Source organism: Vitreimonas sp. (assembly GCF_036392335.1).
Lineage (GTDB): Bacteria > Pseudomonadota > Alphaproteobacteria > Caulobacterales > Aquidulcibacteraceae > Vitreimonas.
Genome location: NZ_DASVYD010000014.1, coordinates 1 through 57,116 on the forward strand (window position 1 = coordinate 1; position 57,116 = coordinate 57,116).

Annotated in this window: 53 protein-coding genes (1 of these 53 running past the window's edge); 11 read left to right on the forward strand and 42 right to left on the reverse strand. The window is 63.6% G+C overall.

What is annotated here, in order from left to right; translation table 11 throughout:
* Positions 1–41 precede the first annotated feature (41 nt).
* The 7 genes from hflX to VF769_RS02075 all read right to left on the reverse strand — a co-directional run bounded on the left by hflX (position 42) and on the right by VF769_RS02075 (position 8,750).
* Positions 42–1,400, reverse strand: a complete 1,359-nt coding sequence (gene hflX, locus VF769_RS02045) for a GTPase HflX (RefSeq protein WP_331006702.1) — start codon at positions 1,398–1,400, stop codon at positions 42–44.
* Entirely contained in the window at positions 1,384–1,635 is a 252-nt protein-coding gene (hfq, locus tag VF769_RS02050; RefSeq protein WP_135210135.1) for an RNA chaperone Hfq, read from the reverse strand. Before hfq ends, hflX begins: the two co-directional genes overlap by 17 nt.
* A 122-nt stretch (positions 1,636–1,757) precedes the next feature.
* Complete coding sequence (locus VF769_RS02055; protein ID WP_331006703.1) at positions 1,758–2,603, reverse strand: D-amino-acid transaminase; 846 nt, start codon at positions 2,601–2,603, stop codon at positions 1,758–1,760.
* Positions 2,600–3,991 (reverse strand): sigma-54 dependent transcriptional regulator, encoded by a 1,392-nt coding sequence (locus VF769_RS02060; RefSeq protein WP_331006704.1) that lies wholly within the window; start codon positions 3,989–3,991, stop codon positions 2,600–2,602. Before VF769_RS02060 ends, VF769_RS02055 begins: the two co-directional genes overlap by 4 nt.
* Positions 3,991–6,222, reverse strand: coding sequence for a PAS domain-containing sensor histidine kinase (locus VF769_RS02065; RefSeq protein ID WP_331006705.1), 2,232 nt, complete (start codon positions 6,220–6,222; stop codon positions 3,991–3,993). Before VF769_RS02065 ends, VF769_RS02060 begins: the two co-directional genes overlap by 1 nt.
* 60 nt (positions 6,223–6,282) lie before the next feature.
* Positions 6,283–7,662 (reverse strand): sigma 54-interacting transcriptional regulator, encoded by a 1,380-nt coding sequence (locus VF769_RS02070; RefSeq protein ID WP_331006706.1) that lies wholly within the window; start codon positions 7,660–7,662, stop codon positions 6,283–6,285.
* Positions 7,659–8,750 carry a two-component system sensor histidine kinase NtrB gene (locus tag VF769_RS02075; protein ID WP_331006707.1) on the reverse strand — a complete coding sequence of 364 codons (1,092 nt, stop codon included), beginning with the start codon at positions 8,748–8,750 and terminating at the stop codon, positions 7,659–7,661. The genes VF769_RS02070 and VF769_RS02075 overlap by 4 nt, the downstream gene beginning before the upstream one ends.
* Before the next feature lie 157 nt (positions 8,751–8,907).
* Here VF769_RS02075 and VF769_RS02080 point away from each other — a divergent pair, with 157 nt between their 5' ends.
* Positions 8,908–10,044, forward strand: coding sequence for a bifunctional 2-C-methyl-D-erythritol 4-phosphate cytidylyltransferase/2-C-methyl-D-erythritol 2,4-cyclodiphosphate synthase (locus tag VF769_RS02080; protein WP_331006708.1), 1,137 nt, complete (start codon positions 8,908–8,910; stop codon positions 10,042–10,044).
* Positions 10,045–10,177: 133 nt separating this feature from the next.
* Here VF769_RS02080 and VF769_RS02085 read toward each other — a convergent pair whose 3' ends face one another.
* Positions 10,178–12,886, reverse strand: coding sequence for a fused MFS/spermidine synthase (locus tag VF769_RS02085; protein WP_331006709.1), 2,709 nt, complete (start codon positions 12,884–12,886; stop codon positions 10,178–10,180).
* 87 nt (positions 12,887–12,973) lie between these two features.
* On the opposite strand from VF769_RS02085, the gene VF769_RS02090 reads away from it, so the two are divergent.
* On the forward strand, positions 12,974–13,459 hold the full coding sequence (locus tag VF769_RS02090) for a CinA family protein (RefSeq protein WP_331006710.1): 486 nt from the start codon (positions 12,974–12,976) through the stop codon (positions 13,457–13,459).
* Here the strand turns inward: VF769_RS02090 and VF769_RS02095 are convergent.
* Complete coding sequence (locus tag VF769_RS02095) at positions 13,456–13,911, reverse strand: type II toxin-antitoxin system RatA family toxin (RefSeq protein WP_331006711.1); 456 nt, start codon at positions 13,909–13,911, stop codon at positions 13,456–13,458. The two genes, VF769_RS02090 and VF769_RS02095, sit on opposite strands and share 4 nt — an antisense overlap.
* Positions 13,912–14,053: 142 nt before the next feature.
* Positions 14,054–15,025, reverse strand: coding sequence for a lipoyl synthase (gene lipA, locus VF769_RS02100; protein WP_331006712.1), 972 nt, complete (start codon positions 15,023–15,025; stop codon positions 14,054–14,056).
* 204 nt (positions 15,026–15,229) lie between these two features.
* Between lipA and VF769_RS02105 the strand changes: the two genes are divergently transcribed.
* Positions 15,230–16,798 carry an AMP-binding protein gene (locus tag VF769_RS02105; RefSeq protein WP_331006713.1) on the forward strand — a complete coding sequence of 523 codons (1,569 nt, stop codon included), beginning with the start codon at positions 15,230–15,232 and terminating at the stop codon, positions 16,796–16,798.
* A 186-nt stretch (positions 16,799–16,984) separates the two neighbouring features.
* On the opposite strand, the gene VF769_RS02110 is transcribed toward VF769_RS02105, so the two are convergent.
* The 21 genes from VF769_RS02110 to tpiA form a co-directional block, all read right to left on the reverse strand.
* On the reverse strand, positions 16,985–17,497 hold the full coding sequence (locus VF769_RS02110; RefSeq protein WP_331006714.1) for a hypothetical protein: 513 nt from the start codon (positions 17,495–17,497) through the stop codon (positions 16,985–16,987).
* A gap of 9 nt (positions 17,498–17,506) precedes the next feature.
* On the reverse strand, positions 17,507–18,916 hold the full coding sequence (gene lpdA / locus VF769_RS02115; protein ID WP_331006715.1) for a dihydrolipoyl dehydrogenase: 1,410 nt from the start codon (positions 18,914–18,916) through the stop codon (positions 17,507–17,509).
* Positions 18,917–19,000: 84 nt separating this feature from the next.
* Positions 19,001–19,651, reverse strand: a complete 651-nt coding sequence (locus VF769_RS02120; protein ID WP_331006716.1) for a MarC family protein — start codon at positions 19,649–19,651, stop codon at positions 19,001–19,003.
* 39 nt (positions 19,652–19,690) lie between these two features.
* Positions 19,691–20,140: a hypothetical protein gene (locus VF769_RS02125; protein ID WP_331006717.1), complete on the reverse strand. Its 450-nt coding sequence runs from the start codon at positions 20,138–20,140 to the stop codon at positions 19,691–19,693.
* Between the two features lie 40 nt (positions 20,141–20,180).
* A complete protein-coding gene (locus VF769_RS02130) occupies positions 20,181–21,518 on the reverse strand; it encodes a pyruvate dehydrogenase complex dihydrolipoamide acetyltransferase (RefSeq protein ID WP_331006718.1) in 1,338 nt (445 codons plus the stop codon).
* Positions 21,515–21,961, reverse strand: a complete 447-nt coding sequence (locus VF769_RS02135) for a hypothetical protein (RefSeq protein ID WP_331006719.1) — start codon at positions 21,959–21,961, stop codon at positions 21,515–21,517. The genes VF769_RS02130 and VF769_RS02135 overlap by 4 nt, the downstream gene beginning before the upstream one ends.
* Entirely contained in the window at positions 21,958–22,353 is a 396-nt protein-coding gene (locus tag VF769_RS02140; protein ID WP_331006720.1) for a hypothetical protein, read from the reverse strand. Before VF769_RS02140 ends, VF769_RS02135 begins: the two co-directional genes overlap by 4 nt.
* Before the next feature lie 40 nt (positions 22,354–22,393).
* Positions 22,394–23,791, reverse strand: a complete 1,398-nt coding sequence (locus VF769_RS02145) for a pyruvate dehydrogenase complex E1 component subunit beta (protein WP_349258080.1) — start codon at positions 23,789–23,791, stop codon at positions 22,394–22,396.
* Positions 23,791–24,189, reverse strand: a complete 399-nt coding sequence (locus tag VF769_RS02150; protein WP_331006721.1) for an MAPEG family protein — start codon at positions 24,187–24,189, stop codon at positions 23,791–23,793. Before VF769_RS02150 ends, VF769_RS02145 begins: the two co-directional genes overlap by 1 nt.
* 27 nt (positions 24,190–24,216) lie before the next feature.
* Positions 24,217–25,227 carry a pyruvate dehydrogenase (acetyl-transferring) E1 component subunit alpha gene (gene pdhA, locus VF769_RS02155; protein ID WP_331006722.1) on the reverse strand — a complete coding sequence of 337 codons (1,011 nt, stop codon included), beginning with the start codon at positions 25,225–25,227 and terminating at the stop codon, positions 24,217–24,219.
* A 135-nt stretch (positions 25,228–25,362) separates the two neighbouring features.
* The gene (locus VF769_RS02160; RefSeq protein WP_331006723.1) at positions 25,363–25,656 is read right to left on the reverse strand and encodes a septum formation initiator family protein; all 294 of its coding nucleotides are present in this window, start codon (positions 25,654–25,656) and stop codon (positions 25,363–25,365) included.
* A 408-nt stretch (positions 25,657–26,064) separates the two neighbouring features.
* Entirely contained in the window at positions 26,065–26,355 is a 291-nt protein-coding gene (locus VF769_RS02165; protein ID WP_331006724.1) for a hypothetical protein, read from the reverse strand.
* A 986-nt stretch (positions 26,356–27,341) separates the two neighbouring features.
* Positions 27,342–28,622, reverse strand: a complete 1,281-nt coding sequence (gene eno / locus VF769_RS02170; RefSeq protein WP_331006725.1) for a phosphopyruvate hydratase — start codon at positions 28,620–28,622, stop codon at positions 27,342–27,344.
* Positions 28,623–28,701: 79 nt separating this feature from the next.
* Positions 28,702–28,884, reverse strand: a complete 183-nt coding sequence (rpmF, locus tag VF769_RS02175) for a 50S ribosomal protein L32 (RefSeq protein ID WP_135210158.1) — start codon at positions 28,882–28,884, stop codon at positions 28,702–28,704.
* A gap of 101 nt (positions 28,885–28,985) precedes the next feature.
* Positions 28,986–29,801 carry a metallophosphoesterase gene (locus VF769_RS02180; protein WP_331006726.1) on the reverse strand — a complete coding sequence of 272 codons (816 nt, stop codon included), beginning with the start codon at positions 29,799–29,801 and terminating at the stop codon, positions 28,986–28,988.
* On the reverse strand, positions 29,801–30,706 hold the full coding sequence (locus tag VF769_RS02185) for a diacylglycerol/lipid kinase family protein (protein ID WP_331006727.1): 906 nt from the start codon (positions 30,704–30,706) through the stop codon (positions 29,801–29,803). The genes VF769_RS02180 and VF769_RS02185 overlap by 1 nt, the downstream gene beginning before the upstream one ends.
* 37 nt (positions 30,707–30,743) lie before the next feature.
* A complete protein-coding gene (locus VF769_RS02190) occupies positions 30,744–31,355 on the reverse strand; it encodes a GIN domain-containing protein (protein ID WP_331006728.1) in 612 nt (203 codons plus the stop codon).
* A gap of 85 nt (positions 31,356–31,440) precedes the next feature.
* A complete protein-coding gene (locus VF769_RS02195) occupies positions 31,441–32,058 on the reverse strand; it encodes a head GIN domain-containing protein (RefSeq protein ID WP_331006729.1) in 618 nt (205 codons plus the stop codon).
* 98 nt (positions 32,059–32,156) lie between these two features.
* Entirely contained in the window at positions 32,157–33,773 is a 1,617-nt protein-coding gene (locus VF769_RS02200) for a CTP synthase (protein ID WP_331006730.1), read from the reverse strand.
* A 62-nt stretch (positions 33,774–33,835) separates the two neighbouring features.
* Positions 33,836–34,537, reverse strand: coding sequence for a preprotein translocase subunit SecG (gene secG, locus VF769_RS02205; RefSeq protein ID WP_331006731.1), 702 nt, complete (start codon positions 34,535–34,537; stop codon positions 33,836–33,838).
* Between the two features lie 109 nt (positions 34,538–34,646).
* Entirely contained in the window at positions 34,647–35,402 is a 756-nt protein-coding gene (gene tpiA / locus VF769_RS02210) for a triose-phosphate isomerase (protein ID WP_331006732.1), read from the reverse strand.
* Positions 35,403–35,499: 97 nt separating this feature from the next.
* Here tpiA and VF769_RS02215 point away from each other — a divergent pair, with 97 nt between their 5' ends.
* The 6 genes from VF769_RS02215 to lexA all read left to right on the forward strand — a co-directional run bounded on the left by VF769_RS02215 (position 35,500) and on the right by lexA (position 42,217).
* On the forward strand, positions 35,500–37,407 hold the full coding sequence (locus VF769_RS02215; RefSeq protein WP_331006733.1) for a peptidylprolyl isomerase: 1,908 nt from the start codon (positions 35,500–35,502) through the stop codon (positions 37,405–37,407).
* Positions 37,408–37,418: 11 nt separating this feature from the next.
* Positions 37,419–38,954, forward strand: coding sequence for an anthranilate synthase component I (trpE, locus tag VF769_RS02220; RefSeq protein ID WP_414731759.1), 1,536 nt, complete (start codon positions 37,419–37,421; stop codon positions 38,952–38,954).
* A 127-nt stretch (positions 38,955–39,081) separates the two neighbouring features.
* Positions 39,082–39,657, forward strand: a complete 576-nt coding sequence (locus VF769_RS02225; protein ID WP_331006735.1) for an aminodeoxychorismate/anthranilate synthase component II — start codon at positions 39,082–39,084, stop codon at positions 39,655–39,657.
* A complete protein-coding gene (trpD, locus tag VF769_RS02230; RefSeq protein WP_331006736.1) occupies positions 39,654–40,697 on the forward strand; it encodes an anthranilate phosphoribosyltransferase in 1,044 nt (347 codons plus the stop codon). The genes VF769_RS02225 and trpD overlap by 4 nt, the downstream gene beginning before the upstream one ends.
* A complete protein-coding gene (gene trpC, locus VF769_RS02235; protein ID WP_331006737.1) occupies positions 40,694–41,476 on the forward strand; it encodes an indole-3-glycerol phosphate synthase TrpC in 783 nt (260 codons plus the stop codon). Before trpD ends, trpC begins: the two co-directional genes overlap by 4 nt.
* 69 nt (positions 41,477–41,545) lie before the next feature.
* Complete coding sequence (lexA, locus tag VF769_RS02240) at positions 41,546–42,217, forward strand: transcriptional repressor LexA (RefSeq protein WP_331006738.1); 672 nt, start codon at positions 41,546–41,548, stop codon at positions 42,215–42,217.
* On the opposite strand, the gene VF769_RS02245 is transcribed toward lexA, so the two are convergent.
* Positions 42,208–44,406 (reverse strand): ComEC/Rec2 family competence protein, encoded by a 2,199-nt coding sequence (locus tag VF769_RS02245; protein ID WP_331006739.1) that lies wholly within the window; start codon positions 44,404–44,406, stop codon positions 42,208–42,210. The genes lexA and VF769_RS02245 overlap by 10 nt on opposite strands.
* Between VF769_RS02245 and gltX the strand changes: the two genes are divergently transcribed.
* Positions 44,393–45,781 (forward strand): glutamate--tRNA ligase, encoded by a 1,389-nt coding sequence (gltX, locus tag VF769_RS02250; RefSeq protein ID WP_331006740.1) that lies wholly within the window; start codon positions 44,393–44,395, stop codon positions 45,779–45,781. The genes VF769_RS02245 and gltX overlap by 14 nt on opposite strands.
* Positions 45,782–45,793: 12 nt before the next feature.
* Positions 45,794–47,101: a citrate synthase gene (gene gltA / locus VF769_RS02255; RefSeq protein ID WP_331006741.1), complete on the forward strand. Its 1,308-nt coding sequence runs from the start codon at positions 45,794–45,796 to the stop codon at positions 47,099–47,101.
* A gap of 54 nt (positions 47,102–47,155) precedes the next feature.
* Here the strand turns inward: gltA and lpxB are convergent, their stop codons facing one another.
* From lpxB to VF769_RS02305, 10 genes are all read right to left on the reverse strand, one after another.
* Positions 47,156–48,295 carry a lipid-A-disaccharide synthase gene (lpxB, locus tag VF769_RS02260; protein WP_331006742.1) on the reverse strand — a complete coding sequence of 380 codons (1,140 nt, stop codon included), beginning with the start codon at positions 48,293–48,295 and terminating at the stop codon, positions 47,156–47,158.
* Positions 48,292–49,149: an LpxI family protein gene (locus VF769_RS02265; RefSeq protein WP_331006743.1), complete on the reverse strand. Its 858-nt coding sequence runs from the start codon at positions 49,147–49,149 to the stop codon at positions 48,292–48,294. Before VF769_RS02265 ends, lpxB begins: the two co-directional genes overlap by 4 nt.
* A 5-nt stretch (positions 49,150–49,154) precedes the next feature.
* The gene (lpxA, locus tag VF769_RS02270; protein WP_331006744.1) at positions 49,155–49,946 is read right to left on the reverse strand and encodes an acyl-ACP--UDP-N-acetylglucosamine O-acyltransferase; all 792 of its coding nucleotides are present in this window, start codon (positions 49,944–49,946) and stop codon (positions 49,155–49,157) included.
* Positions 49,943–50,416 (reverse strand): 3-hydroxyacyl-ACP dehydratase FabZ, encoded by a 474-nt coding sequence (gene fabZ, locus VF769_RS02275; protein ID WP_331006745.1) that lies wholly within the window; start codon positions 50,414–50,416, stop codon positions 49,943–49,945. Before fabZ ends, lpxA begins: the two co-directional genes overlap by 4 nt.
* Before the next feature lies 1 nt (position 50,417).
* Entirely contained in the window at positions 50,418–51,422 is a 1,005-nt protein-coding gene (gene lpxD / locus VF769_RS02280; protein ID WP_331006746.1) for a UDP-3-O-(3-hydroxymyristoyl)glucosamine N-acyltransferase, read from the reverse strand.
* A gap of 42 nt (positions 51,423–51,464) precedes the next feature.
* Positions 51,465–52,097 (reverse strand): OmpH family outer membrane protein, encoded by a 633-nt coding sequence (locus VF769_RS02285; protein WP_331006747.1) that lies wholly within the window; start codon positions 52,095–52,097, stop codon positions 51,465–51,467.
* Between the two features lie 14 nt (positions 52,098–52,111).
* Positions 52,112–54,556, reverse strand: a complete 2,445-nt coding sequence (bamA, locus tag VF769_RS02290; protein WP_331006748.1) for an outer membrane protein assembly factor BamA — start codon at positions 54,554–54,556, stop codon at positions 52,112–52,114.
* A gap of 84 nt (positions 54,557–54,640) precedes the next feature.
* On the reverse strand, positions 54,641–55,828 hold the full coding sequence (locus VF769_RS02295) for an RIP metalloprotease (protein ID WP_331006749.1): 1,188 nt from the start codon (positions 55,826–55,828) through the stop codon (positions 54,641–54,643).
* 48 nt (positions 55,829–55,876) lie between these two features.
* Entirely contained in the window at positions 55,877–57,064 is a 1,188-nt protein-coding gene (dxr, locus tag VF769_RS02300; protein WP_331006750.1) for a 1-deoxy-D-xylulose-5-phosphate reductoisomerase, read from the reverse strand.
* Positions 57,061–57,116: the 3' end of a phosphatidate cytidylyltransferase gene (locus tag VF769_RS02305; protein WP_331006751.1), read on the reverse strand. Its footprint extends 751 nt past the window's final position; 56 of the gene's 807 nt are visible here — the last part of the coding sequence; its start codon lies off the right edge, out of view — the gene reads right to left on this strand; it ends in the stop codon at positions 57,061–57,063. The genes dxr and VF769_RS02305 overlap by 4 nt, the downstream gene beginning before the upstream one ends.

The window sequence follows — 57,116 nt, forward strand, 5'->3', positions numbered from 1 at the left end:
ATGAAGATGCCGGCTGGAAGCCGGCGATCCGAAGACCAGCCCTACTCCGCCGCTTGCTTTGGTTCTTCGGGCAGGGGCTCCAAAGGTGCAAAGCGCGCCGCATCTTCCACCAAGAGCTCCGCCCGCAGCGTGATCACGCCATCATCGTCGGTTTGCTCATCGAGAACTTTGCCCGCAGCCGCGATCTGCGCGCGCACGCGTCCAGCATCGTCCGGCGCCAAGGTGAGGGTGATGACGCGCGTCGCTGAGAAGGCCGCGCGATCGATCGCCGCGAGCAGGGAATCCACGCCCTCCCCTGTCTCCGCCGAAATCGCGACAGGGGGTAGGGCGCTGCCCTGCCCCTGCTCAGCCGCCGTCTGCGCACGCCGCAAGCGGCCCTCACGCGTCGCGTCGTCCAACAGATCGATCTTATTCCACGCCTCAAGCACCGGCGGCGTTTTCCCGCCCGCATCCTTGGCCAATTGCGCCAGCACGCCCAGCACGTCGGCTTTCTGCTTGTCCGTCTCGGGATGGGCGATGTCGCGCACGTGCACGAGCAGATCCGCCTCCGTCACCGCCTCCAACGTGGCGCGGAACGCCTCAACCAATTCGTGTGGCAGATCGGAGATAAAGCCCACCGTGTCGCTCATGATCACGGCACGGCCGCTGGGCAATTTTACTTGCCGCGCAGTCGGATCGAGCGTGGCGAACAGCATATCCTTTGCCAGCACGCCAGCCTGCGTCAGCCGATTGAACAGCGTCGATTTGCCGGCGTTCGTATAGCCCACCAGCACCACAGCCGGCAGGCCCGCGCGCGAGCGCGCACGACGCTGCAGCCCGCGCGTCCGCCGCACGTCCTCCAGTTCGCGCTTCAGCTTCAAAATTCGATCCGCGATGATGCGTCGATCGAGTTCGATCTGCGTTTCGCCAGGACCGCCAGTTTTGCCCAAGCCGCCACGCTGGCGCTCCAAGTGCGTCCACGTGCGAACCAGGCGCGAGCGCTCATAGCCCTGACGCGCCAACTCGACCTGAAGCTTGCCTTCCTTGGTGCGCGCACGCAGGCCGAAAATCTCGAGGATCAAGCCCGTGCGGTCCACGACCTTGGCGCCAATATCGGTTTCCAGATTGCGCTGTTGCACAGGCGAGAGCGGCGCGTCGATCACGACCACGCCCGCGCCGGTTTCCTCGGCACGCTCTTTCAAACGCTCCACGCGGCCGCCGCCCAGATAGGTGCGGGGGCTGATCTGGCGCAGCGGCGGCGCCTCGGCGTGCGTGACGTCGAGGCCCAAAGCTTGCGCCAGCCCTACGGCCTCCAGCAGGCGCGCTTCGCCATCGCGAATGCTCTCGCCCGCCGTCGCCAGCGGGCGCAGCACGATCGCGCGATTGAAATCTTTGAGCGGCGTATCAGCCGTCGGCTTCATCAGCTGCCTTGTCGATATCGTACAATTGCACGGGCGCGCCCGGCATGATCGTCGAAATCGCGTGCTTGTAAACGAGCTGCACCTGGCCATCGCGGCGCAACAACACACAGAAATTGTCGAACCAAGTGACGACGCCCTGCAGCTTCACGCCGTTGACCAGGAAAATCGTGAGTGGCGTCTTGGCCTTGCGGACAGCGTTCAGGAACGTGTCCTGGAGGTTTTGTTTCTTATCCATGGTGTAGCCCCATGCTTCAGTTTTATGACGCCGCGACGAAACGCACGGCTTGATGGGCTGCTATAGGCACGAACCGGGGGTGGCGCCAACTGTAACCGGGCGCCGAATACTGTAACGCCGGTTCAGGCGCCCAAATAAGCGGCGCGCAGGGCCTGCGTCACGGGTCCAGGCTTTCCTTCGCCCACCGGCGTGTCATCGATGGCGACAACAGGGAAAATCGGCGCGCCTGCGCCGGTCACGAACGCCTCCCGCGCAGCCTTCGCCTCGGCCAACGTGAACGGCTCCTCGATCACCTGCATCTGCCGCTCTTGCGCGACCTTCAGCACCGAAGCGCGCGTGACGCCATGGAGGATGTCATTCGAGAGCGGGCGCGTGCGCAAACGTCCCTGAGCATCAACGATCCAAGCATTCGATGATGTGCCTTCCGTGATGAAGCCGTCGGCATCCACGAACCACGCCTCGAACGCGCCAGCTTCCTTCGCTGCCTGACGCTGCAGAATGTTCGGCAGCAGATTGACTGATTTGATATCGCGCCGCGCCCAACGGATTTCCGGCGTCGTGATCACCTTCACGCCTTCTGCGCCACGCTTGCGCATGCCCGCCTGGTCCAAATTCTTCGCCGTGATGATCAGGGTGGGCTTTGTCGGCTTGGTCGGAAACGTGTGGTCGCGCGGGGCGACCCCGCGACTGATCTGAATATAGACGATCCCGTCGCGCACCTTGTTGCGCCGCATCGTCTCCTTAATCACCAAATTCAGCGCCCGCTCATCCATCGGCGCCGGCACGCGGATTTCGTTCAGCGATCGCTGCATACGCGCGAAATGCCCCTCGGAATCGCGCAGCTGTCCGCCGCGCACCGGCCACACCTCGTAGATGGAATCGCCAAACTGAAAGCCGCGATCATTGATTGAGATCGCCGCATGGCGCATCGGCACGTACGCGCCATTCACATAAGCGATCTGGCTCATTCCGCTTCTTGTCCGCTGCGGCCCGGCGCCTCTACGCCCAATGATTTCAGCTTCCGGTGCAGCGCCGAACGCTCCATGCCGATAAACGCCGCCGTGCGTGAAATATTGCCGCCGAAGCGCGTGATCTGCACGTTGAGATATTCGCGCTCAAACCGCTCACGCGCATCACGCAGGGGCAAACCGATCACTTCCTGCATGCCATCGCGCTTCGAACCCGCGGCCGGCCAAGCTTCCGGCGGCAGCGAATCCACGGTCACCGGCTGCGAAAGGTCCCCCGTCGCCAAAATCAGGATGCGCTCGATCACGTTGCGCAGCTGGCGCACATTGCCCGGCCACTCCGCGGCCTGCAGCGCCGCCAGCGCGTCTTCACCGATCTGCCGCGCCGGCACCCCGGTCATGCCCGCCAGACGCCCAACGAAATAGCCCGCCAGCTCTGGAATGTCTTCGCGTCGCTCCGACAGCGCCGGCGCGCGTAGCGGCACCACGTTCAGCCGGTGATACAGATCCTGCCGAAAACGCCCTTGCTCGATATCGCCACTCAAATCGCGCGATGACGAAGACACCACGCGCACATTGACTTGCACGTCCGTGGAGCCGCCCAGGCGGCGGAAGCGTTGCTCGACCAGCACCCGCAGAATCTTCGACTGCGTCTCCAGCGGCATATCGCCGACTTCGTCCAAGAACAGCGTGCCCGCATGCGCCTGTTCGAACACACCGATCTTGCGCGCGCGACCATCTGGGCCTTCCTCGCCGAAGATCTCGCTCTCCATCCGATCCGGCGCGATCGACGCCGCATTGATCGCCACGAACGGCCCGCCGACACGGGCGCTGCGTTCATGCAGCAGCCGCGCGATGAGCTCCTTGCCGGAACCGGCCGGCCCGGTGACCAGCACCCGCGAATTGGTTTGCGAGACGCGGTCAATTGCGCTGCGCAGCGCCGCCATCACCGCCGACGAGCCGATCAGCTCATCGCTCGCCGCCGAACGCGCCTTGAGCGCCGTGTTCTCGCGCTTCAGCCGCGCCGCCTCCAGCGCGCGCTGCACGACGAGCAACAAACGATCGGCGGTGAACGGCTTTTCGACGAAATCATAAGCGCCTTTGCGGATCGCCGAGACCGCGGTCTCGATGGTGCCATGGCCGGAGATCACGATCACCGGCATGTCCGGATCGATCTCCTTGAACGTCGCCAGCAATTCGAGGCCGTCCATGCGGCTGCCCTGCAGCCAAATGTCGAGCACGACGAGTGAAGGCGTGCGTCGGCGCAAGGCATCCAGCGCTTCGTCGCTGTCACGCGCGGTCCGCACCTGGTGGCCGTCGTCTTCGAGGATGCCCGAGACGAGATCGCGGATATCGGCTTCGTCGTCGATGATGAGAATGTCAGACGCCATCAGGCTGCTCCTGCGCCGTGTTCTGCGGCCGCTTCAAATGTGTCATCGGCCCGCTTTGGAAGAACGAAACGGACAATCGCGCCCGGGCTTTGCCCGGGTGCGTCGTCCAACTCAATCAGCCCCCCGTGGTCTTCGACAATGCGCGCCACGATCGCCAGGCCGAGCCCCGAGCCCTTGGTGCGCGTCGTCACATACGGTTCGATCAGGCGGTGGCGATCCTTCTCCGGAAAGCCCAAACCGTTGTCGATCACTTCGAATTGCACGCCGAAATCGAGGTCGCGCAGCCGCAGCAGCACGAACCCGTCCTTCGGTTCGCCATCGCGCGCGCGCCGCGCTTGCACGCTTTCGGCCGCATTCTTGATCAGGTTCAGCAGCGCCTGCGAGATCAAGCGCTCGTCGCTCACCAAGCCGATCGGCTTGTCTACGCCTTCGACCTCAATGCGCAGATCGGAGAAGGCCAAGCGCTGACCGAACACGGTTTGCCGCGCGATCTCGCTCATATCCGCAAAAGCCATCCGCGGCGTCGGCATGCGTGCGAACGACGAGAACTCGTCCACCATGCGACCGATGTCGGCGACTTGGCGCAGGATCGTGTCCGTGCACTTCAAGAACGTGTCCTGATCCGATGTGATCTCGTCGGCGTATTTGCGCCGCAGCCGCTCGGCCGAAAGTTGGATTGGCGTCAACGGGTTCTTGATCTCGTGCGCGATGCGGCGGGCGACATCCTTCCAGGCTTCCTGCCGTTGCGCCGAGATCAGCTTGGTCATGTCGTCGAACGTCAGCACGAGGCCGCCGTCGGCTTCAGGGCTCATGCGCACGCTCAGATTCAGCGATCCGCCCTCGCGCATCAGGTCAACGCGCATCGCCGGCGTCTCGCCCATGGGCGAAGCGCGGTTCAGCAATTCGGCAAACTCGGGCGCGACATCGATCAGCCGGCGGCCGACGAGATTTTCCACCCCGAGCAATTGCACCGCGGAGCGATTGGCGGCCGAGATCCGGCCATTGTGATCCAACCCGACGACGCCGGCGCTGACGCCAGCGAGCACCGTTTCGATGAATTGCCGGCGGTCCTCAGCGTCCTCCTGCGCCGCCACCAAATCGCGCCGCTGCGTGTCCAATTGCGCCGTCATGCGGTTGAACGCCGTCGCCAGCGCGTCGATCTCGTCGCGCTCCTCGCCCACGCTGACGCGCGCTTTCAAATCGCCGCTCTCGACGCGCCGCGCCGCGCCGACAAGCCGTCCGATCGGCTCGGCCACGCGCGTGGCGCTGTTCAGACCCACCCAACCGGCGGCCAACAACACCAGCAGCGCCGTCGAAAGGTAGGCCAGCCCAAATAGACCGCGCAGCGCGCCCTGTTGTTGGCGGGCGTTGCGATAATCCTCCACGGATTCATCGAAGGCGCGCAATTGCGAGACCAATCCCGGCGCCACCGGCCGCGCGACCAAGAGATAAGCGTCCTGATATGCGTTCAGCCGATAGAGCGCGCGCACCGAATTGGTCGGTTCGTCGAACCGCACCGACACCTGGTTGGCATTCGCCGTCACATAGGCATTGCGCGACGGCGGACGATACGGGCCCGCGCCAGGCATCTCACTTCGCGCCAGCACGCGCCCGGCGCTATCGACCACATAAGCCGCAGACAGCGCGCGCCGCTCCGTCTGTGCGTTCAGAAACGCCAAATAGCGCTGCGGCTCGTCCACCAAACCCTGTCGCGCCGCGTTCAAGTCGACGCCCATCGCCTCGACTTCACTGCTCAGTCCGCCGGACGCCAGATCGACATACGCACGACCGACGTCAGCCGCGTTCTCGATCGTGCTCTCGACGCGCTGGCTAAACCAACGATCGACACCCTGACTGAAGGTGAAGCCCAAGAACGCCGCCACGATGATCGCCGGCGCCAGAGCGGCCAGCGCGAACAACGTGACGAAGCGCAAATGCAGCCGCGCGCCGCTCGCGGCTGAGCGCCAGGCTTTGGCGATCCGCAGCATGCGATGCGCGAAGATGCCGGTGAGCACCGCCGAGATGGCGATGCTGGCGAAGAGCATGCCGCCGATGGCTGTATTGGCCTCCCCTGCCAAGCCTTCGCCGAGGAGGAGGGCGATGGTGGCCGTCGCGGTGAGGAGGGCGGCCACGCCGAAGCCGATGGCGAAGGCGAGCGCGCTTTTCCCTTGCGGACGGTCGCTCAGAACCGCCGCGTCGGAGGCGGACTCATTCGCCGTGATTTGCACCATGACCGGGGGAACTCATGTTGCTGCTTAGCAACATGGTGTTGAACCAAGATCACGGCAGCGTCAATCGCCGCGCCCAGTCTTGATGCCTAAGGTCTGGATTTTCTTCCGTAAAGTATTGCGGTTGATGCCCAGAACCGCCGCCGCCCGGATTTGGTTGCCGCGTGTAGCGTGCAACGCCTGTTCGATGAGCGGGCGCTCCACCTCGGCCAACAGCCGGTCATAAAGCCCAGCCTCGGGCAAATCGGGGCTCGCGGCCGCGAATTCCGAGGCGAGGCGGCGGGACACGGCGGCTTCAAAGCCCTCCCCGCTCTCTTCGGCGGCCTGCTCCTTGGCCGCGTTGCCGAGCTCATTGCCGATCTCGCGTGCGGTGATCACCGAAGCGGGGCTCAGCGCCGCTGCGCGACGGAGCAAATTCTCCAGTTCGCGGACATTGCCGGGGAAATCATAGGCTTTCAGCCGTTCGATCGCCGAGCTGTCGAGCTGTTTATCCGGCAGCCCTTCGCGCTTGGCCCGCACCAAGAACGCCCGCGCCAAGTCGCCGACATCCTCCAGACGCTCCCGAAGCGGCGGCAGCCGGATCGAGACGACGTTCAAACGATAGAACAGATCCTGACGGAACGACCCCTGGCGGGCGAGCGAGGACAGCGAGCGCTGAGCCGCCGCGATCAGGCGCACATTGGGACGCTCGTTCGGATCATCCGAATGCAGCAAGCCCGCCAATCGCGTCTGCGCATCGGACGGCAACTCATCCACGTCTTCCAAGAACAATGTGCCGTTGCGCGCCTGCTGAAATTTGCCGTCCGGCCCAAACAATTCGCGGTCGATCTGCGCCGGCGCGGCGCCCGCCAAGCTCACGATCACGAATGGTCCGCTGGCCCGGCGGCTATGATCGTGGATCGCGCGTGCGACGCGCTCCTTGCCCGTGCCGCTTTCGCCTTCGACCAGCACGGTCAAATCGGTGCCGGCCACCCGCGCCATCACGCGATACACTTCCTGCATCGCTGGCGCGCGACCGATCAATGGCAGCTTCTCTTCCTTCTCGGCTTTCGCGCCCTGTGCGCGCGTCTTCGCATCCGGTCCGCCGGTCAGCGCGCGCCGCACCGCGGCCATCAGATCATCCAGGTCAAATGGCTTCGGCACATAATCATAGGCGCCCGCGCCTGCGGCGGAGAGCGCGGTCGACACCGTCGATTGTGCGCTCATCACGATCACGGGCAGGTTAGGGCGCGCGATCCGCATCGAGGGGAGCGCGTCGAACACACACTCGTCGCCCATGTAGACGTCGCTCAGGACGAGGTCACCCTCCCCCTCACGCACCCATTTCGACAGCGTCGCGACATTGCCTGTCGCACGCACATTGTAGCCTTCCTTGCCGAGCGCTTGCGAAAGCACGAAGCGCAAGGACGCGTCGTCATCCGCCAACAGGATGCGTGCGCTCATGGGTGATCCTCCGGATCGATGGGAAGCAGAATGGTGAAAGCGGTGCGCCCAGGCACGCTATCGACTTCGATGCGTCCGTCGTGCCGCGCGACGATGTCGGCGGCGACCGTCAAGCCAAGACCCATGCCGCCAGATTTCGTGCTCGCGAACGCCTCAAACAAGCGATCGGCCACGTCGGGATGCAAGCCTGGTCCATTATCGACGATCTGCACTTCGAGTTGCGCGCGCGCAGCGCCGCTGGCTGCGGACCGGAAGCGCACGCCCGGGCGATACGCCGTGATGATGGAGATTTCGCCGTCAGGCTGGTCGCCCAACGCTTCCACCGCATTCTTGGCGATGTTCAAAAACGCCTGGATCAATTGGTCCAGATCGCCGCGCACCGGCGGCAAGCTTGGGTCATAGCGTTCGCGGATCATCACATGCGGGGCGCTTGAGCCCACCAATTTACGCACCCGATCCAGCGCCTCGTGAATGTTGAACGGCTCGAAACGCGGTGGGTGGAAGGACCCGAGCGGATCGATCCGGTCGGTCAGCCGGTGAATCCGATCCACTTCATCGCAAATCAACGTCGCCAATGCCGAAGCTTCATCATCGGCGCCGCGCGAGATCAGCTGCGCCGCCGCGCGAATCCCAGCGAGCGGATTGCGCACTTCATGCGCCAAGGTGCGCGCCGCCGAATTCATTGCAGTCGCCAATGGCGCTACTCGTGCGCGCGGCGCATGCGTGATCACCAGCGCGACATAACCGTTATCGCCCACCTGCCCCGCTGACACGGTCGCGCGGCCCAGCGCAAAACCGGGGCCCGCCAGCGTCACGTCCGCTTCGGCCACGGCCACGCCATTCGCGGCGCGGCGCGCGAGCCCAAGGATCGGCGCATCATTTCCGAAAATCTCATCGAGGCGTCGGCCCAACAGCCCCCGCCCCACACCGGCGAGCAATTCCGCGGCGGCGGCGTTCACGAAACGAATACGCTCGCCCGAGTCCAAACCGATCACCGGCGCAGGCAGCCCCTCAAGCCAACGCTCGGCGTCGGGGGTCGAGATGCGCCCCGCCAAAGGCCGCAATTCGCTCACGTTCGGTCCGCCCATACCCACATCCCCAGCGCGAGGCGGGAGACAAGCCGGCGATTTTCGGTCAAATCGAGCATCCTTGGCCCCGTCCTCGGCGTCGAGTATGGCGCCTAAAAAGCGGGCGCCAAGGGTTTTATGCTGCGATGCAACAAGAGTGCGAAGAATTCTCCAGCCGATGAAAGTGGCCGCCATCATCGTCGCCGCCGGCTCCGGCAGTCGGGCGGGCGGCGATTTGCCTAAGCAATACAATAGCCTCCTGGGGAAACCGGTGTTGCGCTGGTCGACCGAGGCGTTCCTGCGCGCCGGCGTGGGAGAGGTGGTCGTCGCCATCGGCGCGGACCAGGAGGACCTGTTCCATGCCGCAACTGCGTCCCTCCCCGTCCGCGCGGTGCGAGGAGGGGCGACGCGCACGGAGTCCGTGCGGGCGGCGATGACCGCGATTTCCGACACCGATGTCATTCTCATTCACGACGCAGCACGTCCGGGGCTTTCTGAGACCACGATCCGCGCTCTGATCGAAGCGGTGCGCGACGGGGCGCTTGCCGTCGCTCCTGCTTTGCCTGCTGCGGATGCACTTCAGCGCGTAGGCGCCGACAATGTCGTCGTCGCTGAGATTTCACGCGAGAATTTGATGCGCGTGCAGACCCCGCAAGCCTTCAACGCCGCCGCACTGCGCGCCGCCTACGCCGCGATTGGTGACGCGACCTTCGCCGACGATCTCGCGGTCATGCGTAAATTCGGCGCCGAAACGAAACTGATCGCCGGCGATCCGCGCCTGATGAAGATCACTTATCCCGGAGATTTGGAAATGCTCGCGCGCCTGCTCGATAATCGCTTCGTCAGCGTCGGCAACGGCATCGACGCGCATCGCTTCGGCGAAGGCGATCATGTCACGCTCTGCGGCGTGCGTATTCCGCACGAGAAAGGCCTGCTCGGCCATTCCGACGCCGACGCCGGCTGGCACGCGCTGGTGGACGCTATTCTCGGCGCGCTCGGCGAAGGCGATATCGGCGCACACTTCCCGCCGAGCGATCCGCAATGGAAAGGCGCGGACTCGGAAAAATTCCTGCGCCACGCGCTGCGGCTCGCCGATGCCGCCGGCGCCACCATCACACATGTCGACGTCACGCTCGTGTGCGAACGCCCAAAGATCGGTCCGCACCGCGAAGCCATGCGCGCCCGCACCGCCGCCGTGCTCGATCTCCCCATTGAGCGCGTGAGCGTCAAAGCCACGACCACCGAGCGCATGGGCTTCCTCGGCCGCGAAGAAGGACTCGCGGCCTACGCCACCGCGACCCTGTTGCGCCGCTAAAACCGGAGCGCCGGCGCCCTCGTCGGCATCGCGAACGCACGCCGCCTTCGACAAGCTCAGGCTGACGCTAGAAGATTGTCCGCGACGCCAGAGTTCGCGTCACCCTGAGCCCGTCGAAGGGCGACGCGACGCACTATTGCTGCGTCGGATCAGTCGGCGCCGCCGGCGTTTCCTGCGCCGCCGGTTCACCGCCGCACTCGCGCAACCATGGATAAATCCGGCAATTCTCCGCGCCAGAGAGCCCTTCCCACAGCGCGCGCGGCACGTTGATGTAATCGTCCGTCCAGCCCGGTCCCTCCGGCGCCTCGAACGCACGCCAGCCGCCGCTCGGCAACGCCAAGCGGCTCATGATCTCGGGCGATTTCGCCACGATCATCACGCTCGCTGCCAAGCCGCCATAATACGAAACGTAAGGCTGTTCGAACCGATCGCTGATCCGATATTGGGTGAAAGCGCCGATATCGCGCGCCACCCGCGCCGCCTCTGACACCAGCGCCAGATTACGGTTCGACAAGTGCAGCACAACGATGCCGCGATCGGAGGTCTTGTCGAGATATGTCTGGATCGCCTCGGCCGTGAGCAAGTGCGCCGGGATCGCGTCGGACGAGAATGCATCAACTACGATCACATCGAACTCACCGTTCGGCTCCTCCGCGATCCGCAACCGCGCATCACCCAAGACGATGCGCGCGTTCGGCTGACATTCCGGCACGTAAGTGAAGTCGCCGCCCGGCTCGGCCGCCAAGCGCACAACGGCCGGATCAATCTCAAAAATCGTCAAGCGATCATCTGGTCGGGTCAGGCACGCCGAGGAGCCGGCGCCCAAGCCAATCAGCGCCATGTTGGAGGAATCGCCCGTCGAAAGCCCCGCCAGGATCGCCTCCCCTAGCGCCGTGCGCGGATGATAATAGGTGAGGGGCAGGCGGGTGAGGCCGGGGGCGGCGAGCTGCGCGCCGTGAATCGTGGTGCCGTGCAACAGAATGCGCAGCGGCGGCACGGCGGGATCGCTCGGATCATCCATCACGCGCGTGCGCAACACGCCGAAGAAGCTGCGCTCCTGCGTAATGATCCGCGCGCCGCGCGCGTCCTCAAGAAAGATCACGACGAAAGACGTCAGCACGACCGCCGCCATGACGATCGGCCGGCCGCGATTGAAGAACACGCCAAACGCGCAAAGCAGAATGCCAACCGTCACCAGCAATTGCGGCGTCAATCGTGCGCCGACGAGCACCTGCATAATCAGGAATAACAAGGTCGGCAGCGCCGCGCCGCAGGCAAAATCGGCGATTGGCGAATCTCCCTCGCGCCGGTTCTGCGTCGTGCCGTGCACCACGAACATCAGCACCAGCATGCTCGACCCAATCAGCACCAAGCCCCAGGGCTGCTGGATTTCCAGTTGCCCGCTGCCTTCGACGATCGAGCGCACAAAGATTGCATCCAGATGGAACGCGATCCAGATCACGATAGCCGCATGCACTGCCGCCGCGCCCAGGAACGCGTACCGGAAGGGCGCGGGCCGACGCTCATCACCCCATCCCGCCGCCACCATCGAGCACGCCGCGCCCAACGCGCCCACGATGATTACGGAATCGATCACCGCCGTACGCACGTTTAGAATGACGAACAGCACCGCAATCATGACCGCTGCAGCGACCGAGGCGTCCATCAAGCGCGGCATGTCGTTCTGCGCGCGCGGCCGAAACAGGCACGCGGCCGCCAACGCCAGCGGGTACTCGTACACATTGTTGAAAATCACCGGCGCCAGCAGCGCCGCAAACGCGCCGCCCAGCACGCCGCCCAGTGAGACGTAGAGATAAAACTCCGTCAGCCGGCTCGCGTCCGGTCGCGATTGCGCCAGGGCCAAATGGCAGATCAGGGCGCTGAAGAAGAACCCTGCCAATATGCCCGCAACAGAGAAGGTCCAATTGCCCGATGCATAATAAGACGCCAGCAACAGCGCCAAGGCGAACGGGTGGATAAACAGCGTCGAGCCAATCAGCTTCTCGCTGCCGCGCGCGAACGCGATCACGAACGTCGCTAGATAAAGCGCCAGCGGGATCACCCACAGCATCGGCGCTGACGCCACGTCGGTCGAAATGTGCAACGTCACGCCCAGAGACAGCGCCGACGGCACAGCCGCCGCCGCCATCCAGTACAGACGCTCGCGCCACGTCACCGCCCCCGCATCCGGCGCGGCGTCAGTTTTCACCGGCGCTGGCGCGCCGTCATTGGCCGACACCGCCATGCCGGCGCACAGCACTACCATCGCCGCGACGAGCAGATAGCCCGCCGTCCACGCGCTGCTCTGCGCCTGTGCGCCCAAGAGCGGTTCGATCAACGCCGGATACGCGAGCAGGCCGATGAACGAGCCCAAATTGCTCGCCGCATAAAGATAATATGGGTCATGCGCGTCGGCGCGTCCTGTGCGCGCATACCAAGCCTGCAGCAATGGCGCCGTCGCCGACGCCGCCGCAAACGGCGCGCCCACCGAGAGCGCGAGCACGCCGACAAGCCACAACGCCGGGTGCTCCGAACTTGGCGCGCCCAGCGCGTTCGTCACATGCACCGGCAACACCAGCCACGCCGCCAGCAGCACAATTGCATGCACGACAGCCTGCACGCGCAAATCGCGCACGCGCGCCAGCAAGTGCGCATAGAGATAGCCCACCAGCAGCGCCGCCTGGAAGAACGCCATCGAGGTGTTCCACACCGCCGGCGATCCGCCCAAGAGCGGCGTCACCATCCGCCCGAACAGCGGTTGCAGTACGAAGATCAGCGCGGCGCTGGAAAACAGCGCGAGCGCGAAAATCGGCGCTGCGGCGCGGCGCGCAAGAGCTTGCATGTTCCCTCCCGAAAGCGCCCCGCTTCTGCCACCCCCCATGAGTCCTGGGAATGGACTTTCTCCACATCGCGGCGCTATCCACGACGAATGACCGCCCATTATGAGAACGCCCAAACGCTGCTCGCCGAGACGAAGGCGCGCGGCTTCAAGATCGCCACCGCCGAAAGCTGCACCGGCGGCCTGATCGCGGCCTCGCTCGCGGCAATACCCGGCGCCTCCGCCAGCCTAGAGCGCGGCTTCGTCACCTATTCCAACGAAGCCAAAACCGAAATGCTCGGCGTGCCCGCCGATCTCATCCAACGCATCGGCGCTGTCAGCCGCGACGTCGCCATCGCCATGGCCGAAGGCGCGATCGCCAAGAGCCGCGCCGACATCGCCGTCGCCGTCACCGGCATCGCCGGCCCCGATGGCGGTACACCCGAAAAACCCGTCGGCCTCGTCCACATGGCCGCCTCAAGACGCGGCGGCGCAACCATTCACGAAGAAAAGCGCTTTGGGGATTTAGGGCGGCACGAAATCCAACTCGCCACCGTGCTCGCCGCGTTCGATCTGCTTAAGCGTGTGATGGACTAGCGCCCGAGCCGCTTCTTCGCTTCGCGCTCAAACGCGCCCATCACGCGCGCGGCAACCTTATCCTTGTTGGCGCTCACCACTGCGTTCAGCAGCGGGTTCTTGAACTGGTACGAAATCCAGAAGCGCACCTTTGCGCCCTTCTCGTGCGGCTCGAACCGCCAGCGATTGTCCAGCGCATGAAACGGCCCGCTCACCAGCGCCACATCCACTTCGCCCTTGGCCGGCTCACAGCGCACCGACGTCGAAAACCGTTCCGTGATCGCCTTCCAGCCCACAATCGCGGTGGCCACACCTTCCCAACCGCCCTCGTCGCGCGGCTCTTCCTTCACCACGCGCAAACTCTGCAGCCACGGAATGAATTCGGGATATGCACGCACATCACCCACCAACCGGCACAAATCCGCCGGCGCGTACGGCAAGATGCGCTCGGCTTCGATGACAGTACGGCTCACTAAACTGCTCCCCCGTTTACGGGGGAGCTGTCACGCGTAGCGTGACTGAGGGGGCGCGCGCGGTGTTGGCGGACTTTCCCCCTCCGGCTCGCTACGCTCGCCACCTCCCCCGCTTGCGGGGGAGGACTTAACATACGCCTTCTCAAGCTTGCTGCGCCAAGCGCGCCGCTTTCAGACGCGCGAAATCTTCGCCGGCGTGGTGCGACGAGCGGGTCAGCGGCGAGGCGGACACCATCAGGAAGCCCTTGGCGTACGCGATCGTCTCCAGCGCCTTGAATTCCTCCGGGGTCCAGAACCGATCGATCGCCGCGTGCTTCTTCGTTGGCTGCAAATATTGGCCGATGGTGAGGAAATCCACGTTCGCGACGCGCAGATCGTCCATGACCTGCAGCACTTCGTCCTTCGTCTCGCCCAAGCCCACCATGAGGCCCGATTTTGTGAATTGCCTCGGATCGCGCTGCTTCACCGAATCCAGCAGCCGCAGCGATTGATAATAACGCGCGCCCGGCCGGATCGAATGATAGAGCCGCGGCACAGTTTCGAGATTGTGGTTGAACACATCCGGCGCCGCATCGATCACCAGCTCAGCCGCACCCGGCTTGCGCAAAAAGTCCGGCGTCAGGATTTCGATCGTCGTCTCTGGCGCCGCTTCACGAATAGCGCGGATCGTGCGTACGAAATGATCGGCGCCGCCGTCCTCCAGATCGTCACGATCCACCGACGTCACCACGACATGCTTCAAGCCCATGGTCGCGGTGGCGTGCGCGACATTCTCCGGCTCAGCTTCATCCAGGGGCAGCGGCTTGCCGGTGGAGACATTGCAGAAGCTGCACGCGCGCGTACAGATGCCGCCCAGGATCATGAAGGTCGCGTGCTTCTGGCTCCAGCACTCGCCGATGTTCGGGCAGCCGGCTTCTTCGCACACCGTGTGCAGCTTCAGATCGCGCACCAGCTCCTTGGTCTGATGATAGCCCAAGCTCGTCGGCGCCTTCACCCGGATCCAATCCGGTTTGCGCGGCGAGGCGTTGTCCGGCCTCCCCTCTTTTTCGGGGTGGCGGGGGCGGGGGGCGCCCTCTTTTTCGCCTTCAGGGCGCAAATCAAGCAAGGTCGGCATGTCTGGAACATGACCCTCCACGCCTTGTCCCGCAACGCCTGGACGGCATTTCTGCAATGCAGCGCCAAGGGGTTAACGTGCGACGTCTTGCCCAAGTCTGGCCACGCCTCTAGTCTCTGTTACAGCCGTGAAACAATAATCACGGGACAAGCGCCCCCTACGTCCCGGGCGCTTTGGGCGGGTCAGTACGGAGGCAACAAGCTCATGGCGCATCGTCCGTTCGAGTTGGCGCGTACGCGCGTCTCCTTGTTCGAGGCCCTTCTGCGGGCGCGTGACGAAAGAGGCGGCAAGTACAAGATCCTTGAGGATCACGAGCGCAAGCCGCTTTCCTACGACGACATCATCCGCGCCGCGTTCGCGCTGGGCGGCAAGCTCGATATGCTGATCAAGAAACGTGAGACGGCGGGCATCCTGCTGCCAACCGGCGCGGGCTGCACGGTCACGTTCTTCGCGCTGCAGGCCATCGGCCGCACGCCGGCCATGCTCAATTTCACCGCCGGCGCCATGAATCTGCGCGCCGCCTGCGAAGCCGCCAACGTCAAAAAAATTCTGACCTCACGCGCTTTCATCAAGCTCGGTGGTCTCGAAGCGTTGGAGAAGGAACTCTCCAAGCACGCCAAGCTCATCTATCTCGAAGACGTCCGCAAAACGATCGATTTCGGCGACAAGCTGATCGCCTTGCTCAAGGGCTCATTCCCGCGCCTGTTCGCCGCGAAAGCCAACCCGGACGACACCGGCGTGATTCTGTTCACTTCAGGCTCCTACGGCACGCCGCGCGGCGCCGTGCTCAGCCACGCCAACATCGTCGGCAATGTCGAACAAGCGCACGCGCACGTGCCGTTCGACCCGGACTGGGTGTTCTTCAATCCGCTGCCGATGTTCCATTGCTTTGGTCTGACCGGCGGCACGATGCTGCCGCTCTTCACCGGCCACAAAGTGTTTCTCTTCCCGTCGCCGCTGCAGGTGAAGGAAATTCCGAAGCTGGTGAAAGAAACCGGCGCCAACGTCTTCTTCGCCACCGACACGTTCGCGCAGCAATATGCGCGCAACGCCAAGGACGGCGATCTCAATTGCATCAAGATCATGGTCTGCGGCGCCGAGCGCGTGAAGCCGGAGACGCGTGAACTCTACAAGACCCGCTTCGACGTCGAATTGCTCGAAGGCTATGGCGCCACCGAAGCTTCGCCCGTCATCGCCGTGAACATTCCCGGCGCCAACAAGCACGGCTCCGTCGGCCAATTCCTACCGGGCATCGAATGGCGGCTTGAGCCCGTGCCAGGCATCGAAGGCGGCCAGAAGCTCTTCGTGCGCGGCCCCAACGTGATGCGCGGCTATCTCGACCCCACCAAACCGTTCGGCATCGATCTCCTGCCGCAAGGCTGGCACGACACTGGCGATGTAGTGGACGTCGACGAAGACGGCTTCATCCGCATCCTCGGCCGCGTAAAGCGCTTCGCCAAAGTTGGCGGCGAAATGGTCTCGCTCAACGCCGTCGAGAGCTACGCCCAGACTGTCTGGCCGGAAAACCTGCACGCTGCTGTCGCCTTGCCGGATTCGCGCAAAGGCGAACGCATCATCCTCTTCACCGACAATGCCGACGCCAAGGTCGAAGACCTGCAAGCCTGGTGCAAGGAAAACGGCGCGTCAGAACTCGCGATCCCAAAACGCATCGTCGTGATCGACACCATCCCCGTCCTCGGCAGCGGCAAAACCGATTACGTCGTGCTGCAGCGCATGGCGGCGGAGCGCTTTGCGGAAGCGAAGGCGGCTTAACCCTGCTCGCCCTCGATGGGCGAGCTGTCATTCCGCCGTAGCGTAGCGAAGGCGGAATGACAGAGTGGGTGGTTGCGCCGCTCTAAACGATGGAGCCATCAGAGGCTCAACTCCAAAACACCGAGTGTCCACCCACTCCGTCCGCGAGCGAAAGCTCGCGGCCACCTCGCCCATCGAGGGCGAGGATTACCCGTGCTCCACCCGCAGCGTCCCATCGACACGCGAGCACGTCATCGTCAGATCGCCCTGCAGCGTCTTGAAGCGCACGACGCGCTGCACATCGCTATCTTCAATCAGCATCCCCGGCCCGACCGCATTGGCGGCTTCATTGAGCATCGCCAAACATTGCTCCAACGGCAGCCCCTCAAACGCCGGCGCGCTAAACTCCGGCATGTTCGGCCCGCGCACGACGGCGACGGCTTCCGGCGCCGCGCTCGCATCCGCCATGCCCTCCGGCGCCGGTTGCGGCTGTCCCTGCGATGGCGCGTTGGATTCATTCTCCGCGAAATCCGGCCACTGAATCTCAGGTAGCTCGATCTGCGGCATCGCCAATTCCGGCATGCGCCAACCGTCAAACGACACGCCGTTGTCGTCGCGCACCGCCCACAGCAGTGCGCCAAATACGAGCGCGGCCACCGTCCAGCCGAGCCAACGCGGCGTCTCACCAGGCTCGCGTGTTGGCTCAGGCCATTCGCTCAACGCGCTCTCCTAGACGTGCAGCACGCGCCCGTACGCATCGAGCACCGCTTCGTGCATCATTTCCGAAAGTGTCGGGTGCGGGAACACTGTTTCCATCAGTTCCTGCTCCGTCACTTCGGCGTTCATGGCGACGACATAGCCCTGGATCAGCTCCGTGACTTCAGCGCCCACCATATGCGCGCCGAGCAATTCGCCGGTCTTGGCGTCGAACACCACTTTGACCATGCCCTGGTCCTCGCCCAGCGCAATCGCCTTCCCGTTGCCGACGAATGGGAAGCGCCCCACGCGCACCTCGCGCCCCGCCGCTTTGGCTTTGGCTTCGGTCAAACCGACGCTGGCGACCTGCGGGTGCGAATAGGTGCAGCCAGCGATGCGTTCCTTGATCATCGCATGCGGCTTCTGTCCCGCGATCGCTTCAACGCAGATCACGCCCTCGTGCGACGCCTTGTGCGCCAACCACGGCGCGCCCGTCACATCGCCAATCGCATAAAGTCCCGCCACATTCGTCTTGCCGTAGCCATCGGTAACGATGTGCCCGCGATCGGTTTTCACGCCGAGGCCTTCGAGCCCGAGATTTTCGATGTTGCCGGTGATGCCGACAGCCACGATCGCGTGCGACGCACTCAGCGTCTCTTCCTTACCCTTCGAAGCAATAACGGCTTCCACACCGTTCGCTGTCGCCTTCAGAGACTTCGCTTCGGTGGACGTGAGTATCTTCAACCCTTCTTTCTCGAAGCGCTTCTTCGCGAACGCGGAGATTTCCTCGTCCTCGACCGGCAATACGCGGTCGAGCAATTCCACCACCGTCACCTTCACGCCAAACGCCGCATAGAACGAGGCAAACTCAATCCCGATCGCGCCCGAGCCGAACACCAGCAAGCTCTCCGGCCACTCGGGCGGCGTCATTGCGTCGCGATAGGTCCAAATCTTCTTGCCGTCGCTCTTCAAGCCCGCAGCCGGAATCTCACGCGCCCGCGCGCCAGTGGCGAGGATCACGTGCTTGGCGTCGTACGAAGTATCTTTGCCGTCCTTGCCCTTTACGATCACTTTCGGCGCCGCTGCACCCTTCTCCAAACGCGCTTCGCCTTCGACCACCGTGATCTTGTTCTTCTTCATCAAGAACTGGACGCCCTTCTCCATGCGTCCAGCCACCCCGCGCGAGCGCTTCACCACGGCCGCGGGATCGAATTTCACGCCCTCGGCCGAAAGCCCAAATTCGCTCGCATGTTTGAAATTGCGATACACTTCGGCCGAGCGCAGCAGCGCCTTGGTTGGGATGCAGCCCCAATTGAGGCAAATGCCGCCCAGCCGATCGCGCTCCACGATCGCCACCTTCATCCCGAGCTGCGACGCGCGGATCGCCGTCACATACCCGCCAGGGCCCGAACCAATCACGATCAGATCAAATGAATTGCTCATGCCTTTGAGGAATAGGGCACTAAGGCAGTAAGGCAATATGTTTGGAATGCAGAGCAGCTCTTACTGCCCCACTCCCTTATTGCCTTAAGCCCCTACGGCAATGCCAAAGGCATTGCGTATCCCATCGACCACGAATTGCGCCGCCAGCGCCGCCAGCAAAATCCCGAACACCCGCGTCAGCATCGAGCCCACGGTCGGCCCCATCACTTTCGAGATCGGGCCCGCCGCCAGGAACGCGATCAGGCAGAGCGCCAAATTCGCGCCGACGCCGGCCAGCACCATCGTCCGCTCCAGCGCACCCTCATATTGCGCGAAGAAGAGCATGATCGAGGCAATCGCGCCCGGTCCCGCGATCAGCGGAATGGCCAGCGGAAACACCGAAATATCGTCCTGGGTCTCCGGGTGCTCGGCCTGATGCTGCGCCACTTTCTCCGCGCGCTCATCGCGCCGCTCGGCCCGCTTCTCGAACAGCATGTCGACCGCGATCAGGAACAACAGCAAGCCGCCCGCGATCCGGAACGCATCCATCGACACATGGATCTGTTCCAGTAGCCACGCGCCGCCAAAGGCAAAAGCCAGCAGAATGCCCGTCGCAATCGCCACCGACTTCCACGCCATCTTCCGCCGCCAAGCGGGCGTCATGTGCGACGTCATCGTCGTAAACATCGGCGCCATGGCAACTGGGTCGATGGCGACGAAGAACGTCACGAAGGATGCAAGAAGAAGCGAAATCATCGCCGTGTCCTAACCCGCGATGTGAGTCTTGGCGATGCCTCAGCCGGTCGCAATGCCAGTCACGAAATCGTTCACGAAGCCAAACACGCTCTCCCACGTCACGTAGGCCGTGAGCGCAAAGACGAGGACCGCCAGAATGGGCGCTGCGCGGCTGAGCGTGCGCCCCACATCGCGCGCGACAAGGCTGATGATCCAGCCGATCAAGCTTGAGCCGATGATCAATCCGCCCAGCAAGCTCACCAGCGCGATCAGCCCTGGTAGCGTGGCGCCGACAGTCAGGAATGCGTGGAAGAACAAGAGCAGCGGCGTGATCAGGCTCAAGATCATCACCGGCAGCGCAAAATCGCCGGGCTTCTCGGCTTCTTCATCCTTGCGCCGCTTCGGCTTTGCCGCTTCGCAAATCATCACGAAGAAGCTGCCGATCAGCGCAAAACCCCAAAGATCGCCCAGCGCCGTCAGCAACGCGCCGATATAATCACCGATAGGCATAACTCACCCCCAGATGGAGCATGCCGCACCGATGTGATGGTTACAACAACATCGCCATCGGGTCTTCCAAGAACCCGCGGAACGCCTTCAGAAACGCAGCGCCCAACGCACCATCCACGACGCGGTGATCGCAGGTCACGGTCACGCTCATCATTGTGGCGATCGCCAGTGCGTCGTTTTTCACCACTGGCCGCTTCTCGCCTGCGCCGATCGACATGATCATGCCGTGCGGCTCGTTGATGATGGAGGCGAAGCTCTTGATCCCCATCATGCCCATGTTGGAAATCGAGAACGTGCCGCCCTGAAACTCTTCCGGCTTCAGCTTCTTGGTGCGCGCGCGTTCGGCCAGATCAGCCATCTCGTGCGAGATTTGCGCGAGGCCTTTTGTTTCCGCCGCCCAGATGATCGGCGTGATCAAGCCGCCCGGTATCGCCACCGCCACGGCAACGTCCGCATGATGGTGCACAGCGATGCCGTCCGGCGTGTACGACGCGTTGGCTTCCGGCACGAGTTTCAGCGCCAAGGCCGCCGCCTTGATGCACATATCGTTGACAGAAATCTTCACGCCCTTATCGCCGAAGCGCTTATTGATCTCGCCGCGCGCCTTCAACAGCGTGTCGATCTCGATATCGATGTTCAGTGGGAAATGCGGCACATCGCGGAAGCTCTCGGTCATGCGCTTGGCGATGGTTTTGCGCATCAGATCAAGCGGCACGAGATCGTAAGAGCCCGCGCGAATGCCTTGCTGCTCCAGCGTTTTGTGCTGCGTCGGCGTTTGCGCAGCCGGCGCTTGCGTCGCGAGCGCGCGCGATTCCAAACGCGGCGGCTCATCCTTGCGCGGCGCTTGCTTCTTCGCCGGCGCCTTCAACGCCGCTTCCACATCCGCTTTCACCACGCGCCCGTGCGGGCCGGAACCCGCAAGCCCCGAGAGATCAATCCCACCTTGCTCCGCAAGCCTGCGCGCCAGCGGCGATGCAAGTACGCGCGCCTCTTGTGCTCCCCCGCTTGCGGGGAAGCTGGCAGGCCGCGCAGCGGGCTGACTGAGGGGGGCGTGCTTCACTTCCCCCTCCCCTCGCTCCGCTCGGACCTCGCCCGCTTGTGGGGGAGGAGTTTTGGCCGCCGGCTTCGCCGCATCACCTTCGCCGGCGAGCGTCGCGATCGGCGTATTCACCTTCACGCCTTGCGTGCCTTCCGCCACCAAGATCTCCTCGATCACGCCTTCATCGACGGCTTCGACTTCCATCGTCGCCTTATCCGTCTCGATCTCGGCAATGACCTGGCCCGGCTCGATCGTGTCGCCGACCTTCACATGCCATTTCGCCAGATTGCCCTCCTCCATCGTCGGAGACAGCGCCGGCATGGTGATTTGCGTCGTCATGAGGAAGCTCGTTTCGAAGTTTGCAGCGCGACGTTCACGACGTCGGGCTTCCAGCGATGAAGAAAAGTCATGTAGCCCAGCACGCCATAGACCGAGAGCATGCCCAGCCACAGCAGCGCGCGCACGATCGTATCCGTGCCATTGGTGGCGTTGGCGAGCGCCGCACGCCCCGCAGACGTCAGCTCACCCGCCCCGTCAAGTTCGCGCAGCCGTGCGATCAGCCCGGCATGATTGCCCTCGGCGCCAATCATCACCATCAGCAAGAGACCCAGGATCAGAGAAATAAACGCGAACGCCCCCACCCGCGCCACCAGCATCGCGTCGCCGACAAAATAATTCAGCGCCACGATGTAAGCCGACACCACCGTGAAAATGATCGACACGCCGAACAGCAAGATGTTCGTGTACTCGATCAATTGCTCAACGACTTCACCTTCGCTCATAGCGTCGCCTCCGCAATCTTGCTCACCTTTGGCGCATCTTGGCAAAGCACGTGCGCGACGGCCGCATCGGTGCCAATCACGAAATGCTGCATGCTTTCGGCGATGCGCGCGGCTTGGCTTTCGTGCTGAACAATTGCGGCGATCATCGGCGACTTCTCAACAATGAGAAAGCCGCCAGCGCCGGGGCAGCATTCATCGCGTCGGCGCCAGAGCGAGCAGACTTGCCCTTCGTCCTCTTGAACAATCACGCTCATGGGCTCAAGCGCCTCAATCCGCCAACGCTCAAGCGGCGGATCGAATTCGACATCAATCTCGCACACGCGGTCCACATTCGTTATCCACTCGACGCGCGCGAGCAGCACCGTCCGATCGCGCGTTGCCGAGAACGCCAATGGCCATGACCTTATGGAGGATTGGGCGTAGTCGAACATCTCAGCGATAGGTGACGGCTTTCACCGCATCCAAAATCTTATCCACGCTCGGCAAAGCCAGCGCTTCGAGATTAGCCGCATACGCCAGCGGCGCATCGACCTGGTGTACGCGCGTTGGCGGCGCGTCGAGATAATCGAAGGCCTCGGCGGTCACACGCGCGGCAATCTCGGCGCCCACGCCCGATTGACCCCAGCCTTCCTCGACCGTGACGATGCGGTTGGTCTTCTTCACGCTATCGATGATCGTATCCGTATCGAGCGGCCGCAGCGTGCGCAGATCGATTACTTCCGCGTCGATGCCCTCTTCGGCCAATTGCTCGGCGGCTTTCAGCGCCAAGCCCACCATGCGCGAATGCGCCGTGATGGTGACGTCCGCGCCGACGCGACGGATTTTCGCTTTGCCGATCGGGACCACCCAATCGGCGACGTCCGGGATCTCAAACTCAACGCCGTAGAGCATCTCATGCTCGAGGAAGACGACCGGATTCGGATTGCGGATCGCCGCTTTCAACAAGCCCTTGGCGTCCGCCGCATCATACGGGGCGATCACGATGAGCCCAGGTACGTGGCTATACCAAGACGAATAATCCTGGCTGTGCTGCGCCGCCACGCGTGATGCGGCGCCATTCGGCCCGCGAAACACGATCGACGATTTGATCTGGCCGCCCGACATATAGAGCGTCTTGGCCGCCGAATTGATGATCTGGTCGATGGCCTGCATGCCGAAATTCCAGGTCATGAATTCAACGATCGGCTTCAAACCCGCCATCGCCGCACCCACACCCAAACCAGCAAAGCCGTGCTCGGTGATCGGCGTATCGACCACGCGCTCGGGCCCAAACTCATCGAGCAGCCCGCGCGAGACTTTGTACGCGCCCTGATATTGCGCCACCTCTTCGCCCATCAAAAACACGCTGGGATCGCGGCGCATCTCTTCCGCCATCGCATCCCGCAACGCATCGCGCAGCGTGATCTTCACCATCTGCGTGCCTGGCGGGAGTTCTGGATCAGCAACGCTCAGCGATGCTCCCCCGCGGGCGGAGGAGCTGTCAGCGCGCGCAGCGGGCTGACTGAGGGGGGCGGGTTCTTTCACGTCCCCCTCCCCTCGCTTCGCTCGGACCTCCCCCGCTGGCGGGGGAGGAGTTGGCGCAGCCGCCTCGCCTTCGCCATCCAACACCGCAATCGGCGTATTCACCTTCACGCCCTGCGCGCCTTCTTCGACAAGCAGTTTCGAGATCACGCCTTCGTCGACGGCCTCGACTTCCATCGTCGCCTTATCGGTTTCGATCTCGGCGATGACTTGGCCCGGTTCGATCTTATCGCCGACCTTCACCAGCCATTTCGCGAGATTGCCCTCCTCCATCGTCGGAGACAGCGCGGGCATGAGGATTTGCGTCATCAGGCGAGAACCCCGAAGAGAGCCAGGAAGATCAGTACGCAAGCGATCACGCCCGCGAGCCAGAAGAAGGCGCGCAGGATCGGCCAACCGAACGCGTACCAAACCGCGTGCAGAATGCGTGAGAAAAAGAAGATTTGCGCGCCCAGCACCGTCCATTGATTGGAAATGCCAGAGATCGCCGCGATCAGAATGAGCGGTGCAAAGAACCAGAGGTTCTCACGGAAATTATCGGTGAGACGCTTCATGCGCGCCTGAAACACAGTCGGCGGCTTCAGATTATCGCGATTGTTCATCATCGCGAGGCCGCCATTGTTGCGCACACCGGCGCCGGCTTGCACGAACACGACCACGAAAAACAGCGCGATCGTGTACGCGAGATACGTGAGTTCAACGCTCATAAGATTCCCCCCTCTTTGGTCGATGTCTTACGCATCGAGATAAACATCCGTCAGCAGCTCGCTCGGATCAGGCTCCGGGCTCTCCTGCGCGAACGTCGCGCTCTCGCTAACCACGCCACGGATTTCGCGATCGATCTCTTTCAGTTGCGCTTCGTCGGCATGGCCGCCATCGATCAGCACCTTCTTCACGTGCTCAATCGGATCGCTCTTGGCCTTGATGTCGTCGACCTCTTCCTTGGTGCGATATTTCGCCGGGTCCGACATTGAGTGGCCGCGATAGCGATAGGTTTTCATTTCCAGGAGATACGGACCTTCGCCCGCGCGCGCGCGTTCCACCGCGCGTTTGCCCGCTTCGCGCACCGCGACGACATCCATGCCGTCCACTTCCTCGCCCGGAATATTGAACGAGACGCCGCGCTTATAGAGATGCGTTTCCGACGACGAGCGCGTGATCGCCGTACCCATCGCGTATTGATTGTTCTCGACGATATAGACGACTGGCAGCTTCCAGAGCGCCGCCATATTAAAGCTCTCGTACACTTGGCCTTGGTTTGCCGCGCCATCGCCGAAATAGGTGAGGCACACCTTCCCGTCCTTGCGATATTTGTTCGCGAACGCGAGCCCGGTGCCGAGCGAGACTTGCGCGCCGACAATGCCGTGGCCGCCGTAAAACGCCTTCTCGATGCTGAACATGTGCATCGAGCCGCCCTTGCCTTTGGAATAGCCGTCGCGCCGCCCGGTGAGCTCCGCCATCACCCCGTTCGCACTCATGCCCGCGGCCAGCATATGGCCGTGATCGCGATAGGCGGTGATGACCTGGTCGCCGTCTTTCAGCGTGGCTTGCATGCCGACGACGACAGCTTCCTGGCCGATATAGAGGTGGCAGAAGCCGCCAATCAGACCCATGCCGTAAAGCTGGCCCGCGCGTTCCTCGAAGCGCCGGATCAGCAGCATGTCCCGATAATATTGGAGCAGCTCCTCGCCGCTCGCCTCGGCCTTACGCGATCCGTTTGCGCGCTTCGCGCCAGCTTCCGCCATGTAGTGCTCCTCCGGCGCTGACTAACGCCGTGCATTGCGAACGGTGTCCACAGACGCCCGCGCGCTTCTCATATGCGGAATTGATATGGCTCGCCACCGAGCTTTGCGTTGCTGCAACGCAGCAAAAATAGGCAATCAGCGGTCGAGCGTGAACACCAGCTCTTCGCGGTCGCCGGCCGCCAAAGTCAGGCGTGCGCGCTCATCGAGATAATCGAGGTCCAACGTCTCCGGACGCATCCGCGCCGCGCGCGCTTCGAGCGCGGCGCGCTCTGCCTCAAGCGCTTCCACGCGTTGCTCCAAGGCATGCTCCTGCGCCTGCAGGTCCACATACGCCAGCAGGCCCTGGTGGCCCGTTACAGCGTGCGCGCCGAGGTATAGGATTGCCGCACCGAGACCGATGCTGACGATCGCCGAGCCTTGCTTACCCATGCCTCAAACCCCGATTCGGGCGGACCTTGAGTCGCGTTGGTAAAGGAATCGTAAAGACTCAAAAATATTCTATGTTTGTTCTATTCACGTAAAATCATATACTTAAGCGCAATTCACTAGTTATAGTGGTGCGGTCTCGTTCTGTTCTCGCAACGGGCTGCGTGTGGACGCTAGGAAAAATTTGCAGCGTGCGGACAGAAAAACGGACGCGACCTGGGGATCGCGTCCGTGAAGCTGAGGTTCGGCTTGGAGGCCGCCTCAGGCGATGATTTGCGCAGCTTGGTTGAGCGTCGCGAAGGCGCCCGGCACGAAGGCCATCAAAGCAAGCATCAGGCAGCTAAAAGCGGATCAACATGGTCAGGCTCCTTTCCTCATCGCCCTCTGGCGATGAAGGGAGCCTATGCCGTCCTAGGCCGCCGCGCCGTGACGCTCGTCACGCGGATGAGCCTCACCCTCGTTCGCGGCCACTTCCGTCAGATGCCCCGAATAGACCAGCTGATTAATCTGATACGCCGGCACGGCGGTCAGGTCGGCGTAATGATAGTGCGTCCAGCCGCGATCGCGGTTCTCGACCCGCACCGGCACCGTCACCGCCGCCTTCGCCGACACTTCGATCCGAAGCGCCCAGGCAAACGATTGTTTCTCGGAGAGGCTCAGCCAGCCGACGAATTGTCCCGATTTGTGCGCAGGCAGCTTCATGAATAATCCCGCCAACGGCCCCAACGCCGCTTTCGCGTGATCAATGCAAACCAGGCGCCGCTTTCCCCTTTCGATCGGGACGAGAGGCCCAAAGCACAACACTTCGTCATCCCGGACGCGCGGAGCGCGATCCGGGACCCAGGGGCCGACACACCGCGCTTGTGAGCCCCTGGGTCCCGGCTCTCCGCTCCGCTACGGTCGGGATGACGATCGAGTTTTATCTGATCAATTTCCGCTGTCGGCGAACAACAGCGCGCAAAACTTATCTTCCCCCGCGCGCGGGGGAAGTGGATCGCGGCGAAGCCGCGAGACTTAGGGGGAAGTGACGGGCCGAGACTTAAATATGCGGGCGAAGGTGCGCTCTATCCGACACTTTCCAACCCAAATTCCCAACGCATTCAACGCCAGCGCAAGATTCTATCCGACCGGTTTCAAACCCGCCTAAACTCACCCTCGCTCTCACATGGGAGGGTTTCGAGGACGTCCGAAGCTTTGAAATGTGAGCGCATCGACCGGCGCGGCAGACGTCGCTTCAATGCAAGCGGAAACGTGAACATTGTTGAGGAAGTGCGCAGGCGCGGATGCTCGGCAGAGGTCCGTTCCCGGCGGCGAAGCGAACGACGTGTGCATTTGCCTGCGGGGCATGAAACCGCAGGGTCCGGCAGTTATGGGAAACTGCCGCGCGTTGAACCGGTGAAATCTGGTGAACTCGGGCCTAAGGCCCCTCCGCGGTTTCCCTGGAGGTGAGCAGAGCAAGCCCTATCCCAGTCCGGGAATAACGGCCGATCAAGGGGCGCGCTCGACGCGCTGTGTTGATCAGAGAGGATCGACACATTCGGAACTACCCGTGCGCCTCCGGCGCGCCCCGCCTCCCAGGAGGCAGTAGGCAATAGGCAGTGGGCAGTAGGGACAACGGCGCGTGTCGTACGCAGCCGGAGCAAACGCACGCCCCAACTGCCTATTGCCCACTGCCCACTGCCTCTTCATCACCGTCCAATAATCGTCGTCGAGCCCGCGTACTCAGCGCCGTCATCCAGCATCTCAGCAATGCGGATCAGCTGATTGTATTTCGCCGTCCGATCCGAGCGCGCCAGCGAGCCGGTTTTGATCTGGCCGCAATTGGTGGCCACGGCGAGATCGGCGATCGTGGAATCTTCCGTCTCGCCCGAACGATGGCTCATCACCGCCGAATAGCCCGCGCGTTGCGCCATATCGACGACGTCCAACGTCTCCGTCAGCGTGCCGATCTGGTTGACTTTGATCAGGATCGAATTGCCGAGGCCTTGCTCAAAGCCTAGCGCCAGGCGCGACATGTTGGTCACGAACAGATCGTCGCCCACGAGTTGGCACTTGTCGCCGATCAGATCGGTCAGCGCGCGCCAGCCTTCGAAATCGTCTTCCGACATGCCGTCTTCGATCGAGATGATCGGATAGCGCGCGACGAGATCAGCCAGATATTTCGCGTGCGCTTCCGGCGACAACGACTTGCCTTCGCCTTCGAGCTCGTACTTGCCGTTCTTGAAATACTCGGTCGATGCGCAATCGAGCGCGAGCGCGATGTCTTCGCCCGGCGTGTAGCCCGCCTTCTCGATCGATTTCAGAATGAAGCTGATCGCATCATCGGCGCTGGCGAGGTTCGGCGCAAAGCCGCCTTCGTCGCCCACGTTGGTCGCGTGGCCGGCGTCCTTCAATTGCTTCTTCAGCGTATGAAACACTTCCGCGCCCATGCGCACCGCATCAGCCACGTTTGTCGCGCCGATCGGCATGATCATGAATTCTTGAATGTCGATCGGGTTATCGGCGTGGGCGCCGCCATTGATGATGTTCATCATCGGCGTCGGCAGCACCCGCGCCTGCACGCCGCCGAGATAGCGGAAGAGCGGCATCGCGTTGCTGTTCGCCGCCGCCTTCGCCACCGCCAGCGAAACGCCCAGGATCGAGTTCGCGCCCAAGCGCGCCTTGTTTTCGGTGCCGTCGAGTTCGATCAGAGTGCGGTCAATACGGCGTTGCTCTTCGGCATCGAGGCCCAGGATGGCGTTGGCGATCTCGCCGTTCACGGCTTCCACCGCGTCGCGCACGCCCTTGCCGAGATAGCGATCCGGTTCGCCATCGCGCTTCTCAACCGCTTCATGCGCGCCCGTCGATGCGCCCGACGGCACGGCCGCGCGGCCGAACGAACCGTCTTCCAAATAGACATCGACTTCGACGGTGGGATTGCCGCGGCTATCAAGGATTTCACGGCCAAGAACGTCGGCGATGCCGGTCATGTCAGATCTCGCTGGATGGAATGAAAAACGCCCGGCCTTTTGGGCCGGGCGTCTTAAAAACGCAAGAAAACAGGATGCCTCAGTCTTCCTTCGGCTGCAGCACTTGCTTACCGCGATAGCGGCCCGTCTTCAGGTCGATATGGTGCGGGCGGCGCAGCTCGCCGGATTCCTTGTCTTCGACGTAGGTGTTCTTGCCCAGCGCATCGTGCGCGCGGCGCATGCCCCGGCGGGACGGCGTAGTTTTTCGCTTCGGAACGGCCATGGCCGATGAACTCCGGTATAAAGTCTGGACCCGGTAATGCGGGAAAGCGGGGCTGATAGTCTAAACGGAGCCGCCCGGCAAGGCCGCCCACCCCGGAAAGCTCAGACCTGGGCGTGAATTTCAGCCGGCTGGTCCAACGGCGGCAGGCCCGCCAGCACGAACCGGCGGGTGCTCGCCGTCTGGCATACCCCCTGGACGATGTGAATGACCTCCGTCTCGACCACCCGGAGTTCGGGCCGGCGGATGACGGTAAAGGCGCACGGCTCATGCCGGACCCGCTGGGACAGCGTCCCGCTGGTCACCGAAAGCGCCCTGGTTCCCACCAGCCGCGCCGAGGCGAAATGGAGGTGTCCGCTCAGGAAGAGTTCCGCCCCTGAATCGATCAGCTTCTCCAAGCCCCGCTGGCCGCCCCGCGTCAGGCCTTTGATCGGCGCATCATTCGGCCAATCCAGCGGATGGTGCGTGATGACGATCCGCAGCGCCCCCTCTTGCGCGCGCTGGAGCTCAGCCCCGGCGATCGCGGTCTGCCCACGCGAGATTTCACCTTGCGCCCAATTCAACCGGAATTGCCATGCGCGCGCGGTGTTGATCGGCACAATGCTCCAGAGCGGCGTGTGCCAGGCTTGCGTTCGAATGCCATGAGCCGCCCGCTCGTACCGGTCCCACGGATAGAGCAGACGCCCGATCAGCTCGTAATATGGCACGTCATGATTGCCCGGCGTAAGCATCACTGGCGCAGCGAGCCCGCGCATCCAATCGCACGCCGCCAAGAGCTCACTTTCCAACCCGTCCCTGGAAATATCGCCGGTGACGATCACCGCGTCGGGTTGGGTGTCAGCAATATAATTCTCCGCCGCCTTCAACGCGGCCTTATCCTCGCATCCGAAATGCAGATCGGTGAGATGCACCAAGTGCACTAGAGACGTTCCTCAAGCGCGATCACCCGCGGTCCCTTGGGATCATATTTCACGCGCACGCGCTGCATAAAAGTGCGCGGTTCGCCGTCGAGTGTCGCTGGAATGATGCCCAGAGAAACGATGTCGCTTGATGTGCACGGCACGATCTCAACGCTTGAATCATTGCGCCAATCCGCCGTCAACGCGCGCAGACTTACCCGCGCGAAATCCAAGAAATGCCGCGTATCAAGCTTCACCCACTCGAGCGTCTCCGCCTCGATGCCGCCGGAGAAGGCCGGACACAGAACGCCAATCGCTTCGGCCTTCTGCATCGGCTCACGCCCGACGCGGGCTCGGATGCTGCGCGTGAACGAGCGCTTCCACGCATGCACGAAACGTCGCCAAGCCGAGAGTGGGTTGCCTTCGCGCATCGCTTCACGCGCGCGCGCCAGCAACGTGGTTGGGCCGAATAGCGCGGCGACATAAAACGGCTCACCGTTGGCGCGGCCAGACGTCAGCCGCTTCACCACGCCGCGCTCGAGCGCGGCGCTCAAGGCTTCCGGCCACGTCAAATCGCCATAGAGCGCTTTCGGCAGAATATTCAGCGTGCCGCCCGGCAGCAGCACGAGCGGCGGTCCATCGCGCGGCGCGAGCTCGGCGACGGTGCGGGCGGTGCCATCTCCGCCCAGCACGATCAGCACATCAAATTTGCGCGCGCGCTCAAGCAATTTGCGCGAAAGCTTCTCGGGACCGACCACCGCGACATGTTCGATGCCCGCTTGCTTGACGGCTTCGACCAGTTTCTCGCCATCGCCCGGCGAAACGCTGCCAGCCTTCTCGTTAAACAGCACAATTGCCTTCGCGCCGTCCCTTGAAATGGGGCGGCGCGTTGGCGCTTCGGCTTTGTCCGCAGCAAAGGCATCCATGGCGGAGCCCCAACGCGGGCGGCGGAACTCTTGTTCCTTAGTCGTTGATGCTCCCGCCCATCGCCGTGGCGCGGCCATTGCTGGCGCCGTCGCCGTCCACATTGATCGACGCGCCCATGGAGGCCGAACCCTCATAGCTCTCGGACGCATAGACACGCGCGTCAGCGCCCATCGACGCGGCGACGTCCACCGTGCGGCAATGCAATTCTCCGGCGCGGATCACCGCGCCCATGGAAGCAGCGGCGTCGAGCGCGCCACAGCTCCCGGCGACGCGAACCTCCGCGCCCATCGCGGCGGCGAGATCGAACGTCTCCGCTTCAATCCCCGTCGCGGAGGCGGACACGCCGCGTGACGCCGCCAAGCCATGCAATTGCGGCAAACTCACGCGCACATCGGCGTCCAAATCGCTGCGGCCAAACCATGGCCGATTGCGTTGACGAATACGCAGCACGCCACCTTCCACACGCGTCTCGACGCGCGACGCATCGGCGCCCGTGACCTCAACTGCGTAGGGCGAGCCTGCCGTGACCTCCAGATTAATGCCGTCCGAGACGACGATCTCCGTGAACCCGCGCAGCTCGCGCATCTCCGCCGCAGCCGGCGCCGCCAGCGCGGCCGCCAGAGCCGTCAGTGCCATCACGCGCTTCATATTCCCCTCCAGATTGAGACGCGCCCTGGCGCGCATTTGCTTCGTGTCCCAAGGATGCGTCCTGAGGCGCCCTTGGATGCACGGCCTAGTCGGCTCGGCGCATGGAGCCGCCCGACGAAAGATCAACATTGCCCAGCCCCGGATTGCCGTGCACGACCACGCCGCCGCCGCTGGAAGCGTCGACATCGAGCCGGCCGCTCGCAAACACCCGAGCATCGGCGCCGGAGGAAACATCGACGCTGCCGTTCTCGCAGCGCAGCGCTTCCGCGTGAATATCGCTGCCGCTCGAGGCGTCGGCCATGAACGTCCCGCACCGCCCGTTGACCCGCAGATCGGCGCCGGACGATGATTCAAGCCTGATCGTGTCGGCGTTGATATTGGTGGCGACAAGATCCGCACCACTCGAGGACGAAAGCCCCTCCACGCGCGGCATGCTCACGCGAACTTCGGCGTGCTGAGAGGCGCCCCACACGAACCAATTGGTGCGGCGCGAGACCACCAGAGTGTCGCCGTCCACGCGCGTGATCACGCGGTCGGCCCCGGGGCCAGTGACATCGACGCTGAATCCGGAGCCCAAGGTGACGGTCACGTCCGTGCCGGCGCTGGCGCTGACCTTGGTGAATCCTGAGAGATTGCGGGGCTCAGCAAGGGCAGGCCCGGCGGCTGCGATCACCAGTGCGCACCCGGCCAAAATTAAACGCATATCCGCACTCCCCTCGCCAATGGGACGCGGTGGTGCGTCCCCTCCCCGAAGATGCGAGCCCGATGGGATTTGGATGCAGCTTAGACGAGGCGGCTCTGCTACACCGCCGCGGCGATGAAGCTGGCGAAGAGCGGGTGCGGTTCGAAGGGGCGGCTCTTGAGCTCGGGGTGGTATTGAACGCCGATGAACCAGGGATGGTCGCGTCGCTCCACGATCTCGGGTAACAGGCCGTCCGGGCTCATGCCGGAAAAGATGAGCCCAGCGGCTTCCAGCTTCTCGCGATACTTGGTGTTGACCTCATAGCGATGCCGGTGGCGTTCGGAAATTACGGTGTCGCCGTAGATTTCCGCGACTTTGCTGCCCGGTTCGAGGGCGGCCGTATAAGCGCCCAAACGCATCGTGCCGCCGAGATCGCCGGCTTTCGAACGCTTCTCCAATTCGTTGCCCTTCAGCCATTCGGTCATCAGGCCCACGATCGGATATTTGGATTGGCCGAATTCGCTGGAGCTCGCGCCTTTCAGGCCGGCCTGATTACGCGCCGCTTCAATGCAGGCCATCTGCATGCCGAAGCAGATGCCAAAGAACGGCGCATTGTGTTCGCGCGCGAACGTGACGGCGGCGATTTTGCCTTCGCTGCCGCGTTCGCCGAAGCCCCCGGGCACCAGAATGCCGTGCACGCCATGCAGGTCCTCGTGCCAGGCTTCGCCCTTCTCCTCGAACTTTTCGCTCTCGATCCAGCGAATGTTCACTTTGACATTGTTGGCGACGCCGCCGTGATGCAGCGCCTCGATCAGCGACTTATAGGCGTCCTTTAGTTCGGTATATTTGCCGACAACGCCGATCGTGACTTCACCGTCGGGCGATTTGAGGCGCTTTACGATCGTCTCCCACTTCGTGAGATCGGGCTGCGGCGCAACGGTGACGCCGAAATGCTTGAGCAATTCCGTGTCGAGACCCGCGAGGTGATACGCAATCGGCGCTTCGTAGATCGTTTGCAGATCGCGCGCCTCGACGACGGCGCTTTCACGCACGTTGCAGAACAGTGCGATCTTGCGCTTCTCGTCTTCCGGGATCGGGCGGTCGCACCGGCAGAGCAGAATGTTCGGCTGAATGCCAATCGAGCGCAACTCCTTCACGGAGTGCTGCGTCGGCTTCGTCTTCATCTCGCCGGCGGACGGAATATAGGGCAGTAGCGTCAGGTGCACGAACGCGGCTTGGCCAGGATCGAGTTCTTGGCCGAGTTGGCGAATGGCCTCGAAGAATGGCAGGCCTTCGATGTCGCCGACCGTGCCGCCGATCTCGCACAGTACGAAATCCGCGCCGCCATGATCGGAAAGGATGAAATCCTTGATTGCGTTGGTGACGTGCGGGATCACCTGCACGGTCGCGCCGAGATAATCGCCACGGCGTTCCTTCGCGATGATCTCTTGGTAGATGCGCCCTGTGGTGATGTTGTCGCCCTGCGTGGCCGACACGCCAGTGAAGCGCTCATAGTGGCCGAGGTCGAGGTCCGTCTCGGCGCCGTCGTCAGTGACGAAGACTTCGCCGTGCTGATACGGGCTCATCGTGCCCGGATCGACGTTGAGGTAGGGATCGAGCTTGCGGAGGCGGACGCGGTACCCGCGGGCTTGCAGCAAAGCGCCGAGGGCGGCGGAGGCGATACCCTTCCCCAAGGAAGAGACCACCCCACCGGTAATAAACACGTAACGCGCCATTGACCTTTCCGATCAGCCCGGAAGTCGTTCTAACCCCAGCTCGTTTTCGTCGAGCTTCGCTCTTATTGGTCGGGACCGGCCCGTTCGCGACGGACGGCTTCCACACCATTCGAACCAGTCTGGCTCGATTCGGGTGCGATTTGCTCAGGATCGAGCGTCAGCGCGGCGCCTGACGTATTTGGAATCACAAGTGGCCGGCTCGCCGGCTGGGTTGCGCTGGTCGACGCTGGGGTCGTCCCGGTCGTGGAACGCTGCGTCGTCGCCGGGCGCGTGCTGGCCGGTTGCGTCGTCGCCGGGCGGGTCGTGGCCGGCGCGGTGCTGGTCGGGAGAGGCGCGGCGCGGGCGGCATTGGTCGTCGTCGGCGGCGGCGCGGCGGCGGTCGGCGACGGACTCACTACGGCGGCGAGTTGCGTTTCGGCGGCTTGCGGCGCGCTGCTTTCAGTCGGATCCGGCGTGGTCGAGGGCGGCGCGGCCGGCAACACCGGGACCGATTGCTCCGCCGGTGCGCTGTCGAGCACCGAGCGACCGGCATTGGCGTCGCTTGCGCCAGAAAGGAAGGTGAGCCCCAGGGAGGTCACCAGGAAAAATCCGCCCGCCACTTGGGTCATCTTGGCCAGCGCGTCGGCCGCGCCGCGGCCGCTCATCAGCGAACCGCCGCCACCGCCGCCCATGCCGAGCGCCCCGCCTTCGGAACGCTGCAAAAGCACCAAGCCAATCAGGCAGATGCACACGAGCAAATGAATGCTGAGAACGACGACTTCCATAGACCCACCGTCTCCCGCGCGGCCTTGCCGCCTCGCCCAGATGGGCGCGCGCGAAAGGGCGCTCAATAGCCGAGCCTGATCCTAAACGCCAGCCCGGTTGAACGCACCCCTACAGCGCAGCTGGGTGCGCCAAAATAATCGCCGCGAAATCAGTTGCTTTGAGGCTCGCGCGGCCGACGAGGGCCCCGTCCACGCCCTCGGCGGAGAAGATTTCGGCGGCGTTCTTCGGGCCGACCGAGCCGCCATATAGAATTCGTGTGCGGTTCGCCTCATCGCCGAGCTTTATAAGCAGCGTTTCGCGGATCAGGCGATGGACGTCGGCGATCTCGGGGATGGTCGGCGTGCTGTTGCCGCCGATCGCCCAAACCGGCTCGTACGCCACCACAACGCCGCCGCCCTCAGGTACGCTCTGGCGAACTTGGCCGCCCACCACCTCGGCGACCCGGCCCGCTTCGCGCTCAGTGAGGGTTTCGCCGACGCAAACGATAGGCGTCAGCCCCGCCGCACGCGCGGCCTCCGCCTTCCGGCGTACCAATTCGTTGCTTTCGGCATGGTTCGAACGGCGCTCGGAATGGCCGACAATCACATAACGTGCGCCGACATCGGCCAACATCGCCGCCGACACCTCGCCCGTCCGCGCCGCGTCCTCCAACACAGGACTACAATCCTCCGCCCCGATCAGGATCGGACCGCCCGCCGCGAGGTCCGCGGCTGCGGCGACGTAGGGAAAAGGCGGGCAAATCAAGGCGTCCACCGTCGCCGAGACATGGCCGATCTGCGCCTGCAATGCGGTAATTTCGCTCAAGGCGGCGCGCCGGCCATACATTTTCCAGTTTCCGGCGATCAACGGCTTACGCGCGCCCATTCCCACTCCCCTTAAATCCCATGCGGCAGTCTGCGGCGATTGCCCCGGTTCGGGGCCATCTCTATTGTCCGCCGCCTCACGCTTACCGGATGACTCTATGCTCACACAAATGCGAACCCTGACGCGCGGCTGGATTGCTTACATCCTGCTGTTCCTGCTGGTGGTCGCGTTCGCCATCTGGGGCGTCAACGACGTGTTCAGCGGCGTGGGGTCTCAAAACCTCGCCGAAGTGGGCGGACGCAAGATCACGCCGGCGCAATTGTCGCGCGAGCTGGATATTGAGGTGCGCAACCAGCGCAACCAAGGCGCCAACGTTACCCGTCAGGACGCCATCGACGCCGGTTTTCACGAGCGCTTGCTTGAGCGCCTGATCGCGCGCAACGCGCTCTATGCCTATGCCGACAAATTGGGCGTGAGCGTCGGCGACGCGGCGGTGGCGAACTACATCCGCCAAATCCCGCCGGCGCAAAACCCAGTGACCGGGGCGTTTGATCAGGTGGCCTACGAAAGCCTGCTCCAGCAATTGGGCTATGGTCGCACCGAATTCGAAAATGTCATTCGCGGCGACATGACCACAGAGATGCTGATGAATGCGCTGGTCAACGGCACGCGCGCGCCGTCCAGCTATGGCGCGCTGCTCGTCGCGTTCGAAGGTGAGACACGCACCATCAGCGTGGCCGAGGCGCCGGCGTCGGTGGTCGGCGCCATCCCCGCCCCCACTGAGGCGCAGGTGCAGGCCTTCTACGAAGAGAACCAAGAGCAATTGCGTCTGCCTGAGTTCCGCGGCCTCACGCTGGTGCGCGCCAGCGTCGATGATTTTGTCGCGCGCGTGGACGTGCCTGAAGCCCGCTTGCGCGAGGAATTCGAGGCGCGCGCGCCGGCCCTGACACAGCCCGAACGCCGCACGTACATTCGCATCAACGCCGCAAACGAAGCGCAGGCCAACGATATCTCAGCACGCCTGTCGCGCGGCGAAGCGCCTGAAGCGATTGCGCAAGCGCTCGGCGTTCAATTTACGCGCGGCGAAAATCAGCGCCGCGACGAAGTCACCGATTCAGCTGTCGCCAACGCTGTGTTCGACATGGCGGCCGGCGCCGCGCCGCGCGTCGTACGCGGTCAATTGAGCCCGTTCGTGGTCGTGCGCGTGCAGTCGGTTACGCCGGCGCAGGAGCCGAACTTCGCGGCGATCCGCGATGAATTGCGCGAAGCCATTGCGCAGGATGAAGCTGGCGAATTGCTCGGCGCCGCGATCGGCGTCTTCGAAGACGCGCGCGCCGGCGGCGCCAGCGTCGCCGATGCAGCTCGCGCCGCCAATCTTCCCCTCGTCACCATCCCCGCCGTGGAGGCGGGCGGCCGCGACCAAACCGGCGCGCCGGTCGAAGGTTTGAGCGAAGATCTGCTCGCCACCGCGTTCCAGACCCAGGAAGGTGAGGCCAGCGACTTCTTGCCCTTTGGCGGCGCCGACGTCGTGGTCGCGGTGGACCGCGTCATCCCCTCGACCGTGCGTCCGCTCGAAGAGGTTCGCGCCGATCTCGTCGCCGCATGGACGGGTCGTGAGCGCGTGCAGCGCATGCGCGCCCTGGGCGCCGAGGTCGTCGCCGCAGTGCAAGGCGGCGAGACGCTGGCGGCGGCGGCGCGCGCGCGCGGCTTCCGTATGGCCGTCACGTCGCGCCCCTTCTCCCGCGAAGAGGCCGAGCAAATCCCGTCGCGCGGGCTGGGTTCGCAAATCTTTGCGCAAGCCGAGGGCTCGGTGGTGAGCGATCTGGCTGGGACCGGCCAAGGCATTCTGGTCGCCGTCATTGAGAGCATCAATCGCGTCGATTTGTCGGCCAACCCGCAATTGATCGAGCAAGGCCGCGTCCAGTTGCAGCAACAAGTGCTGCAAAGCGTTGGCGAAGCGGCGCAACAGGAAATTACGGACAGCTCAAATCCGCGCCGCAACGAACGCCTGCTGAGCCAGCTGTTCCGCAGCTCCGACGCCCAGCAAGACGATTCCGCGCAATGAGCCAACCGGCGATCCAGCTTTCGCCCGATCTCGACAACTTCGCCGCCGCCTATGAGAAAGGCGGCGCCGTTGTATGGACGCGCCGCGTCAGCGACCTGGAAACCCCGGTCTCGGCGCTGCTGAAATTCGGGCCGCAGAAGCCTGGCACGTTTTTGCTGGAGAGCGTCCAGGGCGGGGATTTTCGCGGCCGCTATTCGATCATCGGCATGGCGCCCGACCTGGTCTGGCGTGTGCGGAACGGCAAAGCGGAAGTCAGCCGAGGCGGCTTTGGCGGCGCGTCTTTCCGACCGCAACGCGACGAGCCGATCAAGAGCTTGCGCAAATTGCTGCAGAAATCGGCGTTGGATTTGCCGCCGTCGCTGCCGCCGATGGCGGCGGGCCTGTTCGGCTATCTCGGCTATGACATGGTGCGTTTCATCGAGCGCTTGCCGGATAAGGCCGCCGATCCGATCGGCGCCCCCGACGCGCTGTTGGTGCGCCCTACCATCATCGCTGTCTTTGATAATGTAACCAGTGAGATCACCTTTGTGACGCCCGCGCGCAAGCGTGCGGGCCAGGACGCCGGGCACGCCTACCGCGCGGCGGAAATCCGTTTGCAACGCGCGTTGCGCGCGCTCGATCGCGTATTGCCGCGTCATTTCCAGAAGCCGGAGCGACAAGGCGAGACAATCACGCCGGTGTCGAACACCTCGCCCGCGGAGTATCGGGCGCTAGTGCAGAAGTGCAAAGACTACACGCGCGCCGGCGACGTGTTTCAGGTGGTGCCAAGCCAGCGCTTCTCGGCCCCGTTCGAGCCCAGCCCCTTCGCACTCTATCGGTCCTTGCGGCGGCTCAATCCGTCGCCATTCCTCTATTACCTCAACTTCGCCGACTTCAGCGTCGTCGGCTCAAGCCCTGAAATTCTGGTTCGCCTGCGCGGCGACACAGTGACGATCCGCCCGATCGCGGGCACGCGCCCCCGCGGCGCCACGCCGGCCGAAGATCATGCGCTTGAGGAAGATCTTCTCGCGGACCCGAAAGAGCGCGCCGAGCATTTGATGCTCGTCGACCTCGCGCGCAACGATCTTGGCCGTGTGGCCAAACGTGGCGGGACAGCGGGCTCCAACGCCGCCGCGGCGCAAGCCGGCTCCGCCCATGTGCGCGTGACCGAAAGCTTCACAATAGAGCGCTACAGTCATGTGATGCACATCGTCTCCAACGTGGAGGGAGAGATTCAAGACGGTCTCTCCGCGCTCGACGCGCTGATCGCTGGTTTCCCGCATGGCACCGTCACCGGCGCGCCCAAGGTGCGGGCGATGGAGATCATCAACGAGGTCGAGAAACACAAGCGCGGCATTTATGCCGGCGGCGTGGGTTATTTCGGCGCCGGCGGCGATATGGACACCTGCATCGCGCTGCGCACCGGGATCGTGAAGGACGGCATGTTGCACGTGCAAGCCGGCGGCGGGGTCGTGCTCGACAGTGATCCCGAAGCCGAGTTGCAGGAAACCTTGCACAAATCGCGCGCCCTCTTCCGGGCGGCGGCCGACGCCTGGCGCTATTCCTGAGCGAATGGCGTTAGACGAACGCGTTTTCTGAGTTAGATTGAGCCCATGATGATGAAGCACACCTCCCCGCGATGGCGCCGCTGACGAACGCAAATCCGCTCGTCAGTCCAAGCCTTGAGGTGCTCCCATGATCCTTGTGATCGATAATTACGACAGCTTCGTCTATAATCTCGTCCACTACGTCGCCGATTTTGGCGTGCCGACCGAAGTTCATCGCAACGATGCGCTGAGCGTCGCCGATGTGTTGAAGCGCAAGCCGCGCGCCGTGATCCTCTCGCCAGGCCCGTGCACGCCGAACGAGGCCGGCATTTGCCTTGAGTTGCTGAAATCGGCGCCGGAGACGCTGCCGATCTTCGGCGTCTGCCTGGGTCACCAAGCCATGGGCCAAGCCTTTGGCGGCGATGTGGTGCAGGCCAAGGAGATCATGCACGGCAAAGTCTCGGACGTGACGCATCGCGGCGGCGGCGTCTTCCGCGGTCTGCCCTCGCCGTTCAAAGCCACGCGTTACCATTCGCTTGCTGTGAAGCGCGAGACGTTCCCGAAAGATTTCACCATCGACGCGGAAACCGCCGACGGCGAAATCATGGGCATGTCGCACAAGACGCGGCCGCTGTTCGGCGTGCAATTCCATCCGGAATCGATCGCCTCCGAACATGGTCACGCCATGATCGCCAACTTCCTCGCCGCGGCGAATTTGAAATGAGCTTCGTCAACCTGCTCGATGAGCTTGAGCGCGGCGGCGCGGTCGACATCGACGCCGCCTTCGCGACCATCATGGATGGCGAAGCGAACGCCGAGGAGATCAAGCGCTTCTTGGCGCTGACTGTCCCCCACATGCACGATCCGGCGTGGATTGCCGCCGGCGCACGCGCCTTGCGCGGGCGCATGGTGCGCGTCGAGGCGCCAGATGGCGCTGTCGATGTCTGCGGCACGGGCGGCGATGGGGCGCATACGCTGAACATTTCGACCGCGGTGACGTTCGTGGTGGCCGGCTGTGGCGTACCGGTGGCCAAGCACGGCAACCGCGCCATGAGCTCGAAATCGGGCGCGGCCGACGTGCTGGAAGCGCTGGGCGTCAAGCTCACGGGCGATGTGCCGACGCTGGAGCGCGCCTTGCAGGAAGCGGGCGTGGCGTTCTTGTTTGCGCAGAACCATCACCCGGCCATGCGCCACGTGGCCGGAGCACGCCGCGAATTGGGCCATCGCACGATCTTCAACGTGCTCGGCCCCCTCTCCAACCCGGCGGGCGTGAAGCGGCAATTGGTGGGCGTGTTCAACGCGGACTTCGTGGAGCCCATCGCTGCGGCGCTCAAACAACTCTGCGCCGAGCGCGCCGTTGTGGTGCATGGCGCCGGCGGTATCGATGAGCTGACGTTCGTGGATGCGAACGGCGACAATCGCGCGGTGTTGTTGAGCGCCGACGGCCTGCGCCCGCTGCGCGGCATCGATGTGCGCGCGCTCTCGCGTGAGTTCGACATCCCGCCGAACCCGAGCGACGCCTTGCGTGGCGGTGACGCCGCCTACAACGCCAACGCGCTGCGGGCGTTGCTGGACGGGCGCATGCAGGGCTCCGCTTATGAAGCGACAGTGTTGCTCAATGCGACGGCGGCGTTGGTGGCCGCGGGAACGATCCCGGCTGAGTCCGAGCTTGAAGGTTGGCGCATGGCGCGCGAGAGCATCGCCAATGGCCGCGCATTGGAGGCGCTGGATCGACTGATCGAGATTTCACGGAGCGCGCCGTGAGCGTTTTGGAACACATCATCGCCTACAAGCGCGACGAGGTGGCGGCGCGGAAAAAGGCGCGCGCGTGGGACCATCTGGATTCCGCGATCCGCAAGCAGACGCAGCCGCGCGGTTTCGCTAAGGCGCTCCGCGAACGCACCGATCGCAAAGCGCTGATCGCGGAGATCAAGAAGGCGAGTCCGTCGAAGGGGCTCATCCGCGAGGATTTCGATCCCCCCGCGTTGGCGAAGGCTTATGAAGCCGGCGGCGCGGCCTGCCTTTCGGTGCTGACGGACGCGCCGAGCTTCCAGGGGCACGAGGATTTCCTCATCGCGGCGCGCGCGGCATGCGCGCTGCCGGTGCTGCGCAAGGATTTCATGGTCGACGAATGGCAGATCGCCGAAAGCCGCGCGATCGGCGCCGATGCGATCCTGATCATCATGGCGGCGGTCGATGACGAGTTGGCATCCGACTTGGCTGATGTAACCGGCGCATACGGTATGGACGCGCTTGTGGAAGTTCACGACGAGAAAGAAATGGATCGCGCCGTCCGCATGGGCTTCAAACTTATTGGCGTGAACAACCGCTCCCTGGCGACATTCGAGACCGATCTCTCGATCACCGAGCGTCTTGCTGAGCGCGCGCCGAAAGACACGCTGCTGGTCTCCGAGTCCGGCATCTTCACGCACGACGACTTGCTTCGACTGCGCCGTGCGGGCGCGCGCGCATTCCTGGTCGGCGAAAGCCTCATGCGCCAAGCGGACATCGCTGCGGCGACGCGCGCGCTGCTTCAGGGTTAACGCGCCTGGGTTGACCAGCCTGAGGAACGGATATAGAACGCCTCATCGTTCACTATTTGGTCCCAGGTCATGCTGACAGCGAAACAAAAAGAATTGCTGCTCTACATTCACGAGCGGATCAAAGAGACCGGCGTTTCACCGTCCTTCGACGAAATGAAGGAAGCGCTCGACCTGGCGTCGAAGTCCGGCATCCACCGATTGATTACAGCGCTTGAGGAACGCGGTTTCCTGCGCCGTCTGCCCCACCGGGCGCGGGCGCTTGAGGTGCTGAAGCTGCCGGATTCGGCCGCGACCGCCGCCCCGCCGCGCGGGCGCGGAACGTTCCGTCCGAGCGTCGTGTCGGAAGATCGCGACACTGGCGCGGGCATCCCTATTCTGGGCCAGATCGCCGCCGGCGTGCCGATCGAGGCGCTGCAGAACGAAATTGGCCGCGTCCAGGCGCCGCCGGACTTGCTCGGCAATGGCGATCACTTCGCGCTGGAAGTGAAGGGCGATTCCATGATCCAGGCCGGCATCCTCGATGGCGACGTAGTCATCATCAAACGCACCGAAACCGCCGATAGCGGCGACATCGTCGTCGCCTTGGTGGATTCGGAAGAAGCGACGCTGAAGCGCCTGCGTAAACGCGGCAATTCGATCGCACTGGAAGCGGCGAACCCAGCCTATGAGACCCGCATTTTTGGCCCGGACCGCGTACGTATCCAGGGCAAGCTTGTGGCGATGATCCGTCGCTATTCCTGATCGGTCGCAGGCGTGCGTGGCGTCCAAGCTCTGCGCACGCCGCTTGGCCATGCGCGCTCGATACGGAGCGCGCCATCTTCCAAATAGATGAAGCCGCCGCCGTGTTTAGCGAGGTCGCTGGCGTCGATGAGCTGCCCGGCCGCGCAAGGGGCGCCCGCCGGCGACCGCGCGCGTGAGAGGATGATAATCCCCTCTTCGCAAAGCGACGTTAGAGCTGCTTCAGTGCGGGCATAGACAAAGCGCTGCCCGTCAAAATCCCATGTACAAAAATCGTCGGTGCACGTCTCTGGCGGCGCGAGGCGTTCGAGTTGGGCAGGCGCTACGCCTAACATCGCGGCCAATCGATCGCGGGCGTAAGTCGAGCGGCGCGCTTCGTTGATCAGCATCCAATCGCCATCGGAATCTTTCGCGAAGATCGCGCGCAGATCGCTGTCGAAGGCCGCGACAGGCCGTGGCGCGACGGCATAGAGCAAAATGCTCGCGGCAAGAATCGGTGCGCCTATCCACCTCAACGCGCCGCGCCAGAGGCTGGCCCACAGCAGCGCGACAACGCACAGCACGAAAGCCAAATCAGGTGGACGCGGCAACGCGCGCACAGCTTCGGGGCGCTCGCCGAACGTGGCTCCGACCGCGGCAATCATGTCTAGCGCGCTTGCCATGAATTCGAGCGCGGGATCGGCCAAGCCAAACGGCGCGAGGATCGCGGCGGCGGCCGCTGCGGGCGCCACCAGAAACGACATGATCGGGGCGGTGATCAGGTTCGCCGGCAGCGAATAGATGGAGAAGCGTTGAAAATGATAGATGGCGAACGGGTCGGTGGCGATGCCGGCGACGAGCGAGATCAACAAGACGCCGCCAATGCCCCGCGCGCTCGATTGCAGCGCCCCGATCAGCGGCCCCGGCGTCGGCAGCGCCGGCTCATGCGGCGCGCGTTTCATCATTTCGAACAGCGCGACGAGCGCCATCGTCGCCGCGAACGACATTTGATAACCGGGTTCGAGCACAGCTTCGGGAAAGAGCAGCGTCACGATCAACGCCGCGAGTGCGAGACCACGCATCGAGATCGCAGGCCGGTCGAGCAGAATCGCGCCGAAGGCCACGCACGCCATCACGAAGGAACGCAGCGCCGGCACGCTTGAGCCGGAGATAACGAGATACGCCGCGAGCACAATGAGCGCGACGATTGCGGCGATCTTCTTCACCGGGAAACGCAATGCGATCGGTGGGATCAACGAGAGCGTCCACAACACCATCGCGAACACGAGGCCGCCGACGACGCCCATGTGAATGCCGGACACCGAGAGCAAATGCCCAAGCCCGGAATCGCGGAGCGCGATGTTGGTGGCTTCATCGATCGATGAGCGATCGCCGGTGACGAGAGCGGCTGCAATCGCGCCGCCGCGGCCCGGCGCGGCTTCTTGGATCACGGCGGACAAATCGGAACGCATCGCCGCAAGCGTGAGACGCTGACGGTCGAACCAGCTTGGCGGCGGCTCCAGCGCGATGGGCCTGCAGCGGCCGTAAGCGAAGCCGGTCTCGCCTAGGCGTTCGAAGAAGGCGCGGCGGGCAAAGTCGTAGCCGCCCGGCGCCATTGCCGCAGCTGGTGGCCCCAGCACGCCATAGCAGCGCGCGGCACGACCGGGCGTCAGCATGCCAGCTTCGACGACGGAGAAGCGCACATAGCGCGGTGGTTCGCTCACGCCCTCGATCGAACGCACCAGCAGCCGCAAGCGCGGGCCGTTCTCGTTGGCGTCGTTGGCGATGACCCAGCCTTCGGTAGCGAACGGGTCTTCGCGGCCCTCGAACGGGGCTTGCGCCACGAGCGAGGTGCGAAGCTGCGCTGCGCCCGCGCCGAGGCCGGCGAACGCCAGCAGGGCGAACAGAGCGGCGAGCACTGTGCGGAGGCGCACGTCCCAACCATCCGCGGTCTCGCTTGGCCAGATCGCGAGGCCGATGGCGGCGGCGGCGCTTGGCACAAACACGGCAAGCCCCAGCCACCAGGGCGGGTCGATCGGCGCCAGCAGCCAGAGGGCTGCGCCGACGATGAGCGCCGGCGGCAGCCAGAGAATCCAGCGGTCGCGTTGGAGTGCGACGACTTCGCCCAGCGCCTCGCTAGGAGAAAACGCCGTGCGCGTGCTACCACGCGCCCGCTTTTGAAAGGTCGTGTTGCCACCCATGAGCGTCGTCACACGCTTCGCCCCCTCCCCCACAGGCTACCTCCATATTGGGGGCGCGCGCACGGCGCTTTTTAACTGGCTGTTTGCGCGCCGGATGGGCGGCAAATACCTGCTGCGCATAGAGGACACCGACCGCGCCCGCTCCACGGACGCGGCGATCGCCGCCATTCTCGATGGGCTCGATTGGCTCGACCTCAAACACGACGGCGAGATCACCTACCAATTCGCCCGCGCTGGGCGGCATCGCGAAGCGGCGGAGCAGATGGTCCAGCGTGGGACCGCGTTCCGCTGCTATGCGACACCGGAAGAAGTCGAAACGCTGCGCGCCGCGGCGCATGCCGAAGGCCGCGCGATCCGTTCGCCCTATCGCGATGGCAAAGCGCCGCCGACGCCCGACGCGCCGTTCGTGGTGCGGTTGCGGGCGCCCGATGAAGGCGAGGTGCTGAACGCCGACCTGATCCAAGGCGACGTGCGCATCAAGGCGCGCGACATTGACGATCTCGTCTTGCTGCGCGCCGACGGCAATCCCACCTACATGTTATCGGTGGTCGTCGACGACCACGACATGGGCGTGACGCACGTGATCCGCGGCGACGACCACCTGACCAACGCGGCCCGCCAAATCCCGATCTTTCAAGCGATGGGTTGGACGCCGCCGTTGTTCGCGCACGTGCCGCTGATCCATGGCGAAGACGGCAAGAAGCTCTCCAAACGCCACGGCGCGCAGGCCGTGCACGAATGGCGCGACATGGGTTATCTGCCCGAAGCGATGAACGCCTATCTCATGCGCTTGGGCTGGAGCCCCGGCCACGATGACATTTTGACGAAAGAGGAGGCGGTCCCGCAGTTCGAGATCGGCCAGATCGGCAAAGCGCCGTCACGGCTCGATTTCAAGAAGCTCGACTCGGTCAACGCGCATTTCATGGCGCTGGCCGACGATGCGCGGCTCACCCACCTTCTGGTAGATACGATCGAGGCGCGCGATGGCGCCCCGCTTTCGGCGCATGCACGCGACACGCTGGGCCGCGCGGTTCCCGTGCTGAAAAAAAGGGCAAAGACTCTCCCGGATTTGGCCGAGCAAGCGCGCTTTCTCCTGGCCACCCGCCCTCTCGCGCTTGACGAGAAGGCTAAATCCCTGATGAAGGACGATTTCAGGGAGCGTTTGCGGCGCCTGCACACAAAGCTCGCGGCTGAGCCCATCTGGGACCATGTCGCGCTCGGCAGCGCGCTTAAAGCTTTCGCTACCGAAGAGGGTGTTGGGTTGGGGCAAATCGGGCCGGGCTTGCGCGCGGCTTTGTCGGGCGGCAGCCCGGCGCCCGATCTGGGCCAAGCATTGGAATTGTTGGGCCGCGAGGAAGCGCTGGCGCGCATTGCGGATCAAGTTTGAGGAAGACGGCACATGGATAGCAAGCTGACAAAAAAAACAGCCGCGACGATCACGGTCAACAACAAGCAGCTTGAATTGCCAGTCTATGGCGGATCGGTTGGTCCCGATGTGATCGACATCCGCAAGCTCTACGGCGAAAGCAACGTCTTCACTTACGATCCGGGCTTCACATCGACCGCCTCCTGCGAAAGCCAGATCACCTATATCGACGGCGACGAAGGCACGCTGCTTTATCGCGGCTACCCGATCGACCAGCTGGCGGAGAAGTCGAGCTTCATCGAAGTCTGCTATCTCCTGCTGCACGGCGAACTGCCAAACCAGGCGCAGCTCGGCAAGTTCACACGCGACATCACCTATCACACGATGCTGCACGCGCAGTTCGATCGCTTCTTCGAGGGCTTCCGCCGCGATGCGCACCCGATGGCGATCATGGTCGGGACGGTGGGTGCGCTTGCCGCGTTCTATCACGACAGCACCGACATCAACGATCCCAAGCAACGTCTGATCGCGAGCCATCGCCTGATCGCGAAAATGCCGACGATCGCGGCGCGCGCGTTCAAATATTCGGTGGGTCAGCCCTTTGTCAGCCCTCGGAACGAACTCGATTACGCTTCGAATTTCCTGCGCATGTGCTTTGCGGTGCCGGCAGAGGATTACAAGGTCAATCCGGTGCTCGCGCGCGCGATGGACGTGTTCATGATCCTGCACGCCGACCATGAGCAGAACGCGTCGACCTCGACAGTCCGTCTTGCCGGCTCCTCGGGCGCCAATCCGTTCGCCTGCATCTCGTCCGGCATCGCCTGCCTGTGGGGCCCCGCGCACGGCGGCGCCAACGAGGCGGCGCTCAACATGCTCGAGGAGATCGGCACCGTCGACAACATTCCGGACTTCATCGCCAAAGTGAAGGATCCGAATTCCGACGTGCGCCTGATGGGTTTCGGCCATCGCGTCTACAAGAACTATGACCCACGCGCGAAGGCGATGATGAAGCTCTGCCACGCCGTCCTCAAGGAAGTCGGCGCGGAAGATAATCCGACCTTAAAGGTCGCGATGGAGCTCGAGAAGATCGCCCTCAACGACGAGTATTTTGTGAAGCGCCGCCTCTATCCGAATATCGATTTCTATTCGGGCATCACGCTGCGTGCGATGGGCTTCCCGACCTCGATGTTCACGGTGCTTTTCGCCGTCGCCCGCACAGTCGGCTGGATCGCGCAATGGACCGAGATGATGGAGGATTCCAGTCAGAAGATCGGCCGACCACGCCAGATTTACACCGGTGCGCCGAAGCGCGACTATATCGAACTCAATCAGCGCGCCTAAGCGGCGGCGATGTCTGGGATATCAAAACGCGGGCCCTCGGGTCCGCGTTTTTTGTTAGGCGCGCATCACGTTGATGACGGCGTCGGCGGCGATCTCGCTGGCCGGGCGCCCTCCTCTGCCCATCTTGTCGAGTGCGTCGTTCTGCGCACGCACTTGGGCGGCGCGCTTAGCCGCGTCATCCAGCAGCGGCGCGGCCGCGCGCGCGAGATGGGCCGGCGTAAAGCGGGTTTGAATCAGCTCCGGCGCGACCTCTGCATCAGCGGCGACGTTCATCAGCGTGGTGTATTTGCCCTTGAACAGAAAAGCGCGCGCCAACGCCCAGGTGATCCAGCCGAGCTTGTATCCGATCACCAAGGGCGCGCCTTGCAGCGCGACTTCAGTCGTCACCGTGCCTGACGCCGCAAGCGAGGCGGTCGCGGCGGCGAACGCGTCTTCCTTCTCGCTCTCGTCGACGATGAGCGCCGACTCCGGCGTTTGCGCGACCACCGCGTCGCGCACGGCGTGCGCGGCGACAACAACAAGTCGCAGATCAGGGCGGTCGCGCCTTAGCAGTGCGGCCCCACGCCAGAGCGTCGGGCCAATACGGCGAATTTCGCTCGGTCGACTCCCGGGCAAAACGAGAAGAAGTTTGTCCGACGCGTTAAAACCGTGCCGCGCACGAAACGCCGTCCCGTCACCCCGTTTGAATCGCCCGAGCGCCGGATGGCCGCACACCGTGCACGGTAAATTATAGGGCGCATAGAATGGCACTTCGAAATCATGGATACAGATCAAATGATCGACGGCGGCGGCGAGTGTCTTGGCGCGGCCTGGCCGACTGGCCCAAACCTGTGGGCCAACATATTTGACGAGCTTGATCTCTGGCGCCGCCGCGCGCACGCCGCGCGCCACACGCAACGTGAAACCCCAGGAATCGATCAACACCACGACGTCCGGCTTGGCGGCAAGGATGGCCGTCACCGCGGCATCGACGGCGATTTTCACGCGCTTGTAGGCAAGCAGACCGTCGATGAAGCCGAGCACCGCAAGGCCGGAAATATCGACCTGGCTCTTCAACCCCTCTGCTTCCATTAAGGCGCCGCCGACGCCGGCGAGCTCTAGAGAAGGGTCGCGTTGCTTCAGCACGCTTGCCAAATCCGCGCCCAAAGCATCGCCGGAGGATTCCGCGGCGACGAGGAATATCTTGCCGCTCACGCTTCGCCGACGTCCGCCGGCGTGAAGCCAAATACAAAAATGCCGGCCCGATCCGCAGCCGCGATCACCTCATCACGACGCACCACGAGCGCGCCGCCGACTTCGACGGCGATGCCCGCAAGACCAGCGATGGCCGCGCCATGGACGGTCCGCACGCCCATCGTCGGCATGTCGATGCGACGTTCCTGAATGGGCTTCGGCCGCTTCACCAGCACGCCGCGCCGTGCGTCCGGCGTTCCGCGTACGCTCAGCGGCAAGTCGCTTACGCGGCGCAACATCGCATCAGTGCCTTCCTGTGCTTCGACCGCAAGCACTAGACCATCACAAACAACCACGCCTTGACCCACATCATATGAGCCAATCGCGGCCGCGACTTTGGCTGCACGCGCGATGTCGCGCTGCTGCGCCGGCGTCGGCGCCACGGCGCCCCACGCGCCCGGCGGCGCCAGCAGGTCGCTCATGGCCTCATCGGCGCCGATCACGCGAAAGCCGGCGCGTTCATGCTCCGACAGCAGCGCGCGCAGCAAGGCATCGTCGCCCTTCGGCGCTGCGGCCAGCAGCGCTGGAACCATCGCCATACCCCCAGCATCGAGATCGAGGTTGCGCGGATCCTGACGCGGCACCTGGCCGAGCAGCACGATCGCGTCGCAGCCCGCTTCGCGCATCGCGTCCATGCGTGCGCCCATGTGGCCGAGGCCGTTGCTTGATCCCGGATGCGCTTCAAGCGCAGCGTCCGCATAGGGCGTCACGCGTGCGACGAAATATGGGCGGCCTGTGGCGGCGTAATGCTCAGCCAAAACGACGGGCAATTCGCCGCCGCCGGCAATAATGCCAAGCTTGGACCAGGACGCCATGCGTGTCAGTCCCGCGGCATGCACAGCGGCCGCGCCGCATCCACGCGGATGAAATCCACGATCTCCATCACGTGCGGATTGTTGGCATAGAGTTCGGCGCAATCTTCCAAGCGCTCTTGGAAGGTGCCCTCCTCGGCGAAGAGGAGACGATAGGCGGCGCGGAGATCGTGGATCTGATCACGCGAGAAACCTCTACGCTTCAGGCCCACGACATTGAGGCCGCCCAGATGCGCATGATTGCCGATCGCCGAGCCGAACGGGATGAGATCCGTGGTCATGAGCGCAGAGGCGCCAACGAACGCATAGCGACCGATGCGGCCATGCTGGTGGACGCCCGAGAGACCGCCGAGAAAGGCGAAATCGCCCACCTTCACATGGCCGCCGATCGTCGCCGTTTGCGCCATAATGACGTTGTTGCCGACGTCGCAATCATGTGCGACGTGGCAATTGCCCATGATCAGGCAATTATCGCCGATCGACGTCACAGACCGCCCGCGCGCGGTGCCGCGCGAAAGCGTGGCGTGTTCGCGGATCACATTATTGTCGCCAATCTCCAAACGTGTCGCCTCTCCACGATAGGAGAGATCCTGCGGGGCGCCGCCGAGCGCGGCGAAGGGAAACACGACGTTGTCCTTGCCGAGCGAGGTGTGGCTCTCGATGAACACGTGCGCCACAAGACGCGTGCGGTCGCCGAGCTTTACGTTCGGACCGATGACGCAACCGGGGCCGACCTCAACCTCGTCGCCGAACTCGGCGCTCTGATCGACCACGGCGGTGGGATGGATTTTCGCGCTCATGCTGGACGGTCCGCTTTCATCGCCGCGAATTCGCACTCGGTCGCCAATTCACCGCGCACTTCGACGCGGCCTCTGAACTTGAAGATGTTGCGGCGCTGGAAGAGCACTTCCACGGGCATCTCCATCACATCGCCCGGCATCACCGGCCGCTTAAAGCGCGCATTCTCGACCGACATGAAAAGGATGAGATGCTTCGAAATGTCGGCTTCGAGCGTCTTGGACATGAGCAATGCGCCCGTCTGCGCCAAGGCCTCGATCTGCAACACGCCCGGCATCACAGGGGCGCCAGGAAAATGGCCAGGGAAGAACGGCTCGTTGATGGTCACGTTCTTGATGCCGCGAATGCTGGTGTTCGCGACGTAATCAGTCGCCCGATCGATCAGCAGGAACGGATAGCGATGCGGCAGGCGCTGCAGCACTTCGGAGATCTCAATGCTCTCGCCGCCCGAGGTCGTTTGGTGTTCGCTCAACTTATTTGCCTTCTTCGCGACCGCCCGCGGCGCGGCGGCTCAGCCATGCCGCTTCACGGAGCCATTTGCGTAGCGGCCTGGCAGGATATCCGCTCCAGACCTCGCCTGGCGGCACGTCTTGGAACACCGCAGCGCCCCCGGCAAGAGTGGCCCCGGCGCCGATCGTGCGATGGTCGCCGATACCCACACGGCCGCCCAGCGTGGCGTGGTCGCCAATGACGGTCGAACCCGAAATGCCGCCAAAGGCGGCAATCAACACCCCGCGCCCGATGATGCAATTGTGGGCTATGTGGCAAAGATTATCGATCTTCGTCCCCTCGCCGATAATGGTGTCGTCGAACACCGCGCGGTCGACGGTTGAATTCGCGCCGATGGTCACCCGGTCCTGGATGATCACGCGTCCCAGGTGGGGCACGTCCACCGGACCCGATGCGTCGCCGGCCACGCCGAACCCCTGCTCGCCAATGACGGCGCCGGCCAGAATGCTTACGTCGTCGCCGACCAAGGCAAAGGCAATGGAAACGCGCGCGCCAATGCGCGTACGTCGACCAATCGTCACGCCTGGACCGATCACGCTGTTGGGGCCAATTTCAGCGCCCGCGCCAATCTGGGCATCAGCGCCAATGACAACGCCGGCCCCAAGCCGCACGCCATCTTCGAGCTTGGCGCTGGGGTGCACAGCGGGCGCATTCGACGCAAACGAGCGCGGCCGCAACAGCGCCGGAACCAAACGCGCAAAAAGCGATCGCGGACGCTCGGAGAATATCAACGCCGCCGCCTTCGGCGCTAGATGCGCCTGGGCCGGCGTGATGATGCAGGCGCCAGGAGCGCTGTCCAGCACAGCGGCTTTCTTGCCTTCATAATAGCAGAGGTCGTTGGGGCCAGCGCGGTCGGCGGGAGCGGCGCCCGTGAGCTTGTGTTCGGCGTCGCCGCCGATTTCGCCAGAAGGCGAAAGCGCCCGGACCGTCACCGGTCCGAGCGCCTCGTAAAAGCGGGGATCGATCATACGCCTATCTGGCGCCGTCGAGGCCCAATGTCACGCCGAGCGTTATTGCGCAGGCGGCGTTTGCTGCGCCGCCGACTGGGTGCATTCAGCCACCGCGTGGCGCGTCACGTTCGAGGTCCGGGTGGCTTGGTTGCCGTCCAGCGCCTGGATCACCGCGTTGGTGATGTCGAATTCCGGCAGCGCCAGCTGGGTGCTGTTGGCGTCCAGCACGATGCCCGCGCCGCGCGATTCCATTACGCTGCGCACAACCGGCGAGACTGCACGGTCGAAGTCACGCAGCGAAATCAGCTGGGTGCATTCGAGGTCGCCCTGCAGACCAGCGGCGCGCGCCTGGAGTTGTTGCTGACGCTGAGCGAGCGCCTGGGCCTGCGGATCGTTGCGGATTTGCTCTGCCGAACGATTGCGAAGCGTGCCCTGAAGACGCTGCGCTTCTTGTTCGATGCTCTGTTGTTCAGGCGCCAACGCCTGGGCTTCGGTCTGCACCTGCGCGCGGACCTGCTGCAGCTTCGTGGCCATATCGCGGCCCATGGCCGATTCCTGCAGCACCCGCTGGTAGTTGATGACCACGGCGGTGGTCGATTGGTTGTTGCGGCCACGCTGCGCGTAAGCGTCAGGCGTGGCGGCCAGAGCGACCACTGCAACAGCAGCCGCGGAAACGATGCTCAACAAACGCATATCGCGCCTTCTCCTCAGAAATTGGTCCGGGTCGAGAACCGGAATTCTTCTGTCTTGTCGTATTCCTCGCTCTCGATCGGGTGCGCGAAGTCGAACTGAACCGGGCCGAACGGCGAATCCCAGAACACAGACACACCCGCCGACACTCTCAAACTCGCACTGTCGTCAACAATAAGGCTGCTATCGGAGTCGACTGGAATTGATTCACGGTTCCCAGAGTCGATCACGCCCAACGTGCCGAAATCAACGAACAGCGCGCTGCCCAACGAGAAGGATTCTGGGAGCGGCAGCGGCACGTCCAATTGCAGGGTGCCGATGGCGAATACGTTACCGCCCAGTGCGTCGCCAATGTCCTCGATCTCACCGGTCGTATTGTTCACGATCAGCTGTCTGGGACCGATGCCGGCGACGTCGAAGCCGCGGAACGAGGACCCGCCCTTGAAGAAACGGTCATTGATGCGGACATCGTCACCGCCCCAGCCGTCAATAAAGCCGGCCGAGCCCCGGAAACTGGCGCGGAAACCGCGACCTAGGCCGTAATAGATGCCGCCCTCAAGTTCCGTACGCAGGTAATTCACCTCCCCGCCCAGGCCCGCAAGGTCCTGGCGCAATTGCAGATCGAAGCCCCGCGTCGCGCGGATTGGATCGTTCCGGCGATCCATGTTGATCGTCGCGCCCAGGACCGACGTGAGGAACGTTCCCTCCTGCTCGCACAAATACGGTCGATTGACGTTCGCCTCGTCACACTGCTCGACCACTTCGCTGCCGACGCTGACATAGGCGTCCGTGATTTCGGTGTCGTCCTGAATGAGCGAGTATGTGAGCCCCAGACTGGTGCGGTCCGAAACCGGGAAACTCGTGCGCAAGCCAATGCCCGTCGACTGGTTCTCGAACGACGATTGCGACGAGAAGTCCGTGCGAAGCGAATAAATATCTACCCCGGCCGCGATTTCACGACCCAAGAAGCGCGGCTCCGTGAAACGGATGTCCACTTGTTGGCGCTGCGAACTGGATGACGCACGCAAGCGCAGGAATTGGCCGCGGCCGCGCAGGTTGCGTTCGGTGATCGACACGTCGAACAAGAAGCTCTCGGTCGAGGAATAGCCGGCTGCGAACGCGAGTTCGCCGGTCGATTGCTCCTCCACCGTCACCGTAACCACTGAGCGGTCGGGCTGCGATCCGTCGGCGTCCTCAACCGTGACGTCGCCGAAGAAGCCGAGCGCGCGGATGCGCTGGCGCGAGCGGTCAAGCAGAACGCGGTTAAACGCATCGCCTTCACTCACCATCATTTCGCGGCGAATGACCGGATCGATGGTGCGCGTATTGCCGACGATATCGATACGTTCGATGAACACCCGCGGGCCTTCATCAACCTCGAACGTGATGTTGACGCGTCGCGTCTCAGGATCGCGCTCGATCATCGGCACGATGTCAACGTTGGCGTAGCCCACGGTGCCGGCGATGTAACTCATCGAGTCAATCGCATCCTCGATCAGGTCGCCGCGGAATTCCGTGCCGGTGCGAATGGGCACCGCCGAACGCAGCAATTCTTCCGGTAAGCGGTTGAGCGCGGTCTGCACCCGAATCTCGCCGAACTCGTAGCGCGGACCTTCGTCAACCGTGAAGGTGATGAAGAAGTCCTTCTGGTCTGGCGTCAGTTCCGCGACGGCGGAGACAACGCGGAAATCGGCATAGCCGCGATTGTTGTAATACTGACGCAGCTGTTCACGATCGTACTCAAGGCGGTCCGGATCGTAATTGTCGTTGCTGCTGAAGAAATTCCACCAGCTCGACTCGGCCGTCACGATCGCGTCGCGCAGACGACGATCCGAGAACGCCTCGTTGCCGATGAAATTGATATCGCGAACGCCCGTGACCGGACCCTCGTCGACTTCGAAAATCAGGTCGACGCGGTTCTGGTCGAGTTCGCGGACTTGCGGCGTCACCTGCGCTGCGAAACGGCCGGCGCGACGATAGACTTCGATGATGCGTTGCACATCGCCTTGCGCGCGCGCGGGCGTGAACACCGAACGCGGACGCGCTTGCACTTCATCCTCGAGGTCTTCCTCGTCGAGCGTGCGCATGCCTTCGAAGATCACGCGGTTGATGACCGGGTTTTCGATCACAGCCACGACAAGATCGCCGCCGCGTTGCTCGATCTGCACGTCGGCGAACAGGCCGGTGGCGAACAGTGTTTTCAGCGACAAGTCGATCCGCTCGGCGTCGAACGTGTCGCCCGGGCGCACCAGCAAGTAGGACGTGATCGTCGCCGGCTCGATCCGCTGATTGCCTTCAACCAGAATACGCCGAATGGCGACGCCCGATTGTTCGGCCGCAGGCGCGGCGCCTTGCGTCCCCTCTTGCGCATAAGCATCGCTCGATGTGGCCAACACCGTACCGGCGCCCACCGTGGCGACGCTCATAGCGCCGAGAACGACATCCCGCAGAACCCGCTTCATTCACGCCCTCGACGCTTTGTGGCGCTCCCCAGCGCCGCGTTTGTAAGACCCCATCCCGTGACGAAACACAAGGACGAGGCGCTGTTACTGCGCTCCCGGAAAGAGTCTGGTTATGTCGTTCCAGGTCGCGAATAAAAACAAACTCGCCATCACGGCGAATCCGGCCCGATAGGCCCATTCCTGCGCCGAAGGCGGCAGCGGCTTCCCACCGCGCACAGCCTCGATGCCGTAAAAGAGGAGATGCCCGCCATCCAAAATCGGAATTGGCAGCAAATTGACAAAGCCAACCGCCACCGAAAGCACGGCGGCCAGGTTCAGCAGGGAGAGCGCCAGCATGCCGAGGCGGTCGCCAAGCGAGGTATCCTCAGGGCCGGCGCTGAGGGCGGACGAAGCGACCTGGCCGGAAACATTGATGATGCCGAGCGGGCCGGCGATTTGATCGCCCGATTCACGTCCGGAGAAGATGGCGCCGATATAGGCGCCGGTCTGGGCGATGATGCCCCACGTATTCGCAGCGCCTTGGTTTAGCGCTTCAAGCGGACCAAAGCGTTCGATCACGCGCTCGGACTCAAGCGGCAGCGGACCCGTGACGCCAAGCACCGCGCGGCCGTTGGCGGCGCGGGTCGGCGTAATCTGGAATTGCTGCTGAGCGCCGTTGCGCTCGACGGTCACGTTCAACGCACGGTCCGCGGCCGGGGCCACTTGCGCCTGCAGCTCTGAGAAATTGCGAACCGTCACGCCGTCGACCGCGACGATGATATCGCCTGTCTGCAAACCTGCCGATTGCGCCGCGGAATTCGCTGCAACGGCGGCAATGCGCGCCGGGATCGCATTCGGGTCTGTCGTTTCGCGGCCCACGATGAGTGCAAGCAACGCGAACGCGAGAATTGAGAAAACGAAATTTGTGAATGGTCCAGCCGCCACCACCATCGACCGGGTCGAAAGCGGCTGGGCGTGGAAGAGACCTTTGGCGCGCGCCGCCGCCAATGCTTCAGGGCTTTCGATCTTTTCGCGCGGCGCGGTCGACATCGCGTCGGCGTCGTCGGCGAATTTGACATAGCCGCCCAGCGGCAACGCCCCGATCTTCCACTCGACGCCTTGCTTGTCACGCCAGCTCGCCAGGGTCTTGCCGAAACCGATCGAGAACGTGTCGATGGCGACGCCGCGCCAACGGGCGACTTGGAAATGGCCGAACTCATGCACGAACACGACCACGCTCAGCACCACGACAAAGGAGCCAGCGTAGATCAGAAGGTTCTGCAAAACGTCCATTCGCCCGGTTTCCTCCGCGCCTCTGTTTCTTGGAGCGCTGCCAGCCCTTTAGGCTGCCGCCAGGCTTCCCGCAATCCGCCGCGCGGCTTCCCGCGCGGCTCGATCCACCGCCGCCACCTGATCGAACGATGTGGGCGATTTTGCGATGAGCCCTGACTCAGCCCGTTCCAGCCCACCCAAGGCCTCCTCGACTGTCCGGCAAATATCGAGGAATCCGATCTGTCCGGCCAGGAACGCTTCCACCGCGACCTCATTGGCGGCGCTGAGCGCAGTCGTGGCGGCGGCCCCCGAGTCGAGAGCCGCCCGGCAAAGTCCCAGGGCGGGAAAACGGGAGGCGTCAGGCGCCTCAAAGGTGAGCGAACCGAGCGCCGCCAGATCCAGCCTCGCCGTCGAAACCGGGACGCGGTCGGGCCACGCCAAGGCATAGGCGATCGGGATACGCATGTCCGGTGTCGCCATCTGCGCCAGAACCGAGCCGTCTACATAATGCACAAGACTATGGATCGTACTCTGCGGGTGGACGATCACGTCGATCGAATCCGACGGAAAACCAAAGAGATAAGAAGCTTCAATCAGCTCCAGTCCCTTATTCATCAGGGTGGCGCTATCGACCGATATCTTCCGGCCCATGTTCCATTTGGGGTGCGCGCAGGCCTGTTCCGGCGTGGCGGTCGACATGACCTCGCGGCTCGCGGTGCGAAACGGGCCGCCGGAGGCCGTCAGCGTGAGTTTCTCGACCCGCTGGGGATGGGTCAGCACCTGAAAGATGGCGTTGTGCTCTGAATCCACCGGCAGCAGCTGCGCGCCGTGCGTCTTGGCGGCGTTTATAAAGAGCGGGCCGGCGCAGACGAGGCATTCCTTATTCGCCAGCGCCACCGTCGCCCCGCGGCGGACCGCCGCCATCGTCGGGGCTAAGCCCGCCGCGCCGACGATGGCTGACATTACCCAATCGGCCGGCCGGGCGCCGGCCTCTTCCAGCGCCGATTCCCCCGCCCCGACCTCGACGCCCAATCCCACCAGCGCTTCGCGGGCGGCGGCCAACAGGGCCGCATCGGCGACGGCGGCGAATTTCGGACGAAGCGCCCGGCAGGCGTCAGCTAGGCCGCTGAGGTTCTGGCCTGCGGTGATGGCCTCGACCCGAATGTCCTGCCCCTGCCCGCGCATTTCCTCAACCACGGCGATGGTGGACTGACCGATCGAGCCGGTGACGCCAAGGATAGAAATCGAACGGCTCACAGACCGCTCCCAAACAGCAGCGCGGTAGTGCGCGGGCCGAACGCAAGCGCCG

What these genes read in the sequence shown, in the direction of transcription:
- VF769_RS02160 (WP_331006723.1), bottom strand. Translation starts at nt 25,656, where the DNA reads ATGGGTAAGCAAGGCTCGGCGATCGTCAGCATCGGTCTCGGTGCGGCA.
- VF769_RS02200 (WP_331006730.1), bottom strand. Translation starts at nt 33,773, where the DNA reads ATGGCGCGTTACGTGTTTATTACCGGTGGGGTGGTCTCTTCCTTGGGG.
- VF769_RS02285 (WP_331006747.1), bottom strand. Translation starts at nt 52,097, where the DNA reads ATGCGTTTGTTGAGCATCGTTTCCGCGGCTGCTGTTGCAGTGGTCGCT.
- VF769_RS02295 (WP_331006749.1), bottom strand. Translation starts at nt 55,828, where the DNA reads ATGGACGTTTTGCAGAACCTTCTGATCTACGCTGGCTCCTTTGTCGTG.
- VF769_RS02195 (WP_331006729.1), bottom strand. Translation starts at nt 32,058, where the DNA reads ATGCGTTTAATTTTGGCCGGGTGCGCACTGGTGATCGCAGCCGCCGGG.
- VF769_RS02060 (WP_331006704.1), bottom strand. Translation starts at nt 3,991, where the DNA reads ATGGCGTCTGACATTCTCATCATCGACGACGAAGCCGATATCCGCGAT.
- VF769_RS02080 (WP_331006708.1), top strand. Translation starts at nt 8,908, where the DNA reads ATGAAAGTGGCCGCCATCATCGTCGCCGCCGGCTCCGGCAGTCGGGCG.
- lpxA (WP_331006744.1), bottom strand. Translation starts at nt 49,946, where the DNA reads ATGAGCGCGAAAATCCATCCCACCGCCGTGGTCGATCAGAGCGCCGAG.
- gltA (WP_331006741.1), top strand. Translation starts at nt 45,794, where the DNA reads ATGGATAGCAAGCTGACAAAAAAAACAGCCGCGACGATCACGGTCAAC.
- lpdA (WP_331006715.1), bottom strand. Translation starts at nt 18,916, where the DNA reads ATGAGCAATTCATTTGATCTGATCGTGATTGGTTCGGGCCCTGGCGGG.
- VF769_RS02075 (WP_331006707.1), bottom strand. Translation starts at nt 8,750, where the DNA reads ATGGGCGGACCGAACGTGAGCGAATTGCGGCCTTTGGCGGGGCGCATC.
- VF769_RS02265 (WP_331006743.1), bottom strand. Translation starts at nt 49,149, where the DNA reads ATGGCGTCCTGGTCCAAGCTTGGCATTATTGCCGGCGGCGGCGAATTG.
- VF769_RS02105 (WP_331006713.1), top strand. Translation starts at nt 15,230, where the DNA reads ATGGCGCATCGTCCGTTCGAGTTGGCGCGTACGCGCGTCTCCTTGTTC.
- VF769_RS02150 (WP_331006721.1), bottom strand. Translation starts at nt 24,189, where the DNA reads ATGAGCGTTGAACTCACGTATCTCGCGTACACGATCGCGCTGTTTTTC.
- trpD (WP_331006736.1), top strand. Translation starts at nt 39,654, where the DNA reads ATGAGCTTCGTCAACCTGCTCGATGAGCTTGAGCGCGGCGGCGCGGTC.
- VF769_RS02085 (WP_331006709.1), bottom strand. Translation starts at nt 12,886, where the DNA reads ATGCAAGCTCTTGCGCGCCGCGCCGCAGCGCCGATTTTCGCGCTCGCG.
- rpmF (WP_135210158.1), bottom strand. Translation starts at nt 28,884, where the DNA reads ATGGCCGTTCCGAAGCGAAAAACTACGCCGTCCCGCCGGGGCATGCGC.
- lexA (WP_331006738.1), top strand. Translation starts at nt 41,546, where the DNA reads ATGCTGACAGCGAAACAAAAAGAATTGCTGCTCTACATTCACGAGCGG.
- VF769_RS02165 (WP_331006724.1), bottom strand. Translation starts at nt 26,355, where the DNA reads ATGAAGCTGCCTGCGCACAAATCGGGACAATTCGTCGGCTGGCTGAGC.
- pdhA (WP_331006722.1), bottom strand. Translation starts at nt 25,227, where the DNA reads ATGGCGGAAGCTGGCGCGAAGCGCGCAAACGGATCGCGTAAGGCCGAG.
- hfq (WP_135210135.1), bottom strand. Translation starts at nt 1,635, where the DNA reads ATGGATAAGAAACAAAACCTCCAGGACACGTTCCTGAACGCTGTCCGC.
- gltX (WP_331006740.1), top strand. Translation starts at nt 44,393, where the DNA reads ATGAGCGTCGTCACACGCTTCGCCCCCTCCCCCACAGGCTACCTCCAT.
- lipA (WP_331006712.1), bottom strand. Translation starts at nt 15,025, where the DNA reads ATGCCGACCTTGCTTGATTTGCGCCCTGAAGGCGAAAAAGAGGGCGCC.
- VF769_RS02130 (WP_331006718.1), bottom strand. Translation starts at nt 21,518, where the DNA reads ATGACGACGCAAATCACCATGCCGGCGCTGTCTCCGACGATGGAGGAG.
- lpxD (WP_331006746.1), bottom strand. Translation starts at nt 51,422, where the DNA reads ATGATCGATCCCCGCTTTTACGAGGCGCTCGGACCGGTGACGGTCCGG.
- VF769_RS02120 (WP_331006716.1), bottom strand. Translation starts at nt 19,651, where the DNA reads ATGATTTCGCTTCTTCTTGCATCCTTCGTGACGTTCTTCGTCGCCATC.
- VF769_RS02145 (WP_349258080.1), bottom strand. Translation starts at nt 23,791, where the DNA reads ATGACGCAAATCCTCATGCCCGCGCTGTCTCCGACGATGGAGGAGGGC.
- hflX (WP_331006702.1), bottom strand. Translation starts at nt 1,400, where the DNA reads ATGAAGCCGACGGCTGATACGCCGCTCAAAGATTTCAATCGCGCGATC.
- VF769_RS02055 (WP_331006703.1), bottom strand. Translation starts at nt 2,603, where the DNA reads ATGAGCCAGATCGCTTATGTGAATGGCGCGTACGTGCCGATGCGCCAT.
- VF769_RS02185 (WP_331006727.1), bottom strand. Translation starts at nt 30,706, where the DNA reads ATGGATGCCTTTGCTGCGGACAAAGCCGAAGCGCCAACGCGCCGCCCC.
- VF769_RS02090 (WP_331006710.1), top strand. Translation starts at nt 12,974, where the DNA reads ATGACCGCCCATTATGAGAACGCCCAAACGCTGCTCGCCGAGACGAAG.
- VF769_RS02135 (WP_331006719.1), bottom strand. Translation starts at nt 21,961, where the DNA reads ATGAGCGAAGGTGAAGTCGTTGAGCAATTGATCGAGTACACGAACATC.
- bamA (WP_331006748.1), bottom strand. Translation starts at nt 54,556, where the DNA reads ATGAAGCGGGTTCTGCGGGATGTCGTTCTCGGCGCTATGAGCGTCGCC.
- VF769_RS02215 (WP_331006733.1), top strand. Translation starts at nt 35,500, where the DNA reads ATGCTCACACAAATGCGAACCCTGACGCGCGGCTGGATTGCTTACATC.
- VF769_RS02065 (WP_331006705.1), bottom strand. Translation starts at nt 6,222, where the DNA reads ATGGTGCAAATCACGGCGAATGAGTCCGCCTCCGACGCGGCGGTTCTG.
- eno (WP_331006725.1), bottom strand. Translation starts at nt 28,622, where the DNA reads ATGACCGGCATCGCCGACGTTCTTGGCCGTGAAATCCTTGATAGCCGC.
- VF769_RS02225 (WP_331006735.1), top strand. Translation starts at nt 39,082, where the DNA reads ATGATCCTTGTGATCGATAATTACGACAGCTTCGTCTATAATCTCGTC.
- VF769_RS02190 (WP_331006728.1), bottom strand. Translation starts at nt 31,355, where the DNA reads ATGAAGCGCGTGATGGCACTGACGGCTCTGGCGGCCGCGCTGGCGGCG.
- VF769_RS02070 (WP_331006706.1), bottom strand. Translation starts at nt 7,662, where the DNA reads ATGAGCGCACGCATCCTGTTGGCGGATGACGACGCGTCCTTGCGCTTC.
- secG (WP_331006731.1), bottom strand. Translation starts at nt 34,537, where the DNA reads ATGGAAGTCGTCGTTCTCAGCATTCATTTGCTCGTGTGCATCTGCCTG.
- tpiA (WP_331006732.1), bottom strand. Translation starts at nt 35,402, where the DNA reads ATGGGCGCGCGTAAGCCGTTGATCGCCGGAAACTGGAAAATGTATGGC.
- VF769_RS02125 (WP_331006717.1), bottom strand. Translation starts at nt 20,140, where the DNA reads ATGCCTATCGGTGATTATATCGGCGCGTTGCTGACGGCGCTGGGCGAT.